We start from the raw sequence: 55,012 nt of genomic DNA, 5'->3' as shown, positions 1-55,012 counted from the left end.
CTCGATCCTCGCTCCGCTCGGCCTCGACGAACCGGGGCCGCCGTTGGTCGAGGCGCGAGCGCAGCGAGCGATCGAGACCCCGCCAGCCGGCTACGGAAACCGTCAGACCACGTAGATCTTGCGCAGGCGGTCGCGGATCTCCCAGACCGTACGCTCGCCGGCGCGCAGCCGGACCGCGATGCCGGGACCGAGCTCCAGCACGGCCCCGTCCTCGAACGTCACCGTGCCCGAGCCCGACAGCACCACGAAGATCTCGTCGGCCTCGGTGTCGCGCACCGTGCCCTCGGTGATCTCCCAGATCCCCACCTCGATCCCGCCGAGCTCGGCGAGCCCCGCCGAAGCGGTCGCCGGCGCACCGGCGACCACGTCGGACGGGTCGAGCTCGTCGGACTCGAGCGGGTGGCTGCGGACGTCGGGCGACAGCACACGCGGAACAGCAGACTCGGTGCTCATCGACTCACCCGCCCGTGAACGTGCGGGCCACGGCCGCGTTGTCGTCGCCGGATCGGCGCAGCACGAGCCACACCACCGTGAGCGCTACCAGCGTCAGCAGCAGCATCACGGTGGACAGCGCCGCGATCTCGGGCCGCAGCCCGGTCTTCAGGGAGCCCAGCACGTAGACCGGCCACGGCGTGTAGCCGGGGACCTGCACGAACGACGCCACGATCGTGTTGTCCATGCTCAGCGTGAAGGCGAGCAGCGCACCGGCGAAGATGCCGGGGCCGGCCTGCGGGAGGGTGATCTGGCGGAACCGGTTCCACGGCGTCGCGTACAGGTCGGCCGCGGCCTCCTCCACCTGGTCGTCCATCCCCTGCATCCGCGCCCGCACGATGAACGTGACGACCGCGATCGCGAGCGACGTGTGGACGATCACGAGGCGGACCATGCCGTTGTTCACCGGACCGATGCCGACGTCCGTGCCCAGGGTGACGAGCCACGGCAGGATCGAGATGCCGTCGATGATCTCCGGGGTGATCAGCGTCAGAGCGAGCAGCGCGGTCAGCAGGGCTGCCCAGCGCGCCTTCGCCCCCGCACGCGCCAGCGCCACACCGCCGATCGTGCCGAGGACCGTCGCCACCAGCGACGCCAGCACGCCTGCGACCAGCGAGGTGATCACCGCGTCGATCATCACCGGGTTGTCGACCGCGGACTGGTACGCGTCGAAGCCGAAGCCCTTCCACGCACCCAGCAGCCGTCCGGTGTTGAACGAGTAGCCGACGATCACGAGGATCGGCAGGAACAGGAACCCGAAGACCGCGATCCCGAACAGGTTCAGGCCCAGCTTCGCCGGGTCGTGCCGCCGGGGCCGCCGCGCGGGCGCAGGCGCCGTCGTCTCCGCCGTGGTGGTGCTCATCGTGCCCCCTCCAGGTCGAGGTGTCGCGCTCGTCGCAGCAGCGCCCGTACGGCCAGGAACACCAGGCCGACCACGACGACCGTCAGCAGCACGAACGCCATCAGGGTGAACGCCATCGCCGAGCCGAGCGCCCAGTCCTGCGCGGTGTTGAACTGGCGGGCGATCATCTGACCGACCATCGTGCCGCGCGAGCCGCCCAGCACCGACGCCGTCAGGTAGTCACCCATCAGCGGGATGAACACCAGCAGCGCACCGGCGGCGATGCCCGGCAGCGCCGACGGCAGCGTGACCGCGCCGAAGGTGCGCCAGCGTCCCGCGCCGAGGTCACGGCTCGCCTCGCGCTGGGCGGGGTCGAGCCGCTCGAAGACGACGTAGAGCGGCAGGATCATCAGCGGCAGGTAGTTGTAGACCACCCCGAGCTGGACGGCGGCGCTCGTGTAGAGGACGTCGAGCGGGCCGGACAGGATCCCGACCTTCTGCAGCCCGTGGGAGAGGAAGCCCTCGGGCGACAGGATGATCTGCCAGCCGAGCGTGCGGACCAGGAAGTTCGTCCAGAACGGCACGAGGACGAGGGCCAGCAGCAGCGGGCGCCACCGCGGGTCGACCTTGACGCCCATCCAGTAGGCGAACGGTACGCCGATCACCGCGCACAGCGTGGTGCCGATCGCGGCGATCCGCAGCGTGTCCCAGAAGGTCGACATGAAGACCGGGTCGGTGACCTCGCGGTAGCGGTCGAACGACGGTGCGTCCGTCGCGACCGAGGTGAACAGGTCCGGCTTGTAGCCGAACGAGTACCAGAACACGAGCGCCAGCGGCGTCAGGATGAAGAAGACCAGCCAGAACCACACCGGCAGCGACAGCCAGCCGGAGCCGCCGCCCGGTCGGCGGGACCGCCGGCGGGTGCGGGTGACGGGGGCCGAGGCGGGTGCGTCGGGGGTCTGCGTCGTGGCGCTCATCAGGCCGCCGCCTGCATGCGCTGGAGGATGTCGGTGAGACGGTCCTGGGCGTCGGTGAGCTCCGCGGCCGTGAGCCGCTCGGTCACCTCGGTCGGCGGGAAGATCATGTCGGTCAGCTCCAGCTCCCACTCCTCGGCCTTCGCCTCGAGCCCGGCGACGCCGGTCGGGTAGCCGTTCCAGTCCAGCTCCCGCATCGAGACCTTGGGGTCGAGCATGTAGTTGATGAACGCGTGCGCGCTGTCGATGTGCTGCGCACCGGTGGCGATCGCCCAGGTGTCGATCCACAGGTTCGCGGTCGGCGTCGGGTAGACCCAGCGCCAGCGGTCCGGGTCGTCGGACTCGAGGATGCCCCAGCGGGCGTCGCCGTTGTACGCCTGGATCAGCGCGAGCTCCGACTGCACGATGCTCTGCGTCGGGTTCGACGAGTAGGCACGGACCTCCGGCGCGAGCGTGCCGACGAGGAAGTCCTGCGCGGCGTCCAGGTCGGCCTCGTCCGTCGTGTTCGGGTCGATGCCGTTGGCCGCGAAGTAGATCGAGCAGACCTCCCACGGGTCGTCGAGCAGGGAGACCGAGCCGGCCGCCTGCCCGCTCGCGAGGTCGAGGAAGTCCTGCCACGAGGTGGGCCGGCTGTCGATCTTCTGGGTGTCGTAGGCGAAGCCGGTCGTGCCCCAGGCCTTCGGGACGGTGAACTCGTTGCCCGGATCCCAGGACGGGTCGACGATCTGCGGGTCGAGGTGCTTCATGTTCGGCAGCAGGTCGTGGTCGAGCGGGACCAGCAGGTCGTTCGCCGCCATCATCGGCACGAACTGCCCGGTCGGGACGATCACGTCGTAGCCGCTGGTGCCGCGGCTCGCCCCGAGCTTCGCGATCATCTCCTCGTTGGAGCCGAACGCGTCGACCTGGACCGTGACACCGGTGCGCCGGGAGAACCGGCGCAGGTTCTTCGGTGCCTCGTAGTCGCCCCACGAGTACACGTTCACCCGGCCCTCGAGGTCGCCGTCCGGGCTCGCGGTCGCGGCCAGCGACGTGTCGCGACCGCACCCGAGGACCGATGCGGCGCCGACGACGGCGAATCCGCCGAGCAGCGCGCGGCGGGTGATCCGGCCGGCCTCCTCCCGTGGTGCGAGAACCCGCACCGGGCGCCGGGCGGTCACGAGTCCTTCCTCGACGCCTCGCTCGCGTCGGCGGCGAACACGCGCACGGCGCTCGGCGACCACCGGGCCCACACCTTCGTCCCGGTCGCGAGCGCCTCGGCCTGGTCGACGGGGGTCCGCGCCAGGACCTCACGACCGTCGCCGGTGAGCAGGACGTGCTGCACGGCGTCGCCGAGGAACGAGGTGCCGGCCAGCGTGCCGGCGACGGCATTCTCGGCCTGGTCGCCCTCGGTCGGGGCGTCGTTGCCGACGGTCACGGACTCGGCCCGGACACCCACCCGTACGGAGGCGCCTGCCGCGTGACCGGCGAGCTCGTCGGCCTCGGGACGGAAGGTCGCCCAGTCCGTCGCGACCGCACCGTCGCGTACGGCGCCGTCGGCGAAGTTCTGCATCCCGACGAACGCGGCGACGAAGCCGCTGGCCGGACGCTCGTAGACCTCCTGCGGCGTGCCGACCTGCTCGACCTTGCCGCTGTTCATCACGACGATCCGGTCGCTCATCGACAGTGCCTCGGACTGGTCGTGCGTCACGAAGACGAAGGTGATGCCGACCTGCCGCTGGATCAGCTTCAGCTCGACCTGCATCTGCTCGCGCAGGTTGCGGTCCAGCGCCGAGAGCGGCTCGTCGAGCAGCAGCACGTCGGGGCGGTTCACGATGGCACGGGCGAGCGCCACACGCTGCTGCTGCCCGCCCGACAGCTTCTTCGGGCGACGCTGCGCGTACTCGCTCATCCGGACCAGCGCGAGGGCCTCGGAGACCCGCTCGGTGATCTCGGACTTCGACAGGCGCGGCTGGCCCTCGCGGCGCTGCCGCAGGCCGTACGCGACGTTCTCGGCGACCGTCATGTGCGCGAACAGCGCGTACGCCTGGAAGACGGTGTTGACGGTCCGCTTGTGCGGCGGGAGGCCGACGACCGAACGGCCGCGCAGGAGCACGTCGCCGCCGTCGGGGTCCTCGAAGCCGCCGATCATCCGCAGCAGCGTGGTCTTGCCGCAGCCCGACGGGCCGAGCAGCGACAGGAACTCGCCCTCGGCGATGTCGAGGTCGACACCGTCGACGGCGGCGAGGTCACCGAAGTGCTTGCGCACCCCGCGCAGCGACACGGTCGCCGCGCGGTCCTCGTTCTGGCTGGTCATATCGCCCTTTCAGTCCGGTGAGGGGGCCATCAGGTGAGCCGGAGCCCGTCGGTCGGAACCGCCGCCCTCAGGAATCGAAGCCCAGACCCACCGCGTCGAGCGCGCGGAGCCAGGCGTTTCGTCGTCCCCCGTGGTGATCCGCGCGGTCCAGGGACCAGCGGGTCGTGTGGATCCCGACCGAGGCCACCGGCTCGGGCGGGAACGGCAGCGGCTTCTTCCGCACCATCTCGACCTGGGTGCGCGGGGTCGACTCCCCGCTGAGCAGGTCGAGCATGACGTCGGCCGCGAAGTGCGTCGCGCCGACGCCGAGTCCGGTGAACCCTGCCGCGTGCGCGACCCGGCCCTGCTTGGCCAGGCCGTAGAACGCGCAGAACTGCGTCGAGGTGTCGATCGCACCGGCCCACCGGTGGGTGAACCGGACCCCCTCCAGCTGGGGGAAGGTGGTGAGGAAGTGCGAGGCGAGCCGGCGGTAGGTCTCCGGCCGGTCCTCGTAGGCGGAGCGGACCTGGCCGCCGTAGCGGTAGATCGCGTCGTAGCCGCCGAACAGCACCCGGTTGTCGGCGCTGAGCCGGTAGTAGTGGAACTGGTTGGCGCTGTCGCCGACGCCCTGACGGTTCCGCCAGCCGATCGCGTCCATCTGCGCGTCGGTCAGCGGCTCGGTCATGAGCGCGTAGTCGTAGACCGGGATCGTGTGCCAGCGGTAGCGCGCGAGCAGCGACGGGAACACGTTCGTCGCGAGCACCGCACGGTCGGCGCGTACGGCGCCCCGCGGCGTACGGACGGTGACCGGCCCGCGGCGACCGTCGGCCTCGAGCGCCTCGACGTGGCTGTGCTCGAAGATCTGCACCCCGAGACCGTCGGCGGCGCGTGCGAGCTCCTTGGCGAGCTTGGCCGGGTGCAGCATCGCGGTGCTGTCGCGGTGCCAGACGCCGGCGAGGTACGTGGGGCTGTCGACCTCGGCCCGGACCGCGTCCGCGTCGAGGAGGTCGGCGCCCGCCTCGGCCAGCCACTCCACCTGGTGCGGCTCGGTGGCGACGTCGAGGCTGCCGGTGCGCTCGAAGTCGCAGTCCAGCTTGAGCGACTCCACGGCCGCGGCGATCGCGTCGAGGTTCTCGTCGCCGAGCCGCGCGAGGGTGTCGTACTCCTCCGGCCAGCGCGTGCGGCCGTTCTCCTCGCCGTGGGTGAGGCTGGCGTCGCAGAACCCGCCGTTGCGGCCGCTCGCCGCCCAGCCGACCGTCTGGCCCTCGAGCAGCGTGACCCTCGCGCCGGGGTTGCGGAGCTTGGCCTTCACCGCGGTCCACAGGCCCGTGTAGCCGCCGCCGACGACCACCAGGTCGCAGGCGTGGTCACCGGTCAGGTGCGGGTACGCCGTGGTGTCGGCGACGTCCTCCAGCCAGAAGCACCCTGCCTCGGAGTCAGTCAGCGACGCGTCGACCACGGCGTCGGGCGGAGCCTGGCGTTCGAAGACGGTCGGTCGCCAGTCCCGCCCGGCGATCAGTGGTCTACGCACCGGCATGCGCGTCCCCGACGCTGTGCACGTGGGCGTCTCCGACGGTGAGTGCGGCGTCGAGTGCGGCGAGCCCCTCGCGGGCCTCGTCGACGGTGATGTTGAGGGCCGGGACGACGTGGATCCGGTTGAAGTTCGCGAACGGGAGCATGCCGCCCTTCTTGCAGGCGGCGATCACCTCGTTCATCGCCGGGCTCGACCCGCCGTACGGCGCCAGCGGCTCCTTCGTGGCGGCGTCCGCGACGAGGTCCAGCGCCCAGAACGCGCCGACGCCGCGGACCTCACCGACGCACGCGTGCCGCTCGGCCATCGCGCGCAGCTCGGGCCCGAAGACCTCCTCGCCGAGCATCGCCGCGTGCTCGACCATCTTCTCGTCCTTCATCGTCTCGATCGTCGCGACCGCCGCGGCGGCGGCGAGTGGGTGACCGGAGTACGTGAGCCCGCCGGGGTACGGACGGTCGTCGAACGTGGCCGCGATCCGCGGGGAGATGATCACGCCGCCCATCGGGACGTAGCCCGACGTCACGCCCTTGGCGAACGTGATCAGGTCCGGGACCGCGTCGTACAGGTCGAGCGCGAACCACGTGCCGGTCCGGCCGAAGCCCGCCATCACCTCGTCGGCGATCCACACGATCCCGTACCGGTCGCAGAGCGCGCGCACGCCCTCCAGGTAGCCCGGGGGCGGCGGCATGATGCCGGCCGTGCCCGGGATCGTCTCGAGGATGATCGCGGCGATCGTGTCCGGCCCTTCCAGCTGGATCGTGTGCTCGAGGTGCGCCAGCGCGCGCTCGCACTCCTCGGCCTCGGTCGTCGCGTGGAACTCCGAGCGGTAGAGGAACGGCCCGAAGAAGTGGACGACGCCGTCGGCGCCCACGTCGTTCGGCCAGCGACGCGGGTCGCCGGTGAGGTTGATCGCCGTCTGGGTGCCGCCGTGGTACGAGCGGTAGCGCGACAGCACCTTGCGCCGCCCGGTGTGCAGCCGCGCCATCCGCACCGCGTGCTCGACCGCGTCCGCACCGCCGTTGGTGAAGAAGACCCGGTCGAGGTCGCCGGGGGCGAGCTCGGCGATCAGGTGCGCGGCCTCCGAGCGCGCCGCGTTGGCGTGCTGCGGCGCGATCGTGCACAGCGTCGCGGCCTGGTCCTGGATCGCCTTGACCACACGCGGGTGCTGGTGCCCGATGTTGGTGAAGACCAGCTGCGAGGAGAAGTCGAGCAGCTTGGTGCCGTCGTTGTCCCACAGGTAGCTGCCCTCGGCGCGCTCGACCACCATCGGGGTCAGCGAGGCCTGCGCCGACCACGAGTGGAAGACGTGGGCGCGGTCCAGCTCGTACGTGCGGTCCTTCATGTCTCTCCTTGTGTGGTTCCGACAGGCTCAACCGTCGGCGGTTGAGCCTGTCGAGACCCTCGGCTGTTCTTGGGGCTCAGCTGTTCTTCGGGAAGGCGAGCTCGAGTCCGCCGACGGGCTTGACGGCGGGGTCGCCCCAGCGTGAGGTGATCACCTTGCCACGGGTGAAGAAGTGCACACCTTCGATTCCGTGGGCGTGGGAGTCGCCGAACAGGCTGTTCTTCCACCCACCGAAGGAGTAGTAGGCCATCGGCACCGGGATCGGCACGTTGATCCCGATCATCCCGACCTCGATGTCGTGCTCGAACTTCCGCGCCGCACCGCCGTTGGAGGTGAACAACGCGACCCCGTTGCCGTAGGGGTTGGCGTTGATCAGCTCGACCGCCTCGTCGTAGGTCTCGGTCCGCACGACCGACAGCACCGGGCCGAAGATCTCGTCGGTGTAGATCGAGGAGTCGACATCGACGTGGTCGAACAGGGTCGGGCCGAGCCAGAACCCCTCCGCACCCCCGTCGGGCTGCACATCGCGGCCGTCGACGACGACCTTCGCCCCCGCGGCCTCGCCGGCCTCGACGTAGGAGGCGACCTTGTCCCGGTGAGCCTTGGTGACCAGCGGCCCCATGTCCGAGCCGCGGGTGCCGTCACCGACGGCCAGGGTGCGGGTCCGGTCGGCGATCTTCGCGACCAGCTCGTCACCGATCCCCCCGACCGCGACCACCACACTGATCGCCATGCACCGTTCCCCGGCCGACCCGAACCCGGCAGAGACGGCCTGGTCGGCGGCGAGGTCGAGGTCGGCGTCGGGAAGGACGACCATGTGGTTCTTCGCCCCACCCAGCGCCTGGACCCGCTTGCCCGACTGGCTGGCCCGCTCGTAGACGTAGCGGGCGATCGGCGTCGACCCCACGAAGCTGACGGCCTTCACCTCCGGGGAGTCCAGGACCGCGTCCACGGCGACCTTGTCACCCTGCAGCACGTTGAACACACCATCGGGCAGACCGGCCTCCTTCCACAGCTCCGCGATCCAGACCGCAGCCGACGGGTCCTTCTCCGACGGCTTGAGGACGACGGTGTTGCCGGCGGCGATCGCGACCGGGAAGAACCACATCGGCACCATCGCCGGGAAGTTGAACGGGCTGATGATCCCGACCACACCGAGCGGCTGACGCTTGGAGTGCACATCCACCCCAGTCGACACGCCCTCGGAATAGGCACCCTTGACCAGGTGCGGCATCCCGCAGGCGAACTCCACCACCTCCAGCCCGCGGGTGACCTCACCCAGGGCGTCGTCGAGGACCTTGCCGTGCTCGGCGGTGATGATCGCCGCCAGCTCGGACTTGCGGGCATTCAACAGCTCACGGAACGCGAACACGATCTGGGTGCGCTTGGTCAACGACGTCTCGGCCCACCCACGAGCCGCAGCAGCCGCCGACGCGATCACCCGATCAGCATCCCCAGCATCGGCAAAAGCAACCCGGCCAGAAACAGCGCCGGTCGCAGGATTCGTCACGTCGCCGGTACGGCCCGAGGTGCCATCAAAACGAGCACCATCAACCCAGTGCGGAATCAAAGCGGTCATGACTACGAGGGTGGGGCCGATCACAGGTGTCCGGCAACGGACGATCTGTCACCCCGTAACGGCTCGTGCTGACGTTCCGTAGCGGCGACCGGCGCGGCCTGAAGGTCCGGCGCTCTGCGTTCCGTGCCGAAACGCACGGAACGGTGAAAACGTGCCACCTTCCCCGTTCCGGACCGGCTACGTTACGCACGGTTCTCACCGGAATGGGGTTCACACATGCGTCCGCACGCACGCCGCTCGTTCGTCGTTCCCGCCCTGGTTCTCGCCCTCGCCGGCGCGGGCCTCGCGGCCACACCCATCGCGTCGGCCGCGACACCGACGCCGCCACCCACCGTCGCGCAGGCGACGCTGATCGCGGCCGGCGAAGGCAATACGGTCGTCGTCGGCGCCGACGGTCGGCCGTACGGCACCGGCTCGAATCAGGACGGCCAGATCACCGGAACCGACAATCCCAAGACCACGCTGACGCTCATGACCGGTCTGCCGTCCGGCGTCCACGCCGCCGCGGTCAGCGCCGACGTCGTGCACTCGCTCGTCCTCGGCGACGACGGCATCCCGTACGCCACGGGGCTGAACGGCCACGGCCAGCTGACCGACGAGGACGAGGAGAACCCCGACCCCCAGCGCCGGACGCTGACCCCGATGGTCGGCCTCCCCTCCGGGGTCAGTGCCACCGCGGTCGAGGCCGGCAGCTACTACTCGCTGGTGCTCGGCGACGACGGCGTCGCCTACGGCGCGGGCTACGGCCTCAACGGGCAGATCACCGGGAACGAGCTCGGGACGCACACGCTCACCCCGATGGAGCTCCCGCCGGATGTCCGCGCGGTGGCGATCGCCGCGAGCGGGTACCTCCAGTCGCTCGTCCTCGGCGACGACGGCATCGCCTACGGCACGGGCTACAACGGCTACGGACAGCTCACCGGAACGGGCAACCGCCAGGCCCTCACGCCGCTGACCGGCCTGCCCGACGGCGTCGAGGCCATCGCCGTCGACGCGGGCCAGTTCCACTCGCTCGTGCTCGGCGACGACGGCGTCGCCTATGGCACCGGCGGCAACATCTGGGGAGAGCTGACCGGGGACGCGGCGAAGCTCACCACGCTCACCGAGCTGGACGGGCTGCCGTCCGGCGTCGACGCGGTCGCGATCAGCGCCGGGTACGGGACCTCGGTGGTCCTCGGCTCCGACGGCATCCCCTACGGCACGGGCTACAACCCCTACGGACAGCTCACCGGAACGGGCGACCGCCAGGCCCTCACCCCACTCGCCGGGGTCCCCTCGGCGACCGGCCCGATCGCCCAGATCTCAGCCGGACCGGCCACGACGCTGCTCCTGGGCCGCAACGGCGTCGTCTACGGCACCGGCAGCAATGACAAGGGCCAGCTCACCGGTGAGCCGACCCTGGAGCCGCAACGCAGCCTGAAGCCGCTGTCCGGCCAACCGATCGTGCGGACCGCCTCCGCGCGGATCACCGGGAGGCCGAAGGTCGGGCGGTTGCTCACGGCCCGTGGCGGCGTCTGGTCGCCCACAGGAGCGCGGGTCGGCTACCGGTGGTACCGCGACGGCAAGCCGATCGGCGGCGCAACCAAGCGGACGTACCGGCTGGTCAGGGCCGACTGGAAGAAGCGGATCAAGGTCCGCATCGCCGCCACCCTGCCAGGCTCGAGCGATGCGACCACCTCGGTCCCGACGGCGCGGGTCTCGATGGTCCTCAAGAACACCCGGCGACCGACCATCCGGGGCAAGAGGAAGGTCGGCAAGCGTCTCAAGGCGACCCCGGGCCGCTGGAACGCACCGACGGTCCGGGTCTCGTACCGCTGGTACCGCGGCAAGAAGCAGATCCGCGGCGCCAAAGGCAGCCACCGCGTCTACCGCGTCAGGAAGAAGGACGCCGGCAAGAAGATCCGCGTCCGCGTCACCGCCCACACCCCGTACACCACGATGGCCCACGCCTTCTCGAAGCGGGTCCGCATCCGAAAGGGCTGAGCCACCATGACCCGACCCGTTCGACACAGCCTCGTCGCGCCCGCGATCGCGCTCACCCTGGTCGGCGCCGGCGTCGGTGCGGCGCCCATCGCGTCCGCCGCGACACCGACGCCGCCACCCACCGTCGCACAGGCGACGCTGATCGCCGCCGGCAACACCCACACGGTCGTCGTCGGCGCCGACGGCCGGCCGTACGGCACCGGCTCGAACGGGACCGGTCAGATCACCGGAACCGACAACCCCAAGACCACGCTCACGCCGATGACCGGTCTGCCGTCCGGCGTCCACGCCGCCGCGGTCAGCGCCGAGTTCGAGCACTCGCTCGTCCTCGGCGACGACGGCATCCCGTACGCCACGGGACGCAACGGCCACGGCCAGCTCACCGACGAGGACGAGGAGAACCCCGACCCCCAGCGCACGACGCTGACTCCGATGGTCGGCCTCCCCTCCGGGGTCAGCGCCACCGCGGCCGCGGCGGGGGCCAACTACTCGCTGGTGCTCGGCGACGACGGCGTCGCCTACGGCACGGGCTACGGCTCCAACGGACAGATCACCGGGAACGCCATCAGGACGTACACGCTCACCCCGATGGAGCTTCCGCCGGATGTCCGCGCGGTCGCGATCGCCGCGAGCGTGGGTTCCCACTCGCTCGTCCTCGGCGACGACGGCATCGCCTACGGCACGGGCTACAACGGCTACGGACAGCTCACCGGCACCCAGACCACGAAGACCACGCTCACCCCGCTGACCGGCCTGCCCGACGGCGTCGAGGCCATCGCCATCGACGCGGGCCAGTTCCACTCGCTCGTGCTCGGCGACGACGGCGTCGCCTACGGCACCGGCGACAACCGCCACGGAGAACTGACCGGGGAGGAGACCGAGCTGGACACGCTCACCCCGCTGGCCGGGCTGCCGTCCGGCGTCGACGCGGTCGCGATCAGCGCCGGAAACTTCACCTCGGTGGTCCTCGGCTCCGACGGCATCGCCTACGGCACGGGGTCCAGCGACGACGGCCGGCTGACAGGAGACGGCAGCCGAGACACCCTCACCCCACTCGCCGGGGTCCCCTCGGTGACCGGTCCGATCGCCCAGATCTCGGCCGGGTCCAACACGACGCTGCTCCTGGGCCGCAACGGCGTCGTCTACGGCACCGGACGCAACGACAAGGGCCAGCTCACCGGTGAACCCACCCTGGAGCCGCAGCGCAGCCTGAAACCGCTGTCCGGCCAGCCGATCGTGCGGACCTCCTCCGCGCGGATCACCGGCACCCGCAAGGTCGGCCGGCTGCTCACGGCGCGCGGCGGCACGTGGCTCCCCAGCGGGGCGAAAGTCGACTACCGGTGGTACCGCGGCGGCAAGCCGATCACCAGCGCGACGCACCGGACGTACCGGCTGGTCCGCGCCGACTGGAAGAAGCGGATCAAGGTCCGCATCACCGCCACCCTGCCCGGCTCGAGCGATGCGACCACCTCAGCGCCGACGGCACGGGTCAGGCTCGTGCTCAAGAACACCAAGCGGCCCAAGATCCGCGGCAAGAAGAAGGTCGGCAAGCGCCTCAAGGCGACCAAGGGCCGCTGGAACGCCACCCCGACCCGCGTCGCGTACCGCTGGTACCGCGGGAAGAAGAAGATCCGCGGCGCCAAGGGTGGCAAGCGGGTCTACCGCGTGCGCAAGGCCGACGCCGGGAAGAAGCTCCGCGTCCGCGTCACCGCGAAAGCGCCGTACACGACCGCTGCTCGAGCGACCTCGAAGAAGGTGAAGATCCGGCGGCGCTGAGCCGCGTCACTCGAACCGGCTGACGTCGCCCGCGCCCACCCGTACGACCTCCGGCACGCCGTCGGACAGATCGACGACCGTGGTCGGCTCGGCCGGCGTCTCGCCGGAGTCGAGGACGGCGTCGACCTGCATCCCGAGCTCGTCGTTGACCACCCAACCCTCGGTCATGGGATGGTCGGCGCCGGGCAGCAGCAGCGTGCTGGAGACCAGCGGCTCGCCGAGCTCGTCGAGCAGGGCCGCGACGACCCGGTGCTGGGGGATCCGCACGCCGACGGTCTTCTTCTTCGGGTGCAGCATCCGGCGCGGGATCTCGCGCTCGGCCGGGAGGATGAACGTGTACGGCCCCGGAGTCGCGGACTTGACCAGCCGGAACACCGCGTTGTCCATGCTCACCAGCTGTCCGAGCTGCGCGAAGTCGCGACACACGAGCGTGAAGTGGTGCTTGTCGTCCAGCTGCCGGATCCGCCGGACCCGATCGAGCGCGTCGGCGTTGTCGAGCGTCCAGCCCAGCGCGTACCCGGAGTCGGTCGGGTACGCGATCAGCCCGCCGTCGCGCAGGATCCGGACGGCCTGGGCGATCCCGCGGGGCTGAGGGTCCTGGGGATGGAGGTCGATGTACCGCGCCATGGCGGAAGCGTACGGCTACCGGTACCGCGGCACGCGGAGCTCCGCCCGCTTCGGCCACGAGTTGAAGCGGCAGCCTCCGAGGCTGATCGACTGCTGCATCATGACCGCAGCCCTGCGGCCCTGGCGGCTGCACTGCTTGTGCCCCCAACCCAGCCAGTGGCCGACCTCGTGGTTGACGACCATGTGCCGGTAGCCGCGACGGGTCGTGTCCGCCGCCGCGTTCCAGGCCGGCGACGCGGTCCGCCACCGCAGTCGGTTGATGATCGCGTAGCGGCCGACGCGGCAGCTCCACTGGACGGAGCAGACGCTCGAGTAGCGCGGGAGGCGCGACGCCCGGGCCAGCACCACCGTCATCGATCCCCCGCTGGAGACGCGCTTGAACCGCACTCCGGCCGCACGCCACCCCCGGGGGTCGTTCAGGGTCTCGGCGACCTGGCGGCGGAACGTCCGCATCGCCTTCGTGAACGACCCGTCCCTCCGGACCGTGTAACGGACGGTCGCGCGGACGTCGCGCACGTGCTTGACGCGGCGCCCCACGGATCGCGTCACCCGCGGGACGTGTCCGGGATGGCGGACCGTGACCCGGACCGCGATCCGGTGCCCGACGTCGGCCGCTCGCAGCCGGTAGCGCGCCTTCGTCGCGCCGCGGATCGGTCGCCCGTCGCGCAGCCAGCGGGTGGCGTAGGTGTTGTCGCGCACCGAGTAGCGCCCGAGGGTCCGGCGGAGCGTCTGCCGGAAGCGGACCGTGCCGACGGTGCGGGGGCGCAGCACCACCGTGATCTCCTGCTGCGCCGCCACGGTGGCCTGACGGTCGGTCGCTGCAGGCCCGCGCATCGCAGCCGGGTTGGCGCCCGCGGCCGCCGCCGGCGCGGACGGCACCAGACTCAGCAGGAGGGTCGCGGCGAGCGCGCGGACGAGCATCACGTCACGCTAACCCGGTTCGGGCGAGCCGGCCCGATCGCCGGATCGCGGCCCGCGCGTCACGATGACGAAGTGTCGCCGCCGACCGGACATGCATGACGAACAGTCGCCTACGCTGGAAGGATGCCTCTCCCGACCCTGCGGGCGATCCTCGCCTCCGACTCCGTCCGCGCCGCCCAGCCGGAGACCCTGGCCGGCGGGCGTCGGATCGACCGCCAGGTCCGCTGGGTGCACGTGAGCGAAGTACGGGAGGTCGCGGGGCTTCTGTCGGGTGGTGAGCTGATCCTCTCGACGGGCCTGGCGATGCGCGGCCCCGGCGCGGACGCGGTCGCGTACCTCGACGACCTGATCTCGGCGGGTGCGTGCGGACTGTTCGTCGAGCTGGGCCCGGACTTCGCGCAGATCCCCGACGACGTGCTCGCGCGTGCACGCGACCGTGACTTCCCGCTCGTCGCGCTGCATCAGCGGGCGCGGTTCGTGGAGATCACCGAGCAGGTGCACCGCGCGATTGTCGCCGAGCAGTACGAGCTGCTCGACTTCGCCCGGCGGGTGCACGAGCGGTTCACGGCGTTGTCGCTCGAGGGCGCGGCCGCGCAGGACATCGTCGAGGCGGCCGGTGACCTGGCCGGTTCGTCCGTGGTGCTGGAGGACCTCTCGCGGCACGTCGTGGCCCACGTCGCGATCGGCCGGCCCGCGAGCGGGCTGCTCCAGGGCTGGGAGAAGCGGTCCCGGCTGGTGCCGGCCCTCGACCACACGGGGATCACCGGGCCCGAAGCCTGGATGACGACGCCCGTCGGGATCCAGCAGCGCTGGGGCCGACTCGTCGTGGTCAACCCGGCCTCGGACCAGGAACGGCTCGCGATGGTGCTCGAGCGTGCAGCCCAGGCGCTCGAGCTCGGCCGGATGGCCGAGAGCGACCGCGCGAGCCTCGCCGTGCAGGCACAAGGTGGCTTCCTCTCCGACCTCGCCGACGCCCGGGTCACCGACACCGCCGACGTCGACGCGCGAGCCCGTGCGCTCGGGCTCCCGCCCAGCCCGCCGTACGTCGCGACCGTCGTGCGCGCGGCTGCCGGCGAGGCGGGTGACCCGATGGCCGCGCACCGGCGGTCACGCCGGCTGGTCGAACGTGTCCAGGACGCCGCACGCGCCGTACGCCTGCCGGTGCTGGTCGGCCCGTTCGGCCCCGACGAGGTCGGGGTGCTCGCCGCGCTCGGCGTGAGCGGCGACGAGGGGCTGACCCGATTCGCCGAGACGCTGCACGCCCAGCACGCGCGGCAGCCCGAGCTCGACGAGGTGACCGTCGGCGCCGGCGCCGCGGTCGACTCGCTCATCGCTGCGGCCGGCGGGCTGCGGCACGCCCAGCACGTCGCGGAGGTCGCGACCGCGATGCCGTCCGGGCGACGGCGCCCGTTCTTCCGGGCGGCGGACGTACGGCTGCACGGCCTGATCGCGCTGCTGCACGACGACCCGCGGGTCCAGGCGTTCGCCGAGTCCGAGCTCGACCGGCTGCTCGTGCACGAGGCGACCCACGACGACGGGATGCTCGAGCTCCTGCGGCAGTACCTCGCGGTGAACGGCAGCAAGACCGAGCTCGCCCGCGTCAGTCACCGCAGCCGGCCCGCTCTCTACAAGAAGCTCGACCAGCTCGAGCGGATCCTCGGGGTCTGTCTCGACGACGCCGACACCCGCCTGTCGCTCGGGGTCGCACTGATGGCGCGCGACCAGCGCCGCCGCTGAGGGTCCGCGCCCCCGATTCGACGGGTTCTCCACCAGGTCGCGGTGCGAGAACGGTGGGAAACGCGTCAAATCGGGGGCGCCGGGCTCACACCTCGAACCACGTGCGGGCTGCGATGTCACCGGCGGAGCGGCCGACCTCGACAGCGAACGTGCCCGGCTCCACGACCCACGCGCCCGCGTCCACGTCGAAGTGCTCGAACGCGCGGCGCGCGAGCGGCACCGCGGCCACGACGTTCTCCCCCGGGTCCGCCTCCACCCACGCGTACCCCGCGAGCCACCGTGCCGGACGCTCGACCGCGCTCTTCGCCCGCGACAGGTAGACCTGCACGAGCTCACGACCCCGCCGCGACCCGGTGTTGCGCAGGACGACGTCGACGACCGCGTCGTCCGCCCCGCCCCGTACGTCCACGTCGTGGTGCTGCCAGGTCGTGTAGCCGAGCCCGTGCCCGAGCCAGTACGCGGGCTGGAGCCGGTCGCGCAGGTAGCGGCGGTGCCCGACGTGCAGCCCCTCGGCGTACGCGACCCGGCCGTCGACCGGCCGGACCGACGGAAGCGGGTCGGTGTCGTCGACCGGCCACGTGGTGGGGAGCCGCCCGCCCGGCTCGACCGCGCCGGTCAGCACGTCGCCGAGCGCGTGGCCGTACTCCTGACCCGGGAACCACGTGAGCAGCGTCGCCGGGACGTCGTTCCGCCACGGCATCGCGACCGGCGCGCCGGCGTTCACGACGACGACGGTGCGCGGGTTCGCGGCGAGCACCCGGCGTACGAGCTCGTCCTGGCGACCCGGCAGCGCGAGCGTGTCGCGGTCGAAGCCCTCGCTCTCGACCTCCTCGTTCGTGCCGACGACGACCACCGCGACGTCCGCGTCCGCAGCCACACGCTCCGCCTCGGTGATCGCGGCCTCGTCGCCCGCGTACGGCAGGTCGACGTTGAGCTGGAGCGAGACCAGGAGGTCCGTCCCCGGCACGTGGTCCTTGATCGTGCGGACGAGGTCGATCCGGACCTGCTCTCCGGCCTCGAGCTCGACCGGGACGCCGGCCTGCGGGGGCCGCATCAGACCCTCGACCGGATCGGCGCCCTCGGGGAGCTCGAGCAGGCGGTCCACGACGACGTCGCCGTCGAGCGCGATCCGGAACAGCCCGACGCCCGACGCGCCGACCTGGTACGTGCCGGCGACCGGCGCCGTCAGGACGGTGCTGACCTCGACGCCGGCGAGCGCGTCCGGCTCCACCCCGGGGGCGAACGCGTTGTTCCAGTTGAACGCCGCCCCCACCCGCTCGTCGGTCGCGAGCGTCTCGCCGTCACCGCCGACGAACCGGATCGCGACCCCCGGAACACCGCTCTCCGGCACGCTGAGCAGGGCCGGGTCCGCGATCCCGATCCGGTGGTGCGACCGCACCCCCTCGGCGTACGTCACGGCGGCGGCGCCGAACGTGTCCCGCAGCCCGTCGAGCGGCGACGCCTCGCGGTCGGTGAACACGAAGGCGCTGCCGCCGCCGAGCGTGCGTCCCGGATGGGCGTTCGGGCCGATCACCGCCAGCCGCGTCCCCGCGCCGCTCGCCAGCGGAAGCACGGGAGCGCCGTCGACGTCGGCGTTGCGGACCAGCACGAACCCCGCCGCCGCGACCCGCCGTACGAGCGCGTGCGTCTCGTCGGGCGTCCTCGGCGGCACCGGCTGCGGCTGCGTCCCCTCGAGCGCTCCGACCCGCGCCGCGAGCCGCAGGATCCGGCGGACGTGGTCGTCGATGCGCTCCTCGGGCACCCGCCCCTCTCGTACCGCGTCGACGAGCGTGTCCCCCCACGGACCGGTCGGCCCTGGCATCGCGAGGTCGAGCCCGCCGGTCGCCGCGGCCTCGGTGCTGCGTGCGGCGTACCAGTCGCTCATCGTCACACCGTCGAAGCCCCACTCGCCGTGGAGGACGTCGCGCAGCAGCGGCGACTCGGTCATGGTCGTGCCGTCGACCCGGTTGTAGGCGGCCATCACGGCCCAGACGCCGGCGTCGCGGACGATCGTCTCGAACGGCGCGAGGTACAGCTCGCGCAGCGTCCGCTCGTCGACGCGTACGTCCGCGGTGAGGCGGTCGGTCTCGAAGTCGTTCGCGACCAGGTGCTTGACCGTCGCGGCGACGCCGTCGTCCTGGAGCGCGCGGACGATCGCCGCCCCGACCCGGCCGCTCAGCAGCGGGTCCTCGCTGAAGCACTCGAAGTGCCGCCCCCCGTACGGCGACCGGTGCAGGTTCACCGTGGGGGCGAGGACCACGTCGACGCCCTTGCGGCGGGCCTCGGCCGCGAGCAGGTGGCCGACCTCGTCGAGCAGCGCGTCGTCCCAGGTCGCGGCCAGCGCGGTCGGCGAGGGCAGGTTCGCCGAAGGGTCGCGCTCGTCCCACAGCTCGCCGCGCACCCCGGCCGGGCCGTCCGACGTCACCATCCGGCGGAGTCCGGCTGCGGGCTCGTCGTGCAGCGCCCAGAAGTCGGCGCCCGTCATCAGGCGCACCTTCTGCTCCAGCGTGAGCCGGGCGAGGAGGGCCTCGAGCGTCGAGTCGGGTGCGTTTTCGGGCATTTCGGTCTCCTGAGTGGTCGTGCGACGCGGCGGCGTGCTGGGGCGGGTGGGGCGTACGGCTACTTGACGCCGCCGTCGGCGAGCCCGCCCCGCCAGAACCGCTGGAGCGAGAGGAACGCGATCACGAGCGGGACGACGGACAGCAGCGACCCGACGATCACGTAGAGCTGGAGCTGGGGCGTGTGGGTGACCTGGCTGTTCCAGGTGTGCAGGCCGAGGGTGAGCGGGTAGAGGTCGGTGCTCTGGAGCATGACCAGCGGGAGGAAGAAGTTGTTCCACACCGCGACGAACTGGAAGAGGAAGATCGTCACGAGCGCGGGCACCATCAGGCGGGTCGACACGGTGAAGAACGTGCGGAACTCCGACGCACCGTCGATCCGCGCCGCCTCCAGCAGCTCGTCGGGGACGCTGCTCGCCGCGTAGATCCGGGCGAGGTAGACGCCGAACGGCGAGACCAGGCTCGGCAGCAGCACCGCCCACATCGTGTCGGCCTGGCCGAATCCGCTGAACAGCAGGAACAGCGGCAGCGCGAGCGCGGTCGCCGGGACGAGGACGCCCGCGAGGATCACGTTGAAGACCGCCTCGCGGCCCGGGAAGACGAACTTCGCCAGCGCGTACCCGGCCATCGCCGCGAACAGCGTGCCCAGGGCTGCGCCGACCCCGGAGTAGATCACGCTGTTGAAGGCCCAGCGCAGGAAGATGTGGTCGTCGTAGGTGACCGTGCCCTGGATGTTCGCGAACAGCTCGAAGGGCTGCGCGAACCACAGCCCGTCACCGTCGGCCAGCGACGCGCGGTCGCGGCTGGACGCGACCAGCAGCCACCAGAGCGGGACCAGGAAGTACGAGGCGCAGACGACCATGAAGAGCGTGGCCGTGCCGACGCCCAGGGGCGCGGGGCGCTGCGAGCGGGCGGGCGCCTGCGGACGCCGGCGCGTGCGACCGCGCGTACGGGCGGGGCCGCTCGTCGGGGCGCTCACGAGAACGCTCGCTTCTGCGTGACCTTGAGGAACGTGAACGACAGCGTGCACGTGATCAGGGCGAGGACCACCGACATCGCGGCCGCGAGGTGGTAGTCGGGGATGTTCGAGGTGGCGTCGACCATGAGGTTCGGGGTGTAGTCGCTGCTGACCGCGCTCGAGATCGACCGGAACACCTTCGGCTCGTTGAAGAGCTGCAAGGTGCCGATGATCGAGAACACCCCGGTCAGGATGAGTGCGGGAGCGACCGCGGGGATCTTGATCGACCAGGCGATCCGGAACTGGCCGGCGCCGTCGATCGTCGCCGCCTCGATCGCGTCACGGGGGATCGACTGGAGCGCGGAGTAGATGATCAGCATGTTGTAGCCGGTGTAGACCCAGTTGACGACGTTGACCATCGCGAACACGACGAGGTCCGGGCCGAGCAGGTCGTAGCGGTCGGCGACCTGGGGGAACGGTGAGATCCCGGGCGAGTAGAGGAAGCCCCACATGATCGCCGCGATGACGCCCGGCACCGCGTACGGGGCGAAGAACGCCAGGCGGAAGAAGCTGCGTCCCTTGACCAGCGGCGAGTCGAGCAGCAGCGCGAACACCAGAGCCAGCCCGAGCTGGAGCGGGATCGAGAGGACGAAGAACACCGCGACGTTGCCGATGCTCCCCCAGAAGTCCGCGTCGGTCAGGACGCGCTGGTACTGGGTGAGCCCGCCGAAGACCTCGCGGGCCTTGCCGAAGGTCCCCTCACGCTCGACGGTGAAGAACGACTGCCAGACCGCGTAGGCGATCGGCACCACGTAGAACGCGGTGAACAGCACCGCGAACGGGGCGAGGAATCCCACGATCGCGCCCTTGTGCCTCACGGGCGGTCGCCGTCGGGGCGGCGGCGCGGCCGCGTCTGTACGCGGCGGCGCGGCGGTGGTCGCCATCACGGGCTCCTTCGTGGTCGGACCGCGCCCGCAGCGCGGTGGTCGGGGTGGTGCGGCCGGCCCGGGAGGAGGGCCGGCCGCACCGGCGGGTCGTACGAGGGCGACCCGCTACTCGGACACGTCGAGCGACTGCGCCTCCATCGTGTCGACGGTCTTGCTCTGCGCCTCCTCGAGGGCGTCCGCAAGGGTGGCCTGCCCGTTGACGGCCTGGCCGAGCCCGTTGCCGAGGTCGGAGTAGGTCTGGGTCATGGTCGGGCCCCACTGGAAGCTCGGGTCGACTCCCTTCGAGGCTTCCGCGAACACCTCCCAGACCTTCTGGTCTCCGTAGTACGGCAGGCCCTCGGTGAGCGCAGGCAGACTGGCCTGTCCCTCGGTCGTCGCCGGGTACTGGCCGCCGTTCTTGTTGTTGAGCGCCAGCGCCTCCGGTGCGCTGAACGCCCAGGTGGCGAACTTCGCGGCCTCGTACGGGTGCTCGGTGTTCTTGAAGACCACCGCGTTCGAGCCGCCCCAGTTGCCGGCGGCGTTGTCACCGGCCTCCCACTGCGGCATCGGCGCCACGGCCCACTTGCCGGCCGTCTTCGGTGCGCTGTTCTCGAGCAGCTTGGTGGTCCAGGCAGCGCCGATGATCGACCACTCCTTGCCGTTGTCCAGAGCGTTCCACTGCGGGTCGCCGAGTCCGGGCACGGTGTCGAGCAGACGCTCGTCGAGCAGCTTCTGCCAGTAGTCGGCGACCTGCTCGGTGGCGTCGTCGTTCAGGCTGACCGTCCACGTGCCGCCGTCCTCGGAGAACCACGTGGCGCCGTTCTGCCACGCGAGCGAGGTGAACCATGCAGGCTGGTCCGGCGGGAAGTCACCGATCGTCGCGCCCAGGGCCTTGATCTTCTTCGCGGCCTCGTAGTACTCGTCCCACGTCGTCGGGACGCCGATGTCGTTCTGCTCGAACAGGTCCTTGCGGTAGTAGAGCGCCATCGGCCCGACGTCCATCGGCACCCCGTACGCCGAGCCGTCCTCGCCGAAGCTGACCTGCGAGACCGTCCAGTCGACGAAGTCGCCCTCGGCCTCCTGCCACGGCTCGCAGCCGCCGATGTCGTACAGGCCGTCCTGGAGCCGGAAGCTCGCGAGGTTGTCGAACTCGACCATGCCGATGTCGCCCGTCGTGCCGGCCTTGATCTGGTTCGAGTACGCCTGGTAGGTGCCTTCGTTGCCGCCGACGACCTCCTTGTACTTCACCTGGATGTCGGGGTTGTTCTCGTTCCAGAGGTCGACCGTCTCCTGCATCCCGGGGACCCAGGAGGAGAACGTGAGGGTGACCTTCTCGCCGTCAGCAGCCGGCTCGCAGCTCGAGTCGGAGGAGGCGTCGGAGTCGTCGTCGCCCCCGCCGCACGCTGCGACGAGGAGGAGCGCCGCAGCCGCGAGCGCGGCGGACGCGGCGCGTCGCTTGAGTACCGCCATGGTGTGGTCCTTTCTCCCCGACGTTGGTGATGTGAACCTTGCCGCGAACCGCTGCGACCGAGTGCTCGATGTGACGCCGGACACACATGCGAACCGAACGCCATCGAACCATACTTACTGACCTGCAAGTAAGTAGTGAACGTCACGATCTGATAACGGCGCCGGGTGCGTTCTCGATCGGGCTCGTTCCTCGCCCGCCTCGAACACCGACCTTCCCGTCAATCGAGCGATGCCCGCTGGTCGAGGCGCGAGCGGAGCGAACGATGCCCGCTGGTCGAGGCGCGAGCGGAGCGAGCGATCGAGACCCCTCAGAGCACGTCGGCCGCGCGCGCAGCCAGACCCCACCGCGCCAGGAGCGCGTCGATCACCAGCGCGACCGCGGCGGGCATGTCCACGCGCTCCGGGTCGAGCAGCCACTGCACCTGCAGCCCGTCCATCACCGCGATGATCGAGGACGCGGCCGCGTCGAGCTCCTCCTCCGGGGGACGCCGGTCCGCCGGCACGGTGTCGGCGAGCGCATCCGCGATCATGCCCCGCAGATGGGTGAACCGGTCGCGGAACGAGTCCTGCGCCGGGTGCCCCTCCGTCACGGACTCCGCCGACAGCACGGCGTACGACTGCACCAGCCCGCCACGGGTCGTGTTCGTCTGCGCGGTCCGTACGAGGTGGTCGAGGAGCAGTGGACCGTGCGGCGGCTCGGCGTTCTCGAAGTCGGCGACGTCGGTCGCGTCGCGGTACTCGAGCACCTCCACGAGCAGCTGCTCCTTCGACCCGAAGTGGTGCAGGATGCCTTGGTGCGTGATGCCGACCCGCTCGGCGATCTCCCCGAGCGATGCCTTGTGGAAGCCACGGGTGCCGAAGACGTCGAGCGCCGCGACGAGGATCTCGGCACGCCGCTGGTCCGCCGGGACCCGCGCGGCCCGCGTGCGCTTGATGGGGGCGGCGTCGCTCGTCATGGACCTGACCCTACCCCCACTTACCGCCCGGTCAGTAGCGTTCCGCCCGACCCCGGAGGGGTGACAGAGCGTCACGCGGGACGGGGCAGGGGTGACAGACCGCCGGTTGGCCGCGTGGCGTCGGGCGTGCTGCAATCACTGCCATGAGCACGCCTGCGCCGTTCGATCCCGCCCGTATCCCCGCCGGTCAGTTCATCGGCGGTGCGTACGTCGACGGGCACGGCCCCGAGGACGTCGTCGTGTCCAGCCCCGCGACCGGCGACGTCGTGGCGACGTACGCGTCGGCCAACGACGACGACGTCGCCGCTGCGGTCGACGCAGCCGCCCGGGCGTACCCGGAGTGGTCCGCCGCGACGCCGGGCGAGCGCAGCGCCGCACTGTACGCGCTGGCGCGCCGCTTCGACGAGATCGCCGACGACCTCGCGGCCGCCGAGACGCTCCAGACCGGCAAGTCGATCCGGATGTCCACCGAGTTCGACGTCCCCGGCACGATCGACAACACCGACTTCTTCGCCGGCGCGGCCCGCAACCTCGAGGGCAAGGCGAGCGGCAACTACTCCGGCGGGCACGCCTCGTCGATCCGCCGCGAGCCCCTCGGCGTGATCGGCTCGATCGCCCCGTGGAACTACCCCCTCCAGATGGCAGCCTGGAAGATCCTCCCCGCGATCGCGGCCGGCAACACGATCGTGCTCAAGCCCGCCGAGATCACGCCGTTCACCTCCCTGATGTTCGCGCAGGCGGCGAAGGACGCCGGGCTGCCCGACGGCGTCGTGAACGTGATCAACGGCCCCGGCGCCACCACCGGTCAGCGTCTCGTCGCCGACCCGGGTGTCGCGATGACCTCCTTCACCGGCTCGACCGCGGTCGGCAAGCAGATCGCCGCGACCGCAGCCGCCACGGTCAAGCGCGTGCATCTCGAGCTCGGCGGCAAGGCCCCGTTCGTGGTCTTCGACGACGCCGACCTCGAGGCCGCGATCCGCGGAGCGGTCGCCGGTTCGATCATCAACGGCGGCCAGGACTGCACGGCGGCCACCCGGGCGTACGTGCACGAGAGCCGGTTCGAGGAGTTCACCGAGGGCGTCGCCGCGCTCATGCGCAAGGTCGTGATCGGCGACCCCACCGATCCCGCGACCGACCTCGGCGCGCTCAGCTCGGCCGCGCACCGCGACAAGGTCGCCGCGATGGTCGACCGTGCCCGGGCCGCCGGCGCGAACGTGCTCTGCGGCGGCCGCGCACCCGAGCGGAACGGCTTCTACTACGAGCCGACGCTGCTCACCGGGCTCGCCCAGGATGCCGAGGCGGTCCAGGACGAGATCTTCGGCCCGGTCCTCGTCGCTCTGCCGTTCTCCGACGACGACGAGGCGATCCGGCTCGCGAACGACACCCCGTACGGCCTGGCGGCGTCGGCGTGGACGCGCGACATCTACCGCGCCGAGCGTGCGAGCGCCGAGATCCAGGCCGGCTGCGTGTGGATCAACGACCACATCTCGATCATCTCGGAGATGCCGCACGGCGGGTACAAGGCGTCGGGCTACGGCAAGGACATGAGCACGTACTCGTTCGACGAGTACACGCAGGTCAAGCACGTGATGCGCGATCTGACGGGCGAGGCGCGACGCGACTGGCACTCCACGGTCTTCAGCGCCTGACCGCCCGAGCGGCTGGCGGATCCACGGTGCAAAAACCCACCTCGTGAGATCCCGCAGGGCGTAGGACAGGGTGAGGCGACGCCACGAAGGCGTCCAACCCCCGGGCCGGAGAACTCTCGTTCGAAGGACCCATCATGAAGACTCGTACCCTGCTCGCTGCCGGCACCGCCGGCGTCGGGTTGATCGCCGCGACGCTGGCCGCGGCTCCCACGGCGTCGGCCGCCGACGTCAACCGCCCCCCTGTCCAGGTCGTCTCGGGCGGCAACACGGGGCTGAACCTCGCCGTCGGTGTGACCCGGGACAAGGCCGGGCGTCTCTACGCTGCCAGCTACAGCAACAACGCGATCCGGATCTTCGGGCCGAACGCGAACGGCAACGCGACGCCGTTGAGGTCGATCCAAGGAGGTGCTACCCAGCTGTCGGCGCCCGCCGACGTCGCCGTCGACAACGCGGGCTACCTGTACGTCACCAACGAGGGGACCAACAAGATCACGGTCTACCCGCCGGGGGCGAACGGCAACGTCGCACCGGCGAAGCAGATCTCGGGCGCGAACACGAACATGAGCGCGCCGTACGGGATCGATGTCGACAGCAGCGGAACGGTGTACATCGCAAGCTTCGGCAACGACCGCCTCCTCGTGTTCGGCCCGGCGAAGAACGGCAACGCCACACCGACCCGCCAGATCACCGGCGGACAGACCGAGCTCAGCAGCCCGGCCGGCGTCGAGGTCTCTCCCAGCGGGCGGATCTACGTCACCAACTACTCGGCCAACACGGTGACCGCCTACCAGAAGACGGCCAACGGGAACGTTCCTCCGGTGCGACTCATCGGAGGCCTGCAGACGCAGCTCGCGACACCGTGGAGCATCGATACCGACTCGAGCGGGCGGCTCTACGTCGCGAACAACACGGCGGCGGCAGTGACGGTGTACGGCGCGGGCGCCAACGGCAACAAGGCACCGCTGACCAGGCTCATCGGTGGAGCCACGCAGCTCGCCAACCCGTACGGGGTGGTCGTTGACGCGAACCACCGACTGAGTGTCGGCAACGGTTCGGGCAACGCCCTGCTGACCTACAAGGCGCTCTACCCGAAGGTCACGAAGCCGGGGAAGGTCCGCAACCTCAAGGTCAAGGGCAAGCCGCGGGCCAAGCGGTGGATCGTCGACTGGAAGAAGCCGTCCAAGACGGGCAACGCCCCGATCAACCGCTACCAGGTGGTGGTCAAGAAGGGCAGCCTCACGGTGCACAAGGAGTTCCGCAAGCCGACGTACGCGGTGCTCACCCGTCCCGAGCTGAAGAAGGGCGGCAAGCTCCGGTACGGCAAGTACAAGGTGATCGTCCGCGCCCACAACAAGAAGGGCTGGGGACCCAACGCCGCGAAGACGTTCCGCGTCAAGCGCCGCTGATCCGACCCGCCCTGCAACGCCGTCCCCGTCGGGCATCTGCCCGGCGGGGACGGCTGCGCGTGCAACAACCCTCCGTGAGGCCCCGGATGGCGATAGGAAGGTGCCGCGCCTCCACCGCGGCGCCACGCCCACACCGGAGGAACACCATGCCCAGACGGACCACCACGACGACGCTGCTCGCAGCCACGATCAGCGGCGCGGGTCTGGTCGCCGCGACCCTCGCGACGGCACCGAGCGCAGCCGCTGCCGACGTCGATCCGGCACCGGTGCGGGTGGTGAGCGGCGGTTCCACCGGGCTGGGCATCCCGCACGGCGTGACCCACGACGGGTTCGGGCGGCTGTACGTCGCGAACCCCACCTCCGACTCGGTCACCGTCTACGGCGCGAGCGCGAGCGGCAACGCGGCGCCGATCCGTACGATCGCCGGCGGAGCGACCGGGCTCGACCAACCGACCGATGTCGCGGTGGACGATGCGGGGTACCTCTACGTGTCGGCCATGGGAGCCGGGAGCGTCCGGGTGTTCGCCCCCGGCGCGAACGGCAACGTCGCGCCGGTGAAGGTGCTCGCGGGCGCGAACACCGGGATCGACGAGCCCTACGGAGTGGATGTCGACGCCGGCGGCACGGTGTACGTCACCGACTTCGCCAGCAGCCGCGTTCTCGTGTTCGGCCCGGCCAAGTCGGGCAACGCGACGCCGAGCAGGACAGTGGCCGGGGCGCAGACCGAGCTCGACGGCCCGGTCGGCATCGACGTCGCGCAGGGCCGGATGTATGTCACCAACTACCTCACCGGCACGGTGACCGTGTACCCGGCGACAGCCGACGGCAACGTCGCGCCGGCGCGCCTGATCGGCGGCCTGCAGACCCAGCTCGCCTACCCGTTCGGTGTGCAGACTGACTCGTTCGGCCGGATCTACGTCGCGAACTTCAACCCGGGATCGGTCGTCGTCTTCGGGCCGGGAGCCGACGGCAACAAGGCCCCGCTCGCCCGAGTCACAGGACCGACGTCGCAGCTCACGAACCCGATCGGCATCACGGTCGACGCGACTCATACGCCGACGGTGACCTCCGGCAACACCGTGCTCTCGTACGCCCCGCTGTACCCGGTCCCGACGCCGGGCCCGCTGGTGACGAAGCCAGGCCAGGTCCGGTCGTTGACGGTCAAGGGCAAGCCGCGGGCAAAGCGCTGGATCGTGGACTGGCGCCGGCCCGGCTACATCGGCCAGGCCGCGATCAACCGCTACTCGGTCGTGGTCAAGACGCGCGGGAAGGTCGTCCACCGCGAGATCCGCAAGCCGTCCCGCGCGAAGCTGACCCGCAAGGAGCTCAAGCGCAAGGGCAAGCTCCGCTACGGCCGCTACACGGTCGTCGTCCGCGCCCACAACAAGAAGGGCTGGGGACCGGCGAAGACGAAGAAGTTCCGCGTCAAGCGCCGCTGAGGACGGTCGGGTCACGCCAGCGCCGCGAGAGCGGCGGTGATCAGCTCGGTGTCCGGCTCGGACATGGCGAGCGACGCCACACGTTCGCCGCTCCGGGCGTACGCCGCCGCGCGGTCGCCCGCGGGCGTGCTCACCACCGGCGCCGCCAGGGCGACGGCGAGGCGCTCGCACGCCGAGCGGTCGAGCGGGATCAGATCGCTGACGTCGAGATCCTCGAGCGTGAACACTGTCCCGTCCCGCTCCGCACGCTGGCTCCCCTGCGTCCGGATCGCGTCCACCAGCCCGTCCCGTACTGCGACCTGCGGGGCCCGGACGTCGAGCACGGCGGACATGGTCTCGACCGGCTCGTCCGGATCGGGAGCGGAGACCTCCTGCCCCACCACGCTCGCGCGGACGCCGTGCTCGGAACGCAGCCGGGCCTGCTTCGCGACCGCGAGGGCAACCATCGCGTACGTGAGCATCGGGTCGTTGCGTGCCCCCATCGGGGTCACGCGCAACCCCGGGCGACCGCGGAACGTCATCGCCCACCGACCGCGCGGCCACAGCTCCCCCACCACGGCCGCCCGCGCACCCGGAGGGACGACGTGGGCCAGATCGGCTGCGATCTCCACGACCGCCCCCGAGCCTGTACGAACCATGGCCGAGGTCGGATCGCTCTCCAGCACCAGGGCCCCCGCCTCGCGGGCGAGCGCAGCCAGCCGAGTCTCCATGCCTCCATCGTGCCGTGGCTGCGAGACTAGGCCCATGGTGATCACGCGCGACGACGTCGACCGGGTCGAGACAGCGAGCGGTCCGCCGGCCGAGCGTGCGGAGGAGCTCGTCGGCTACGCGACGTCGGCCGAGCACGAGCTCGACGGCGTCACCGCGCGCTCGATCCTGGTCACGGCGGCGGAGCTGCTGGGGTTCGCGGGGGCGTACGACCGGCAGAGCGAGGTCCTGCTCCTGGCCGACGAGTCGGCCGGCCCGTCCGCGATCGCGACCGACGCCGTACGGATCGCGTCGCTGCTGACGCGAGGCCTGGACGCCACCGAGGTCGCGGACCGGCTGCGACGGACCGGGAAGCCGAACCCGTACACGTGCCACTACGTCGCGGAGTCCTACATCGAGTCCGGTGACCTGGCTAAGGCCGAGCGGTGGCTCAACATCGGACTGCGGGTCCAGGAGCACCTCGATCCCGAGATGACGGACACGTTTGCCTGGGACCTGCTGCTGGTCACGCGGCTCGAGGTCCGCCGCGCGCTCGGACGCCCCGCTGACCAGTACGACGAAGAGGCGCAGCTGGCCGAGCCGGTCACCGAGGACGACTGACGTGGAGCTGCGTGAGGCGATCCGCCGTCGCCGGATGGTCCGCGCGTACGAGGACCATCCGGTGCCGCAGGACGTGGTCGACCGGATCCTCGACCACGCGACCCGCGCTCCGAACGCCGGCTTCACCCAAGGATGGGCGTTCCTCGTGCTCGACGAGCCCGTGACCGTCGAGCGGTTCTGGGAGGTCACGACCCCTCCGTCGCGTGCCGCAACCCCGTCGGCCTGGCTCCGCGGGATGCGGACCGCGCCCGTCGTGATCGTGCCGATGTCGAGCAAGGACGCCTACCTGGACCGCTACGCGGAGCCGGACAAGGGGTGGACCGACCGCGACGAGGACCGGTGGGCGGTGCCCTACTGGCACGTCGACGCCGGGATGGCGTCGCTGCTCGCGCTCCTGACTGCTGTCGACGAAGGGCTCGGCGCCTGCTTCTTCGGGATCCCGCCGACGCGTACGGCGAGGTTCCGCGAGGCGTTCGGAGTGCCGGACGCGTTCGCTCCCGTCGGCGCGATCACGGTCGGGTTCCCCGATGCGGCGAACGACCGTGCGACCGGCTCACGAGACCGCGGCCGTCGCCCGGTGCGCGAGGTCGTCCACCGCGGGCAGTGGTGACCGGACACGGACCGGGATTGGAATGTGAGGTAATTCACGACTACCCTTCGGGCCATGCTGATCGCCGAGGATGTCGCGCTCCTCGCACTCGACCGTGACTCGGGTCGCGTGGTCGCCGACGAGGTCGAGGTCCGCCATGCCCTCGCCGGCGCACTGCTCCTCGACCTCGCCCGCGCCGGCGTCGTCCGGCTCGAGGGCACCTCGGTCATCGCCGCCGGGGACGTCAGCCCGATCCACCCGCTGCACCGCTTCGCGTGGTGCCTGATCGCCGCCGAGGTCCCGCTCGAGGTCCGCGACGCCATCCGCCACATGGCACCGACCCTCACGGAGACCGTGCTCGGGTCGCTGGCCGAGCGCGGCGTCGTCCGGCGGGCGGACCGGCGCCGCGTCTTCCGGTCGTCGGTGTGCTGGCACGTCGACGATCCTGCGGGTCTCGATGCGCTGCGCGCCGAGACCGGGCGCCCGGTGGCCGCGGAGGCCCGTACGGCGGCGTCCGGCTGCGACCTGCAGACCGCCGCCGTCCTGACCGCGCTCGCCGGGTCGGGCCTGCTCGGACTGGTCGCACCGCCACCGACCCCGGCGACCGCCGAGACCTACGACCGTGCGGCCGCGGCGATCGCCGTGGGCGCCGGCGACCTGCTCCCCCTGTGCCGCGCGATCCATGCAGGCCTCGGACGTTCCCTGCACCCGGCCGAGATCGGCTCCGCGACCTCAAGCAGCGCCGCCGCGTCAGCCTGACGGCCCCACCCGTACGGGCCCTCAGCGCGGCGCCGACTCGCCCGCGTCCTGCGGGTAGGCACGCGGGCAGGCGACGTCACAGCCGGGCTGGAGCTCGACCGGCACCTCGTGCGGGCGCGACGGGGTCCGTACGAGCGACGCGGCCGTGAGCGCCGCGACGACGAAGAGCCCGGCGCAGATCACCATCGCGTGGTCGAACCCGTCGCTGAACACGGCCGGCTCCGCGAGCGCGTCGCCGGTGATCCCCACCAGCGGTGGCAGCGCGGCGACGGCGAGCATCTGCGCCGTGCGCGCGATCGCGTTGTTGATCCCCGAGGCGGTTCCCGCGAGATGGTCGGGCGCCGCCGCGAGCACCGCCGTGGTCAGCGGCGCCACCATGATCGTCAGCCCGACCCCGAGCACCACCACACCCGGGAGGACGTCGAGCAGGTAGGACGCGTCGGGCCCGATCCGCAGCATCAGCAGCAGACCGACCGCGGCGACCAGCGGGCCGAGGGTCATCGGGATGCGCGGTCCGATCCTGGTGCCGACCGCGCCGGCGTACGACGAGAACGCGAGCATGAGCAGCGTGATCGGCAGCGTCGCCGCCCCTGCGGCGAGCGGCGTGTAGCCGGAGACCACCTGGAGCTGGACGACGAGCAGGAAGAACACGCCGCCGATCGCCGCGTAAGCGCTGACCGTCACGATGTTCGCGCTCGTGAACACACGGTCCCGGAACAGGCCGAGCGGAACCAAGGGGTGCGGGCTTCGGCGCTCCAGGAGGACGAAGGCCACGAGGACCGCGACGCCGAGACCGGACAGCCAGCCGATCACGTCGATCAGTCCGTACGTGAGCAGCGCGAGCCCCGTGGCCGCGAGGACCACGCCGGTGATGTCGAACCCGCGCGCCGCCTTCTCGTCGCGACTCTCCGGCACGTGCCTCAGAGTCACCCAGACGACGACCGCAGCCAGCGGCAGATTGATCAGGAACACGGCACGCCAGGTCACCGCTTCCACGAGCCAGCCCCCGACCAGCGGACCGATCGCGGTCGCGACGCCGCTGAGGCCGGACCACGCGCCGATGGCCGCCCCACGGTCGTCGCGCCGCAACGATGCCGAGATCAGGGCCAGGCTGCCCGGGGTGAGCAGGGCGCCTCCGACGCCCTGCAGCACGCGTGCGACGACGAGCGTCTCCACCGTCGGAGCGATCCCGCAGAGCAGTGACGCGACCGCGAACCAGGTCACCCCGAGCACGAAGATCCGCCGGCGCCCGAACCGGTCGCCGAGTGCTCCGCCGAGCAGGATCAGGGACGCGAGAGCGAGCGTGTAGCCGTTGACGACCCATTGGAGCGCGGCGACGTCGGCGTCGAGGTCGTCCCCGATCGTGGGGAGCGCGACGTTGACCACCGTCGCGTCGAGCATCGCGATGCTGGACCCGAGCACGGTCGCCAGCAGCAGCCAGCGGCCGGCCGGGCTGCGCAGCGCGACCGTTGCCTCCACGGGTTCACGGTACGTCCGACGCGCGTTTCGCGGGTCCGACACAATCGGAGCATGACGGTACGCACTCCCGACCCGAACCCCGGCTGGCTGTCGGACCACGACCTCGACGAGACCCGCAAGCGGGTCCCGATGCTGTACGTCGAGGCCGTCCCGGTCCGGATGGATCCCGACGGCCTGGTGACCGAGATCGGACTCCTGCTCCGTGGCTCCACCGAGACCGGAGCGATCACCCGGTCACTGGTGTCCGGCCGGGTGATGCACGGCGAACGCGTCCGCGACGCGCTCATGCGCCACCTCGAGAAGGACCTCGGGCCGACTGCGTTCCCGGTCCTGCCGGTCAGCACGGTGCCGTTCGCCGTCACCGAGTACTTCCCCTGGCCGGGCGTGTCGCAGTTCTCCGACGTACGCCAGCACGCGGTCGCACTGGCGTACGTCGTGCCGGTCTCCGGCGAGTGCGAGCCGCGCCAGGACGCGCTGGAGCTGTCGTGGCTCAGCCCGGAGGAGGCTGCGAGCGACGCGGTCGCGGGCGAGATGGAGGGCGGCCGCGGCGCGCTGCTGCGTCAGGCCCTCGGCCACCTCGGTCTGCTCACCGGCTGACTCCGCTCCGGCTCCAGACGCCGTCCCCGCACGCTCGTGCGCCTGACGGTCTCCGTAGCCGGCTGGGCATCTCCGCACTCGGCGACGACGGTTTCCGTCGCCCGGTGCAGGAGTTCCCAGTTGGCTACGGAGTCTGCCCCGCGCCCGCCCGGAGTGCGACGCGGGGCGGATCGGAGTCTGCCCCGCGCCGGCGCGGCGGGAGCCGGGCGAGCCGGCACCGACGCGGCCGGCGTCAGTGGACCGCCTTCAGGCCCACGACACCGCCGACGATCAGGACGAGGAACAGCACGCGCAGCGCGCTCACCGCTTCCTCGCCGGTCGCCATCGCCCACACGACGGTGAGCGAGGCGCCGATCCCGACCCAGACGGCGTACGCGGTGCCGGTCGGCAGCGAGCGCATCGCGTACGCCAGGCCGACCATGCTCGCGGCGAGGGCGACGCCGAAGACGACGCTCGGGGCGAGCCGGGTGAAGCCCTCGGACTTGCCGAGCGCGGTGGCCCAGACGGCCTCGAGGACGCCGGAGACGACCAGAACGATCCATGCCATGACGATGACTCCTTGGTGAGCGGTTGGCTGTGCGGTGTGCACTGCGCCGTCTTCGCCTCACCGGGTACGTCGCGCTCGTCCGGAGGCGGGGCCTCGATCGCTCGCTGCGCTCGCGCCTCGACCATCCGGTGGTGTGGGACTGTGCTTGCGCCCCGACCGTCGAATGGGCCCTGCCTCTGGCCAGGATAGCCAAGGGTGCACGCGGACCCAAGCACGCGTACGCTGACCATATTACGAGATCGGAGTCTCACGATATGGACGAAGCGCCGCGCCCGTGGGTGATCCTCGCCGTGGCGACCGGTTCGCAGGCCGCCGGCGCCTGCTTCGGGCACGGCATCGCGTTCCTCATCCCGGCGATGCACGAGTCGGGTACGAGCCTGGCCCAGGCCGGGACGATCGCGGCGATGCCGTTGATCGGCACGATGCTCACCCTGGTCGCGTGGGGCGCAGCCGCCGACGCGTTCGGCGAACGGATCGTGCTGGTGATCGGCACCGCCGGCACCGCGCTCACCGCCGCGCTCGCCGCCCTGGAGGCCGACGACACCATCGCCCTCGGGACGCTCCTGCTCGTCGGCGGCGCGTTCGCAGCCAGCACGTCGGCCGCGTCGGGACGGATGGTCGCCGGATGGTTCCCGCCGCGGCGCCGGGGCCTCGCGATGGGCGTCCGCCAGATGGCGCAGCCCCTCGGCGTCGGACTCGGCGCCGCGACGATGGCTCCGCTGTCGCTCGCTCTCGGCGTCGGCGCGGCCCTCTGGGTGCCGGCGGGTGTCGCCACCCTCGCTGCCCTCGGCTGCGCCGCCCTCCTCGCCGACCCGCCTCGCCCGCCTCGCGCCGAGGCCAGCAGGGCCGGAGCGCTCACCCACCCGTACGGCGGTGGCTATCTCGTGCGGATCCACCTCGCGTCGATGCTGCTGGTGATTCCGCAGTTCACGGTCTGGACGTTCGCGCTGGTCTGGCTCGTCGGCGACCTGGGTTGGGCGGCCGGTGTCGCGGGCGCGTTCGTCGCCGGGATGCAGCTGCTCGGCGCACTCGGCCGGATCGGCGCCGGTCAGGTCTCCGACCTGGCCGGGAGCCGGCTGCGCCCGATGCGCTGGATCGCGCTGCTCGCCTCGGCGACCATGCTCGGGCTCGCCGTGACCGACCGGCTCGGTTGGGACGTCGCCGCCGTCGTCCTGCTCGTCGCCGCCACGGTCGTCACCGTCGCCGACAACGGTCTCGCCTACACGGCGATCGCCGAGCACGCGGGACCCTACTGGTCGGGCCGTGCGCTGGGCGCGCAGAACACCGGCCAGTACCTCGCGGCCTCGGCGGTGCCGCCCGTGCTCGGCGCCCTGGTCGCGACCGCCGGGTTCGCGGCGACCTTCGCGGTGGTCGCCGCGTTCCCGCTGATCGCCGCGCCGCTGACGCCGGTCGAGGGCGAGGCCGCATTCGCCGAGCCTGCGGACGCGGCGCGCCCGCCTTCCTGAAGTTACCCACGAGTAGTATCTTGGGGTCACCTTACCCCCGGGCCCGGCGCGGCAGGGGCTAAGGTGCGCTGAAACCTACACTCTGCTTGCAGGAGCCGAAACGATGCAGGTCCTCGCGATCGTCGTGTCCCTCGGGCTGACCGTCGTCACCATCCCGATCCTGGTGAAGGCCGTCCTCGACATGACCTCCGTCATGCGCAAGGGTGCCCCGGCACCGGGCCGTACGGGCAACCCGTCCGGGCGCACCTGGACGATGCTCAAGGAGACCGTCGGCCACACGCGGATGCTCCAGTGGACCTGGATCGGCATCATGCACTGGTTCGTCTTCGCGGCCTTCCTGTTCCTGTCGACGGCGGTCGCGGGCGCGTACTTCCAGCTCTTCGATCCCGAGTGGGTCTGGCCTGTCTTCGGCCACTGGTACCCGTACGAGTGGTTCGCCGAGTTCATCGGCCTGCTCAGCACGATCGGGATCGTCGCGCTGATCGTCTACCGCCAGGTCAAGCACCCCCGTCGCCTCCAGCGGGGCAGCCGGTTCTTCGGGTCGAGCTTCTGGCAGGCGTACTTCGTGGAGATCCTCGCGCTGCTCGAGGGCGCGGCGATCCTGTTCATCCGGGCCGCGGAGTACAGGCTCGGCGGCGAGTACGCCACCCGCGCGCACTTCCCGATCAGCTCGTGGATGACGCCGATGTACCCGTCGTCGCACGAGTCGCTCGAGAACATCATCTACTTCATCGCGATGTTCAAGATCGCGCTCGCCATGGTCTGGCTCCTGGTGATCGCCCGCAACATCACGATGGGCATCGCCTGGCACCGGTTCACCGCCTGGTTCAACATCTGGTTCAAGCGCGAGGACGACGGCGGCACCGCGCTCGGCGGCGCGAAGCCGCTGATGATCGACGGCGCACCGCTCGACCTCGAGACGCTCGAGGACATGGACGAGGAGGCGTTCGGCAAGCTCGGTGTCGGCAAGGTCGAGGACTTCTCCTGGAAGGGCATCCTCGACTTCACCACCTGCACCGAGTGCGGTCGCTGCCAGAGCCAGTGCCCCGCCTGGAACACCGACAAGCCGCTCTCGCCGAAGCTCCTGATGATGGGGCTGCGCGACCACGCGTACGAGAAGATCCCGATGCTCGACGTCGCCGAGGACGCCCGGACCGAGCAGCAGACCGCCGAGCTCGAGCGCCCGCTGATCGGCGACGCCGACATGTACGGCGTGATCGACCCGGACGTGCTGTGGTCCTGCACGAACTGCGGCGCCTGCGTCCAGCAGTGCCCCGTCGACATCGAGCACGTCGACCACATCGTCGACATGCGGCGCTACCAGGTCCTGGTCGAGTCGAACTTCCCCACCGAGCTCAACAACATCTTCAAGGGGCTCGAGCGCAAGGGGAACCCGTGGAACATGTCCCCGAAGAACCGGATGGACTGGGCCAAGGACCTCGACTTCGAGGTCAAGCAGGTCGGCGTCGACGTCGAGGACCTGTCCGAGGTCGACTGGCTGTTCTGGGTCGGGTGCGCCGGCGCGTACGAGGACCGCGCGAAGAAGACGACGCAGGCCGTCGCCGAGCTGCTCGACACCGCCGGCGTGACCTTCGCCGTGCTGGGCGACGGTGAGACCTGCACGGGCGACTCGGCCCGCCGCGCCGGAAACGAGATCCTGTTCGCCCAGCTCGCGATGCAGAACGCCGAGGTGTTCAAGGAGACGAACGTCAAGAAGGTCGTCTCCACCTGTGCGCACTGCTTCAACACGCTCAAGAACGAGTACGCCGAGTACGGCGTCGAGCTCGAGGTCGTGCACCACACCCAGCTGCTCAACCGGCTCGTCCGCGAGGGCAGGCTGACCCCGGTCGCACCGGCCGCAGGCTCGGTCGCGGGCAAGAAGATCACGTACCACGACCCGTGCTTCCTCGGCCGCCACAACCAGGTGTACGAGGCGCCGCGCGAGCTGCTCAACGTGATCCCGAACGCCGAGTTCGCGGAGATGCCGCGCAACTCCGAGCGGTCGTTCTGCTGTGGTGCCGGCGGCGCCCGGATGTGGATGGAGGAGACCCTCGGCGAGCGGATCAACCTGAACCGCACGCAGGAGGCGATCGACACCGGCGCGGACCAGATCGCGGTCGGCTGCCCGTTCTGCCGCGTCATGCTGTCCGACGGCCTGACCGCGAAGCAGGCCGACGGCGAGGCGCGCGAGGACGTCGAGGTGCTCGACGTGGCGCAGCTGCTGCTCGCCGGCGTGAAGCGTGCGGGCGACACCGATCCGGCCACGCAGCCCGGTGAGGCGGAGGCCGCGACGGAGGCGACGATGGCCGGCACGGCGACCGCGGTGATGGACCGGCCGGAGCACGCGCCGCTCGACTCCCCGTCGCCCGCGACGCCGGAGGAGAACGAGGCGATCGCCGAGGAGTCCAACGTCCACGTCGACGACGAGGGCAAGGGTCACCCGCACCCCTGACACACGCACCGACCCCGATTCGTCGAGTTCCGGTCGGATCCGGAGGCGCGGTTCGCGCCGCAAGTCGACGAATCCGGGTCGGTACGGGCGGGGTCAGGCGTCGCGTCGGCGGACTGCCAGCGCGGCCAGGCCGAGCAGGACCGCGACCTCCGCGGCGAACACCCCGAAGCTCGGCCACGCCTCCCACAGGTTCGGGTTGAACGGGACCGGCGACGCGATCACCGCGCCGGCGTTGCCCGGCATGGCTCGCTCCAGGAACAGCCCGAGGTCGCCCGGGACCAGCATCACCATGTTGCCGACCACGAACACGACCGCGATCACGATCGTGATCGCGCCGGCCGTGTGCCGCAGCAGGAAGCCCACGGCGAGGGCGAGCAGCCCGAGCCCCGCGAGGTACAGGCCCGAGCCGTACATCGCACGCAGGACATCGCCCTCCAGGGCCAGCCCGACACCTTCGCGGTCGAGGAAGTAGTTCCCGCCGAGGTAGCCGGCCAGCGCCGTCAGCGTCCCCGCCACGAACAGCACCGCACTCACCAGCAGCGCCTTCGCCCACAGCACGTGGCCACGCTTCGGCACGGCTGCGAACGTCGTGCGGATCATCCCGGTCGCGTACTCGCTCGTCACCGCGAGCACGCCGAGCACCACCGCCGTGACCTGGGCGATCATCATGCCCCAGGTGATGAAGGAGCCCGGTGACTCGTCGGCCTCGTCCGAGGCGAGCCAGTCCGCGTTGCCCCAGCACATCAGGATCGTCAGACCAGCCCCGAGCACGACCAGGCTCACGAGCGTCCACCAGGTCGACCGGACACTGAGCAGCTTGATCCGCTCGGCGCGCAGCACGTCGCGGAACGTCGCGCGGTACGCCGGGGTGCTCACCTGCGTACGCTCCCGTGTCGTCGCGGTGCTCATGCCGCCACCTCCTGCTTCGCCTCGTACTCGACGCTCGACGCGGTCAGCGCCATGAACGCCTCCTCCAGCGACGATCGGACCAGGGTGAGCTCGTGGATGCGGTGACCGGCGGAGTGGAGCAGGTCCCCCACGCCGCTCGGGTCCAGGTTCTGCACCCGCAGCTCCCCGTCGACGCGGGCGACGTCGGCGCCGGTGAGCTCCAGCACCGCGGCGGCCTCGGCCAGGTCCGGGGTGCGCAGCCGGACGTACGACGCGGAGTGCTGCGCGATGAAGGCGTCCGTCGAGCAGTCCGCCAGGATCCGACCGCGTCCGATCACCAGAAGGTGGTCCGCGGTGAGAGCCATCTCCGACATCAGGTGGCTCGACACGAAGACCGTGCGGCCCTCGTCCGCGAGGCGGCGTGCGAGCGCGCGGACCCAGCGGATGCCTTCGGGGTCGAGCCCGTTGACCGGCTCGTCGAGCACCACGACCGGAGGGTCGCCGATCAGGGCGGCCGCGATCCCGAGGCGCTGGCCCATCCCGAGGGAGTAGCGCCCTGCGCGCTCGTCGGCGACCGAGGAGATCCCGACGAGGTCGAGCACCTCGGTCACGCGCCGGGCTCCGATGCCGTTGCTGGCCGCCAGCCACCGCAGGTGGTCCCGCGCGGAGCGACCCGGGTGGAGCGCGCCGGCCTCGAGCAGCGCTCCGATCTCGCGCAGCGGTGCCGGCGACTCGGCGTAGCGGTGCCCGTTGACGCTCACGGTGCCTGCGCTCGGTGCGTCGAGTCCCAGGATCATGCGCATCGTCGTCGACTTCCCGGCCCCGTTCGGGCCCAGGAACCCGGTGACACGGCCCGGCTCGACGGTGAAGTCCACCTGGTCGACCGCGACCTTGTCGCCGTACGTCTTCGTCAGTCCTCGGGCGCGGATCATGATGTCGCCGCCCCCGGCCTCGTGCTCAGCGTTGTCTCATCCATGTCTCCAGCGTCCGCTCGGGGAGCGCCGGATCCCATCGGGGAGGATCCCCCAGCAACCCTGAGCCGCCCCTGGGACACCCGCAGGCGACCCTGAGCCGAGCCCGCTCGCGCACGACTGCGCGGCCGTCAGCGCTCCGGGTACGGGGGGCGCGCCCCGGTCCGCGTGACCGCGACCGCGGCCGTCTCCGCACCGCGGCGCATCGCGGCCTGCGGGTCGAGCGCGTCCACGACTCCCGAGAGGTAGCCGGCCGCGAACGCGTCGCCGGCACCGGTCAGGTCCCGCACCTCGGCCTGCTCGGCCCGCTGGCGGACGTGGAACCCGTCGGGGGACATCTGCAGCGAGCCGGTGGCGCCGAGGGTCGCTACGACCGCCGGGTAGAACCGCGCGAGCTCGGCGACCGCGCGGTCGGGATCCTGCTCCGAGGCCATGAACCGCAGCTCGTCGAGATTCGGCAGCACCACGTCCGCACCGCGGGTCCACTCGAGGAAGCGGTCCACGCCGCAGTCGCGCAGGAACGCCAACGACGCCGGGTCCACCGACACCCCGGCCCCCCGGTCGTGGGCGCGCTCGACGAGCTCCTGCACCACCGGCCGGGTCGTGGGGTCGAAGAAGGAGTAGCCCGTCAGGTGGAGCCAGCGCACGTCGCGCCACGCCGACAGCGGGACGTCCTTGGTCGACAGGCGTGCGTTGGCCCCGCGGTCGACGTACATCGTGCGCTCGCCCTGCGTGTCCAGCGTGATCACGATCGTCGCCGTCGGCGCGGCGGCGTCGGCCGCGATCCGCGCCTCGACACCGAACCGCCCGAGCGACTCGGTGTGCCGCGCCGCGCCGTCGGCGCCGGCACGGCCGACGAACATGACGTCCACGCCGAGCCACCCCAGCCAGGCCGCGACGTTCGCCGCGGACCCGCCCTCGCGCCGGCGGATCCGGGCGGGGGTGTCGCTGGCGGGAGTCACGGCTGCGAGCGGACGCACGATGACATCGTCGACGACGTCGCCGACCACGAGGATGCGTGCCATGGCGCGAAGGCTACCGACTGAATAATCGGATGCGCTGGCCCCACGCGCCCCCTAGGCTCCTTCTCAGCCGTTCACACACGACGAGAAGGGGGGGCCGACCATGGACTGCATCGCAGCCACGACGCCGATGCGCCGGGACATCACCGGAGGCGTACGCACGCTCGGCCGCGCCCCGCTCGTCGCCGCGGGTTCCTCGCCGCGACTTCTGTGGTGCGCTCGCGCCACCGCGGGACGTCGTACGGCCGACTTCGTCGCCGCGTCCTGACGCCGCGGCCCTCGGGGCCGCCACGACCGCCGGGCTGTCCGCCCGGCGCTCCCTCCACTCACCGACCTGCCGGTGCGTCGCCTGGCGCGCCGGATCGTTCCGGACCACGAGGACACGCCATGAACGAGCACACCCATCTCCTGCTGTACGACTACCGCACCCGCGAGGTCGAGCGTCGGCTCGAGCGGCGCCGGCTGGGCCGGCACGGCCGGCCGCGTCGCCGCCTCCGCCAGCGCACCGCGGCACGGCTGCGTGCCCTGGCCGACCGGCTCGAGCCACGCGGCACGTCCGGTCTCGCCGGTGCCTCGCGCCGATGAGACGCGCGCGCGGCTTCACGACTCCCCGCTCGGGACGGCTCCGACCGCCGTCCCGGCGGGGAGTCTCTGTGCGTCCGGGCCCTACCGTCGGCGCACCACCAGCACGACCGTGTCCACCCGTGGGCGCGGGGTGAAGGCACGCCGCGGCAGCGTCCGACCGAGCTCGAAGCGCCACCGACCGGCTCGCCGGACGGCGACCCCGCGCTCCACGATCGTCCTCGCGGCCTGCCTCTGCAGCACCAGGTGCGCACCGACCAGCGCCGACCCGGGAGCGAGCAGCAGGCGCAGCGACGCCGACGTCAGCGAGAACGGCGGGTTCGCGACGACGCGGAAGGGGCGACGCGGCAGGCGCAGGTCGCGCAGATCCGCCGGGACGACCGTGACCCCGCTCCCGTCGAACCGCTCCCGCAGGGCCGCCGCCCGACGAGGGTGCTTCTCGACCGCGAGCACCCGCGCACCGGCGTCGACCAGGTGCCGGGTGATCGCTCCGTCGCCGGCCCCGAGGTCCACGACGAGCTGACCGGGCCGTACGTCCGCGTCCGCGACCAGCGCGGCCGCGAACGGATCAGCGAGGGCGTGCCACCCCCAGCTCCGCCGGCTGCCGGCGGGCACGGCGCACCGCCATGATCGTGCTCATGCCCCGACCGTACGGGCCGGCGCCGCTGCGGTCACCTGGTTATTCGCCCCGGGGTCACCTGCGCGCCGACCAGGCGGTGGCGATCTGCGCGCCGACCCGGATGTTGTTCGCGGCGATCTCGAGGTTGACCTCGAGGCTGCTCCCCTGGGTCAGCTCGACGATCCGGGCGAGGAGGTACGGGCTGACGTCCTTGCCCGAGATCCCGTCGCGCTCGACCTCGCCCAGCGCCTGCGCGAGCGCGCTGTCGTGGACCTGCGGGTCGAGCTGATCGGCGAGCGGGAGCGGGTTCGCGACCAGGACGGCGCCGTCCCGGCCGAGCTCGTCGTTGGCCGCCATCACGCCGGCGACCGTCGCGGCGTCGGGCACCGACCAGTCGAGCTGCTCGCCGGAGCTCGTCAGCCAGAAGCTCGGGAACTCGTCGGTGCGGTATCCGAGCACCGTGATGCTCAACGTCTCCAGCCGCTCGAGCGTCGCCGGGATGTCGAGGATCGACTTCACTCCGGCGGAGACCACCGTGATCGGCGTCCGCGCCAGCACGGGAAGGTCGGCCGACTCGTCGAACGTCCGCTCGGCGCCACGGTGGACGCCGCCGAGCCCGCCGGTGGAGAAGACCCGGATCCCGGCCTTCGCCGCGAGGTACGCGGTCGATGCGACCGTGGTCGCGCCCGACCGGCCCGTCGCCATCGCGACCGGGAGGTCCCGCACGCTGACCTTCGCGACCGACTCGTCCAACGCGATCCGTTCGAGCGCCGACGCGTCGAGCCCGATGTGCGGCTCACCGTCGACCACGGCGATCGTCGCCGGGACCACGTCGCGCTCGCGCAGGATCGCCTCGAAGTCGCGCGCGGCATCGAGGTTGCGTGGGCGGGGCAGTCCGTGCGAGATGATCGTCGACTCGAGCGCGACGACGGGACGGTGCTGGGAGAGGGCCTCGGCGACCTCGGACGCGATCTTCATGGGGCCCATTCTGACGGGCGTGCCCACACCGTCGCCGGGCCGAGGGTCAGGCAGGCCCGGCGATGTTCACCATCCACGCCACGCCGAACTTGTCCGTGAGCATGCCGAACTCGTCACCCCACGGCGCCACCGCGAGCGGCATCGTCGCGGCTCCGCCGTCGACGAGGCCGTCCCAGTAGCGGTGCAGCATCTCGCTGTCGCCGGCGTCCCCGCTGAGCGACACCGAGAAGTTGTTGCCCACCTCGTACGGCATGGAGCTGGGGGTGTCGGCGGCCATGAGGGTGAAGCCGGCCTCGGTCTCGAGCTGGGAGTGCATGATCTTGTCGGCCTCGGCCGGATCGTCCGACGCCTGGAACTCCGCGAACGTACTGCTCGTCAGCTCGCCTCCGAGCACGGACTGGTAGAACTCCATCGCTTCGCGTGCCTGGTCGCGAAACGAGAGGTACGGGTTGAGTCGCGCGGTCATCGGGCACCCCCACCGACGCCGTCGCAGCGCCCGGGTCCGTCCCGGGACTCAGCGTCTACGCGTCAGCGTAGGACGGCGCACCGACAACGACGTCGGGGTTGCGGGTCAGATCCGCGTGCGGTGGAAGTTCGCGTACGAGCGGGACGGCGTCGGGCCCCGCTGGCCCTGGTACCGCGAGCCGTACCGCTCCGACCCGTACGGGTGCTCCGCGGGTGAGGAGAGCCGGAAGAAGCACAGCTGCCCGATCTTCATGCCGGGGTAGAGCTTGATCGGCAGGGTCGCGACGTTCGCCAGCTCGAGGGTGACGTGCCCGTTGAACCCGGGATCGACGAAGCCCGCCGTGGCGTGCGTGAGCAGACCGAGACGCCCGAGGGACGACTTGCCCTCGACCCGAGCGGCCACGTCGACCGGCAGACCCACGCGCTCGTACGTCGACCCGAGCACGAACTCGCCGGGGTGCAGGATGAAGACCCCGTCCTCGGCGAGCACCTCCTTGGTCAGCTCGGCCTGGTCCTCGGCCGGGTCGATGTGAGGGTAGCGGTGGTTCTCGAAGACCCGGAAGTACTTGTCGAGCCGTACGTCGATGCTCGACGGCTGCATCATCGACTCGTCGTACGGGTCGACCTCGATCCGGCCGCCGTCGATCTCGGCACGGATGTCGCGGTCGGAGAGCAGCACGGCACGAACCTAGCAGCCTCCGCGCACGGCACCGGAGCAGCGCGTCCGCCGCAGCGTCCTCAGTCCACCAGCACCGCGTACAGGATCGGCGCGACGACGAACGCCGCGACGCCGGTGGCGATGTTGACGGCGTCGAGAACCGGGTCGAGGCGCGCGAGTCTCCGCCCGGCCCGCCCGAGCCGACCGAGGGCGATCTGCCGTACGTGGTGGGTCCAGCGCAGCTCGCGGAACGCCCGGACCAGGTGGAGCCGGTCGAAGAAGATGCCGATGCTGCGGCCCGGGTTGGTGCGCGGGGCGAGGTTCTGCTCGTGCGCGAGCGCCAGCGGGACGGCGAGCAGGAGCGCGGCCCACCCGGCCGCCACCCTCAGGACGACCCCCAGGACCAGGCCCGCCCATGTGGAGGTGAGCGCATCCCCGACCGAGCTCGGCGAGGCCCAGTCGACCGCGACGTCCACGTCTCCGTGCGCCAGCCCTGCGGCGACGACGCCCAGGAAGACCCCGGTGAAGAAGACCCAGTAGCTGGACTTGCGCACGAACCAGAGGATCAGCAGGCGGGACGGGTCGGCCGTCCCCGGGAGCAGGGCTGCCGCGGGCTGGACCCGGGGGTCGACGCCGCCGGGGCCGACGAGCTCGGAGCTGCTCGCTCGCTGCACGTCGCGGGGGTTCAATGGGCGCACCCTCTCCTGCTCGGCGATGGTGTGGTGAGCATAGGGCGAGGCGGTCCCGGGTCGCTCGCGTCACGGGTTCCCCGGGCACGCGAGGGGCCGCCAGGGCGGGACGGTCCTAACCTGGGACGATGACGCGCGACCCGAACGTTCCCGACGCGTTCGACGTCTACACCGTCGTCGTCCTCCGACGGCCGCAGGACGCCCCCGCGCTGTCCGACGCCGAGCTCGACGAGCTCCAGACCCGGCACCTGGCCTACCGGGCCGGGCTCGCACGCGACGGCGTCGTCGTGGCCAACGGGCCCTTCGACGCGCAGAGCGACCCGGCGCTGCGCGGCCTGTCGATCTTCGCCTGCGGCCCGGCGGAAGCGGCCCGGCTGTCCGACGCGGACCCCTCCGTCCTCGCCGGCCGGCTCGTGTACGACGTGATGGAGTGGTGGGTCGGCGCCGGCTCGCTGGCGTTCCCGCGCACCGGCCGGGCGGTCGGCGAACGGCGCACGATGCCGGAGGACTGATCCGCCGGATGCACGACGAAGGGCCCGCCCTCACGAGGAGGACGGGCCCTTCGGCCGTGGAGCGGGTGACGGGAATCGAACCCGCGCTGTCAGCTTGGGAAGCTGATGTTCTGCCATTGAACTACACCCGCGAGGTGCACGGCTCGCGCCGCTCCGCACACTATACAGACGCCGCCCGGCATGTCGGAGGCCAGCCTGGGCGCGAGCGAGGACCTGTCACCGTGTCGGCTCCGCGAGACCCTCGATGGCGATCAGGGCCGTGAATCTGGTGAAGTGTCGCGGGTTGTCAGTCACGATCACATCGGCGTGGTGCGCGAGCGCGACCGCGACGACGTTCGCATCGTGCACCTGCTTGCCCGCGGTCGGGTGGCCGGCGAGCAGCTCCATGAGGAGCCGCGTCGAGGTGACGCCCTCACTCAGCAGCTCCATGTCGTCCAGGATCTGCTCCACGTTGCCCACCGCATCGGAGGGCTCCAGGCCGAAGCCGTTCGCATCGAGCGGCCTGGTCGCGACGGCGAGGTACTCACGCACGATCTGCGGTGTGAGCGCCAGTCGCCGGCGATCGGTGTCGAGCAGGTCGGTGGCAGCCCTGTGAGCATCCCGGCTGCGATCCGTCGCCGCGAGCAGCACGTTCGTGTCCACCACGACGAGCGCGGCCGGGTCACCGCTCGTCATCGTCGTACAGATCGGCCCGCTCGAACGGACCGGTGGCACCCGTGTCCACGGTGCGAAGCCTCAAACGTCGCGGGCGTGCGCCTGTCACCGGCTCGGCTGCGGCCCGCTCGAGCACGTCGCGGAGCTCCTGCTGGACCGAGTGGCCGTGGCGGGCGGCCCGACGCTTGATCGCCGCGACCGTCTCGTCCGGAACGTCGCGGATGTGGAGAGCGGGCACACAGCGATGCTAGCACTTTCGCTAGCACGGCAGGCCGGCGCGCGTACCGGCGACGTCGGATGATCGAACCGACGGAGTGGCATGGCGGAAATGTTCTTTCCTCCAGCCGAGTGGTGGCGTGCGAGGGACGCGGTTGACGTCGATGGCGCGCCCATCGTCAATGGTTCAGCAGAGACTGTATTGTTCAGTGCATGCTGACCATCGGTACCCGTTTGGACGTGATGAATCGGTTGGGCCGGGCGATGGCGGACCCGACCCGTTCCCGGCTTCTTATGGCTCTGCTGGAGCGGCCCGCCTATCCCGCTGAGTTGGCCCGCGAGCTTGGGTTGACCCGGTCGAACGTGTCGAATCATCTGGCGTGCCTGCGGGACTGCGGCATCGTGGTGGCTGAACCCGAGGGTCGGCAGACGCGGTATGTCATTGCCGATCCGCATCTGGCGCGGGCCCTCACTGCGTTGGTCGAGGTCACTCTCGCGGTCGATGAGAACGCACCTTGTATCGACCCGACATGCTCCGTACCCGAGTGCGGGAACGGAGGGGCAGGGGCGTGATCCTGTCCTCCGCACTGCAGGCGATGGGCCTGTTCATCGCTACCAACATCGACGACATCATCGTCCTCTCACTGTTCTTCGCCCGGGGAGCCGGACGTAGCGGGACCACGGCCCGGATCCTCGTGGGCCAGTACCTGGGGTTCGCTGGCATTTTGGCCGCAGCAGTGCTCGTGTCGTTGGGCGCAGGAGCCTTCTTGCCCGAGGAAGCGATCCCCTACTTCGGACTGATCCCCCTGCTGCTGGGCCTGTGGGCAGCGTGGCAAGTCTGGCGATCCGGCGACGATGATGATGACGACGCGAAGATCGCCGGCAAGCCGGTGGCTGCCTGGACGGTGGCTGCAGTCACGTTCGCCAACGGTGGGGACAACATCGGGGTCTACGTGCCGGTGTTCCTCAACGTGGGTGTCGCTGCCACTGTTGCGTTCTGCGTCGTCTTCCTCGTCCTCGTGGCAGCTTTGGTCATGCTGGCCAAGTTCGTTGCGACTCGTCCCGGGATCGACGAGGTCCTCGAACGCTGGGAGCATGTTCTGTTCCCCATCGTCCTGGTCGGACTCGGCATCGTCATCCTCTACACCGGCGGAGCCTTCGGCCTCTGATCGAACGACAACACATCGTGTCGCTCGCGCGGGCTCTGCTCGTTGGGGCCTGGGCAGATCCATTTCGGTGTGGAGGCGAAGTCACATCCGGAATGCCCGCAGCGTTGCGCTGTGGCCTGCTGGACATCGGCTACTGGTTCTGAGGTGGGTTGGCGGTCGCGTTCGTGCGGATGGCGGCGTAGGTGGTCCAGTTGCTGCCGGCGTACCCGGCCCACTTCGTGGCGGCGCCGGTGCTGATGCCGATGAGGCTGGCGAACACCGCGGGCGGGACGCTCGCCGCGAGGTGGAGCATGGCGGAGTTGCGGCTGGCTCGGGTGGTGATGCCCAGCTTGTTGAGCCGGCCCATCAGGGAGGTCGGGTTCTGGTGGTGGCCGGCCCACTTGCCGGGGAACAGCCAGCGCTGGTCGGCCAGGGTGCTGGCCGCGCCGAACGGTTTCGCGGTCGGCAGCGACGTCACGAGCGCGTCCAAGGGGGGCGGCAGTAGGAGTGGCTCCGGACCGAGCCGGAGGTAGGTGGCGTCATCGTCGACCGTGAGGTCGTCGGTGGTGAGGGAGACGATCTTGCTAAGGGGTTGGGCGTAGAGCAGCACGAGGCAGGCAGCTGCGCGGTCCTCGATGCTCGCGGAGTTCTCGTCGTGGAGCATGCGGCGCACGAGTGCCCAGTGTTCGTCCTGGTCGAGCTGAGTGCGGGGTCCTGCCGCTGGGACGGCATCGGGCAGCGCGAGTCCGGGCAGGTGGCCGTGGTCGAGGAGCCAGCGTGGGAATCGGATCCGGGTCGCGCGTCGTGTCGAGAGCCAGGTATCGAGGTCGGCTTGGGTGCAGTCGTCGACGGTCCGGCCACGCCTGGTGAGGTGGTCGAGGAAACGTTGGGCGGTTCGGATCTCTTGCCGGCAGCGGTCGCTGATCGTCGCGTTGAGTCGACCGTGGCGATCCGGTTTGGCGCGGGCGATGACGTGCCAGCGGGCGTAGCGTCCCAGCGTCTGCTGGTGTCGAGGGTCGGCGACTTCATCGATGACGGCGGCCGCGAAGCGTCGAAGACGGGTGGCGTGCTCGTCGCGGTCGGGCAAGACACCGGTGGCGACGAGGAGGGCGCGTAGGTAGCCGACGGAGAACCGGTCGCCTTCGGCGTCGAGGAGCTCGTGGCTGAGTTCGTCGTGCTGACGAGCGAGGCGGGCGAGCAGGGTGAGGCTCTCGATGCGGTCCCAGTTGTTCAGGATGGATCGGGGGCGATGGGTCGCGACGAGGACGTCGCGGACCTCCTGGACTCCGATGGGGATGGTGCCGTCGGGTCCGGCGAGGAGACGGTCGATCCGGTCGGTGGCCTGGCAGGCGAAGCACCAAGGTCGGCCGTTCCTGGTGGTCCGTCGGCCGAGAGCGTGCTGCCCGCACACGGAGCAGTCGACGATGGGTGCCTGGTAACAGGTCGGACAGATGTCCGGGCTTACGGTGGTGGCCCTGAGCGCGACGCGGCGGGTCCGGCCACAGATGCCGCACTCGCGTTCGGGGTGGCGGTAGCAGCGGGCGCAGAGGTTCTTGCCGGTGCCGGTGCCGATGCGCCCGTCCGCGCGAGCAGTGAGTGGGACTACCTGGCCGCACTCATCGCACGCAACGGTGCCGGTCCGGGTCTTGTCGTAGCAGCCGGTGCAGACCGCCCCGCCGGTCGCCGTGCGGGCGTTGACCCGGCGATCTCGGCCGCAGATCGAGCATGGTTCGGTCGGCGCCCGCCGAGCGATGCAGGAGCGGCAGTAACCCAGTCCGTCGCGGGTGGAGCGCTTCAGACCCCGCAACTCCTGACACCCGGCGCACACTTCGAGCGGCCGGGCCCGGTCGTGGCAGCGCGGGCAGACGGGCTGGCCATCAACGGTGCGCGATCGGATGCGGTGCCCGTCCCGTCCGCAACTCGAGCAGGTCGCTGTGAGGAGCCGGCTGTAGCAGGTCGTGCAGATCCGTTCGCCGTCGCCGTGGGTGTGGAACAGCGTTCGCGGACGTCCGCAGAGCGCGCAACCGGGCGAGGTCAACCCGGTGATGCCGGCAGCGATGGCGGCGTAGATGAACTCGGCGACCACCTTGGGCATCCGCGACCCACCGGCGGTCAACGCTTCGGGATGTGCGACGAGGTGGCGGGCGAGTGCAGCGCGGGCACCGGGCGCGGGAGCGACCTGAGCCATCAGGTCCCCGACAGACTCCGGGGTCACCGTCGGGTCGCGTGCGAGGAGCAGCCCGGTCACGATGGCGAGCTGGTCGGCTCGTTTGGTGGCGAGTTGCTCGGCGGCTCGGCGCCGCTCGTGGCAACTGCAGATCAGCACCCCGGGCGCACGGCCGTTGCGTGCCCGACCGCAGTTCGCGCAGGGCCGCGCGCGGGAAGGTGGCGACACTGGCGCCGGCTCAGGCGTCACTGGCGCCGGTGATAGTGGCCCGCCGTGGCCGGTTCTTGCTCACCGGACCGGTGCCCGTGGCCGGCGCCGCGCCGGCAGCCTTCCGTCCGCGCTTGGAAGTGGCGATGACGTAGGGCTCGATGAGGTCGTTGGGGGTGCAACCGAAGATGTCGCACAGGGCGGCGAGGAGTCGCATGTTGAGGCGTTCGGGTTCGCCGGTGACGATCCGGTAGACCTGCGTGGAGGTCATCACCACGCCGCGGTCGGCGAGCAGAGGCACGAGTTCGGTGGTGTTGTGCAGGCCGGCCTCGCTCATCACCTTCCGCAGGTGCCACCGGTAGGCGACGCTCTTCGTGATCGGCGTGGTCATGGCTGCTCGCTTCCGTCGTCGGGCGGGGAGGTGAAGGCGTTGTCGAGGGCGTTGCGAAGCACGCGGTTGCGGTAGTCCCCGGAGACGCCGGTGTAGAGCGCGGTGGTCGAGCCCCAGCGGTGGCCGACCTGCTGCTGGACGAACAGCGGGTCGAAGCCGTCCTCGATCAGGTGGGTCACGTAAGCGTGCCGCAGACAGTGCGGGTGCAGCACCCGGTCGAGGGCGAGCTGGTCGCGCCAGTCGGCGAACCGGTCGTCGATGTGGGCCAGCCGGATGCGGCCCTGACGTTCGGTGGGCCACAACACCGCCGGGTCGGCCAGCCCGAAGCGCGGGAGGACTTCCTCGACGTACTCCTCCACGACCGGCCGGGTCCAGTCGAACACCGTCAGCACCGCCCGTCGGCGGGGCTGGGATCCGCGGCTGGCCTTGCCCCATCGGACGTTGCACACGCCGTAGCGACCGAACTCGAGCGCCTTGGGGTTGCGAGTGAAGTCATGGAGGTCGAGCATCGCCGCTTCACGACGGCGCAGGCCGTAGCCGTAGATGACCTTGAACAGAGTCGCGTCCCGGAACAGCGTCAGCCAGCCCTTCCGCTTCGAGGTGCGGGCGAAGTCGACGTGGTCGTCGGCGTGGTCGAACAACGCCTGGACCTCGCCCCGGGTTAGTGGGCGAACCACTGGCCGTGCCTCGTGGTCGGCCACGTGGACCGCGGTGTTCCACTCGTGACAGACCTGGATCGGATGAGTGCCGAACAGCTCCATGCACTGATCGGCCCAGCCATAGCGGCCATCGATCAGGTAGGCGCAGAACAGCGCCACCGAGTTCTGGTACGCCCTGATCGTCGACGGCGTCAGCGGCCGAGTCCCGGACAGCAGTTCACTGGTCCACTCCTCGACGTCGGCGGCGCCCCACTCCCACGGCGACGAGCCGCAGAAGTCCGCGAACCGACGGACCTGCGACTCCCGCGTCTGGATCGTCCGCGACGCCAACAGGCGCGAGGACTGCTGGCCCGCCCACCCCGCAAGCATCTCGTCGAACAACCGCTCGGCCGGACGAAGGGCAGAGACGTTGCCCGGCCGCAGCACGACGACCGAGCCATGCCCACCATCGCCCCGAGATCCCATGCCGGCGACCTTACATCAGATGTAAGTATCGTGCATCCGATGTAATCCCATGCGTTAAACTGCAGGTCAGGACGCCACTGGCCGGTCGGTAGTGAACCGTCGGACTGCCGCTCACGTCACCCGTTCACGCTTACATCTACCGTAAGAATCTTCCGTTAGATGTAATTTCCGAGGTAATCAGTAGACCGTCACGTGCACGTGGTCGTAGTGGTTGGCCGTCGTGGACCCGCGGTCCGACATCGCACGCCATCCCTCGGACGCCCGCTCGACGGTCCAGATCTGCTGGGACCAGATCACCTCGCTGACACCGAGGCTGGAGGCGTTCGCCCGGACGTAGTCGGCGATCGCGTCGCCCGTCGAGCCGGTCACCATGATGTCCAGTGCCTGACCGGTGCCGTGAGCGCCGCCGTCACCGGAGCGGACCCCGCCGTACGAGGTGACGCTGGGGAACTCCGCACACACCGCACGGTGCACCGCGACGGCGTTGGCGACGAGCCCCGATTCGACCGACGACCCGCTCGGGCACGCGTCGCCCGAGAAGTCCGAGGTCGGCTCGTCGGCCTCTTCGGGTGCCTCCTCCAGGGGCTCGGCCGTGGCCTTCGCGGCGCCGGCGACGATCTCGGCGTCCGGCTCCTTCAACGACTCGCGCTTGGCCGACCGCGAGGTCTGCTCGTCTCGGCGAGCCTCGATCAGCTGCTCGTAGGTCGGACCGGGCTGCTCGACCTCGTGCGGCTCGGCGGTCTCCGCCGCGGCCACCGTCGTCGACGTCGCCTGCTCCCCGGCCATCACGGTCTGCGGACCGGACGCGCCGAGCGTCGCCGTGGCCACCAGCCCCGCAGCCACCACCGCCGCGGGGCGTGCCCAGCGCGCCGGGACCGACCGCGAGGAACGGCCGGCTACCGACCGACGCCGGGCGACTGCGGCACCCACGGTTCCAGGGGGTGCGCGACGACAAGGCGCCGGCCGAGGTCGTGCGCGAGGAGCCGCACCCGATCGGGCCGTGAGTGCGCGCTCGCGGGCTCACCCGTGCCGGGGCGCGGATCCGGAGCGGTGCCCGGGTCCCGGCGCGCTCAGCGGGCGGCGGACGCGATCGTGGTGATCCCGAACGCCGTGATGACCCCCGCCGTACCGCGGTCGATCGCCTTGCTGACGCGCGGCCGACGGAGCCACTCCAGCGCCCGCCCGGCCAGCACCGCGACCAGCGAGAAGTAGACGAACCCGACCAGGGCGAAGATCGAGCCGAGCAGCATGGTGGCGCCGATCGACGCGTGATGCCCGGGGAGGAACTGCGGCACCACGGCGACGAAGAACAGGCCGACCTTCGGGTTCAGCACGTTCGAGAAGAATCCTGCTCGCGCGGCCGCCCACGACGGGCCCGCACCGGCGGCGTCGATGTCGGGCAGGCCGCCGCCGCGGCGGAGCAGGGTGCGGATCCCGAGCCAGAGGAGGTACAGCCCACCGGCGATCCTCACCACCTGGTAGGCCTCCGCCGAACGCTCGAGCAGCGTCGCGAGCCCGGCGGCCACGGCCAGCGCCCAGCAGAGCGACCCGACCGTCGACCCGAGCGCGGCGGCGATCCCGCTGCGCGTCCCGGCGGTCGAGAAGCGCAGCACGAGGAACGTGTCGGGTCCCGGCGTCAGCGCGAGCAGCGCGCAGAGGCCGGCGAAGGCGAAGAGCAGCGAGAGATCCATTTCTTCCTGACGAACAACAAATACGAAGTGCTGACCAATTTCCGATCTAGATTAGCAAGATGCATACTCATCCGAAGAATCGCCATGCAGTGATGAACACCACACGCGGACCGGCGCGACGGCCTGCCCACCGTGCCCTGCCGAGACGGATGCGACACCGCCCGGCCCGGGCCCCTACGCTCGTCGGGTGACCTCCCTCGCCGACCTGCAGGTCCGATCGCTCGGGCAGCCCCGCCACGAGTCCCCGCTGTCCTCCTACGTCGCCGGCCGCAAGACGAACGAGTACTACGTCTCCGAGGACGACCGGGTGCTCTACGACGACACGCTGTCGCTGATCGAGCGGCGCGGCGAGCCCGTCGAGCGGTGGCCGTCGTTCGAGACCGGCGGCCCGCGGGAGCACATCTTCTTCGACCCGACGACGATGCACGTCGGCGTCGTCACCTGCGGCGGACTGTGTCCCGGCCTGAACGACGTGATCCGCGCGGTCACGCTCGAGCTCTACACCCACTACGGCGTCGAGCGCGTGACCGGCTTCCGCAACGGGTACGCCGGGCTCAACCCCGACCACGGGCTGGCGCCCGTCGCGCTCACGCCGGACAGCGTCGCCGGGATCAACGAGCGCGGCGGAACGATCCTCGGCACGTCACGCGGTGCGCAGGACCCGGCCGTCGTGGTCGACCGGCTGGTGGAGCTCGGGATCGACGCGCTGATCGTGATCGGCGGCGACGGCTCGATGCACGGCGCTCACGTGATCGTCAACGAGGTCGACCGCCGCGGGCTCTCGATCGGCGTCATCGGCATCCCCAAGACGATCGACAACGACATCCCGCACATCGGCCAGAGCTTCGGCTTCCAGACCGCATTCGCGGAGGCCGCGAAGAGCATCACCGCGGCGCACGTCGAGGCGCAGTCCGCGCACAACGGCGTCGGGCTGGTCAAGGTGATGGGCCGGCATGCCGGCTTCATCGCCTGCTACAGCGCGCTGGCCAACCACGACGCCGACTTCGTGCTGATCCCCGAGGTGCCCTTCCGGCTCGACGGAGAGAACGGCCTGCTCGAGGCGCTGCGACGGCGCGTCGCCGACGACGGCAGCGCCGTGATCGTGCTCGCCGAGGGCGCGGGTCAGGACCTGCTCCCCGAGACCGGCCGAACCGACGCCTCGGGCAACCAGCGACTCGGCGACATCGCCTCCTACATCCGCAGTGCGGTCGAGTCCGACTTCGCCGCCCGCGGCGAAGAGCTGACGCTGAAGTTCTTCGAGCCCGGCTACGGGATCCGCGCGGTCCCGGCCGACGCGTCGGACTCCGTCTACTGCGCCCGGCTCGCGCAGACCGCGGTGCACGCCGCGATGGCCGGCCGCACGGACATGGTCGTCGGCCGTCGGCGCCACCGGTTCGTGCACGTGCCGATCCCGCTCGTGATCGAGCGGCGGCACTCCGTCGCCCCGGACGGGGATCTGTGGCTCTCCGTCCTCGAGTCGACCGCGCAGCCGATCGACATGGCGTAGGGCGTCTCGATCCTCGCTCCGCTCGGCCTCGACGAACGGGACGGCACGGCCCCGAACGACCGATGCTCGAGGCGCGAGCGAAGCGAGTGATCGAGAGCCGACCAACCCGCGGGCACGGCGCAACAGAACCGTTGCGCTGCGCGTACGCGTCCGCAACCGGCGGCGCGTACGAAGGAGCATGGACTCCTGCATCGTCTGCCACCGCCGCGCCGAATCAGCTCCCGACCGGGCCACCTGGGCGTACGAACGGGTCGGGCCGCTCACCCGGATGACCTGCGCGCACTGCGTCCGCGACCAGCTCGACGCGATCGAGCGGCGTCTCGACGGCGAGCGCACCCTCAGCGGCTGAGACCGCGCGCCACCTCGAGCACGAGGTCGTTCGCCTCGTCCTCGCCGATCGTGACCCGGATCCCGTCCCCGGGGAACGGCCGCACCGACACACCCCGCTGCTCGAACGCAGCGGCCACGTCCATGGTCTCCGCCCCGGTCGGCAGCCACACGAAGTTCGCCTGCGAGTCCGGCACGAACCACCCCGCCGCCCGCAGCCCGGCCAGCACACGGGTGCGCTCGGAGACGAGGTGCTCGACGCGTTCGCGCATCACGTCCTCGTCGTCGAGCGACGCCACCGCAGCCACCTGCGCGAGGTCGCTGACGCCGAACGGCAGCGCGACCTTGCGGACCGCGCTCGCGATCCTCTCGGGCGCCACCGCGTACCCGACGCGCAGGCCCGCCAGCCCGTACGCCTTGGAGAACGTCCGCAGCACGACCACGTTGTCGTGGTCCGCGACGATCGGCAGCGCGCCCCCGCGCGCGGTGTCGACCGCGGGCCGGACGAACTCCACGTACGCCTCGTCGACGACCACCAGCACGTCCGCGGGCACACGCCGGACGAACGCCAGCACGTCGGCACCACTGATCGCCGGGCCGGTCGGGTTGTTGGGGGTGCAGAGGACGACCACGCGGGTGCGGGGGCTGATCGCGTCCGCCATCGCCTCCAGGTCGTGCTCCGCCGTCGGCGTCACGGGCACCTCGACCGGCGTCGCGCCGACGAGACGCACCGCGATCGGGTAGGCCTCGAACGACCGCCATGCGTACACGACCTCGTCGCCGGGCTCGCAGACCGCCTGCAACAGGTGGTAGAGCACCGCCACGGAGCCGGTCGCCGCAGCCAGCCGCTCCGGCGCGACGCCGTGCCGCTGCGCGAGCGCCTCGTACAGCAGGCGCGCCCCCATGTCGGGGTAGCGGTGGACCCGCGTCGCGGCCTCCCGCACGGCCTCCTCGGCACGCGGGAGCATGCCGTACGGGTTCTCGTTGCTCGACAGCTTGTACGAGGGGCCCGAGCCGGGTGCGGGGGGTTTCCCCGCACGGTACTCGGGAACCTGATCGAGCGCGTCACGGATCCGAGGCTCACCCATGGCCGCACCCTAACCCCGTGAGAGCATCGCCAGCGTGGCTCGCACGCACTCCTCGCCGGGGATCGGCTACGCCCTGGTCGTCGCCGGGGCGCTGTTCTTCATCGTCAACGCCGGCGTCTCGCGGGTCGCGCTGCGTGCGGGTGTCGATCCGGCCCTGCTCACGACCCTCCGTACGACCGGGTCGGCCGCCGTCCTCGCGCTCGTGGTGCTGTTCTTCGACCGTCGGGCCTTCCGGATCCCCCGCGGCCGGGAGCTCCTCATGCTGGTGGTGCTCGGGGTGGTCGGAGTCGCCGGCGTGCAGTGGACGTACAACATCGCCATCGACCGGATCCCCGTCGGGATGGCGCTCCTCCTCGAGTACCTGGCTCCCGTGCTCGTGGTGCTCTGGGCGAAGTTCGTGCAGAAGCAGGACGTGAAGCGCACGATGTGGCTCGCGGTCGCGTTCTCCCTCACGGGGCTCGCGCTGGTCGCGCA

54 protein-coding genes, 1 tRNA gene and 1 riboswitch (1 of these 56 running past the window's edge) are annotated in these 55,012 nt (G+C 71.1%); of the genes, 20 read left to right on the top strand and 35 right to left on the bottom strand.

Translation table 11 applies throughout. From position 1 onward, the window contains the following. Nucleotides 1-102: 102 nt before the first annotated feature. The 8 genes from CLV56_RS10990 to CLV56_RS10955 all read right to left on the bottom strand — a co-directional run bounded on the left by CLV56_RS10990 (nt 103) and on the right by CLV56_RS10955 (nt 9,031). The gene (locus CLV56_RS10990) at nt 103-453 is read right to left on the bottom strand and encodes a cupin domain-containing protein (protein WP_039341169.1); all 351 of its coding nucleotides are present in this window, start codon (nt 451-453) and stop codon (nt 103-105) included. Between the two features lie 4 nt (nt 454-457). Continuing rightward, the gene (locus CLV56_RS10985) at nt 458-1,354 is read right to left on the bottom strand and encodes an ABC transporter permease (protein WP_100414814.1); all 897 of its coding nucleotides are present in this window, start codon (nt 1,352-1,354) and stop codon (nt 458-460) included. Further along, nucleotides 1,351-2,310 (bottom strand): ABC transporter permease, encoded by a 960-nt coding sequence (locus CLV56_RS10980; protein WP_039341172.1) that lies wholly within the window; start codon nt 2,308-2,310, stop codon nt 1,351-1,353. Before CLV56_RS10980 ends, CLV56_RS10985 begins: the two co-directional genes overlap by 4 nt. Then, nucleotides 2,310-3,464 (bottom strand): polyamine ABC transporter substrate-binding protein, encoded by a 1,155-nt coding sequence (locus tag CLV56_RS10975; protein ID WP_039341239.1) that lies wholly within the window; start codon nt 3,462-3,464, stop codon nt 2,310-2,312. Before CLV56_RS10975 ends, CLV56_RS10980 begins: the two co-directional genes overlap by 1 nt. Next, nucleotides 3,461-4,600: an ABC transporter ATP-binding protein gene (locus CLV56_RS10970; protein WP_039341176.1), complete on the bottom strand. Its 1,140-nt coding sequence runs from the start codon at nt 4,598-4,600 to the stop codon at nt 3,461-3,463. The genes CLV56_RS10975 and CLV56_RS10970 overlap by 4 nt, the downstream gene beginning before the upstream one ends. Nucleotides 4,601-4,667: 67 nt before the next feature. After that, complete coding sequence (locus CLV56_RS10965) at nt 4,668-6,116, bottom strand: NAD(P)/FAD-dependent oxidoreductase (protein WP_100414813.1); 1,449 nt, start codon at nt 6,114-6,116, stop codon at nt 4,668-4,670. Beyond that, nucleotides 6,103-7,452, bottom strand: a complete 1,350-nt coding sequence (locus CLV56_RS10960; RefSeq protein ID WP_100414812.1) for an aspartate aminotransferase family protein — start codon at nt 7,450-7,452, stop codon at nt 6,103-6,105. Before CLV56_RS10960 ends, CLV56_RS10965 begins: the two co-directional genes overlap by 14 nt. Before the next feature lie 76 nt (nt 7,453-7,528). Further along, nucleotides 7,529-9,031, bottom strand: coding sequence for a CoA-acylating methylmalonate-semialdehyde dehydrogenase (locus CLV56_RS10955; RefSeq protein WP_039341179.1), 1,503 nt, complete (start codon nt 9,029-9,031; stop codon nt 7,529-7,531). A gap of 216 nt (nt 9,032-9,247) precedes the next feature. Here CLV56_RS10955 and CLV56_RS10950 point away from each other — a divergent pair, with 216 nt between their 5' ends. Then, nucleotides 9,248-11,014, top strand: coding sequence for an RCC1 domain-containing protein (locus CLV56_RS10950; protein ID WP_039341182.1), 1,767 nt, complete (start codon nt 9,248-9,250; stop codon nt 11,012-11,014). Between the two features lie 6 nt (nt 11,015-11,020). Next, on the top strand, nt 11,021-12,790 hold the full coding sequence (locus tag CLV56_RS10945) for an RCC1 domain-containing protein (protein WP_039341185.1): 1,770 nt from the start codon (nt 11,021-11,023) through the stop codon (nt 12,788-12,790). A 6-nt stretch (nt 12,791-12,796) separates the two neighbouring features. Here the strand turns inward: CLV56_RS10945 and CLV56_RS10940 are convergent, their stop codons facing one another. Both CLV56_RS10940 and CLV56_RS10935 read right to left on the bottom strand, forming a co-directional pair. Continuing rightward, nucleotides 12,797-13,417 carry an L-threonylcarbamoyladenylate synthase gene (locus CLV56_RS10940; protein WP_039341188.1) on the bottom strand — a complete coding sequence of 207 codons (621 nt, stop codon included), beginning with the start codon at nt 13,415-13,417 and terminating at the stop codon, nt 12,797-12,799. A 15-nt stretch (nt 13,418-13,432) separates the two neighbouring features. Beyond that, the gene (locus CLV56_RS10935) at nt 13,433-14,338 is read right to left on the bottom strand and encodes a DUF3152 domain-containing protein (RefSeq protein WP_100414811.1); all 906 of its coding nucleotides are present in this window, start codon (nt 14,336-14,338) and stop codon (nt 13,433-13,435) included. Nucleotides 14,339-14,461: 123 nt separating this feature from the next. On the opposite strand from CLV56_RS10935, the gene CLV56_RS10930 reads away from it, so the two are divergent. Continuing rightward, the gene (locus CLV56_RS10930) at nt 14,462-16,075 is read left to right on the top strand and encodes a PucR family transcriptional regulator (protein ID WP_039341191.1); all 1,614 of its coding nucleotides are present in this window, start codon (nt 14,462-14,464) and stop codon (nt 16,073-16,075) included. A gap of 85 nt (nt 16,076-16,160) precedes the next feature. Here CLV56_RS10930 and CLV56_RS10925 read toward each other — a convergent pair whose 3' ends face one another. From CLV56_RS10925 to CLV56_RS10905, 5 genes are all read right to left on the bottom strand, one after another. Beyond that, entirely contained in the window at nt 16,161-18,635 is a 2,475-nt protein-coding gene (locus tag CLV56_RS10925; protein WP_039341194.1) for a beta-glucosidase family protein, read from the bottom strand. A 59-nt stretch (nt 18,636-18,694) separates the two neighbouring features. Next, entirely contained in the window at nt 18,695-19,612 is a 918-nt protein-coding gene (locus CLV56_RS10920) for a carbohydrate ABC transporter permease (RefSeq protein ID WP_245857761.1), read from the bottom strand. After that, a complete protein-coding gene (locus CLV56_RS10915; RefSeq protein WP_039341196.1) occupies nt 19,609-20,535 on the bottom strand; it encodes a carbohydrate ABC transporter permease in 927 nt (308 codons plus the stop codon). Before CLV56_RS10915 ends, CLV56_RS10920 begins: the two co-directional genes overlap by 4 nt. A 108-nt stretch (nt 20,536-20,643) precedes the next feature. After that, complete coding sequence (locus tag CLV56_RS10910) at nt 20,644-21,987, bottom strand: ABC transporter substrate-binding protein (protein ID WP_039341199.1); 1,344 nt, start codon at nt 21,985-21,987, stop codon at nt 20,644-20,646. Nucleotides 21,988-22,295: 308 nt separating this feature from the next. After that, on the bottom strand, nt 22,296-22,943 hold the full coding sequence (locus CLV56_RS10905; protein WP_039341201.1) for a TetR/AcrR family transcriptional regulator: 648 nt from the start codon (nt 22,941-22,943) through the stop codon (nt 22,296-22,298). Nucleotides 22,944-23,086: 143 nt separating this feature from the next. On the opposite strand from CLV56_RS10905, the gene CLV56_RS10900 reads away from it, so the two are divergent. The 3 genes from CLV56_RS10900 (at nt 23,087) to CLV56_RS10890 (ending at nt 27,437) form a co-directional block, all read left to right on the top strand. After that, complete coding sequence (locus tag CLV56_RS10900; protein WP_039341205.1) at nt 23,087-24,592, top strand: gamma-aminobutyraldehyde dehydrogenase; 1,506 nt, start codon at nt 23,087-23,089, stop codon at nt 24,590-24,592. Between the two features lie 134 nt (nt 24,593-24,726). After that, the gene (locus tag CLV56_RS10895; RefSeq protein WP_100414810.1) at nt 24,727-25,998 is read left to right on the top strand and encodes a beta-propeller fold lactonase family protein; all 1,272 of its coding nucleotides are present in this window, start codon (nt 24,727-24,729) and stop codon (nt 25,996-25,998) included. Between the two features lie 146 nt (nt 25,999-26,144). Then, nucleotides 26,145-27,437, top strand: a complete 1,293-nt coding sequence (locus CLV56_RS10890; protein ID WP_039346876.1) for an NHL repeat-containing protein — start codon at nt 26,145-26,147, stop codon at nt 27,435-27,437. Between the two features lie 11 nt (nt 27,438-27,448). Here CLV56_RS10890 and CLV56_RS10885 read toward each other — a convergent pair whose 3' ends face one another. Further along, the gene (locus tag CLV56_RS10885) at nt 27,449-28,147 is read right to left on the bottom strand and encodes a hypothetical protein (protein WP_100414809.1); all 699 of its coding nucleotides are present in this window, start codon (nt 28,145-28,147) and stop codon (nt 27,449-27,451) included. Between the two features lie 34 nt (nt 28,148-28,181). On the opposite strand from CLV56_RS10885, the gene CLV56_RS10880 reads away from it, so the two are divergent. Genes CLV56_RS10880 through CLV56_RS10870 form a run of 3 tightly spaced genes read left to right on the top strand, consistent with a single transcriptional unit; the run spans nt 28,182 to nt 30,093 of the window. After that, nucleotides 28,182-28,745 carry a hypothetical protein gene (locus CLV56_RS10880; protein WP_039346877.1) on the top strand — a complete coding sequence of 188 codons (564 nt, stop codon included), beginning with the start codon at nt 28,182-28,184 and terminating at the stop codon, nt 28,743-28,745. Nucleotide 28,746: 1 nt separating this feature from the next. Then, on the top strand, nt 28,747-29,355 hold the full coding sequence (locus tag CLV56_RS10875; RefSeq protein ID WP_039346879.1) for a nitroreductase family protein: 609 nt from the start codon (nt 28,747-28,749) through the stop codon (nt 29,353-29,355). Nucleotides 29,356-29,409: 54 nt separating this feature from the next. Then, nucleotides 29,410-30,093, top strand: a complete 684-nt coding sequence (locus CLV56_RS10870) for a GPP34 family phosphoprotein (RefSeq protein WP_039346882.1) — start codon at nt 29,410-29,412, stop codon at nt 30,091-30,093. Nucleotides 30,094-30,114: 21 nt separating this feature from the next. Here CLV56_RS10870 and CLV56_RS10865 read toward each other — a convergent pair whose 3' ends face one another. Beyond that, nucleotides 30,115-31,572 (bottom strand): MFS transporter, encoded by a 1,458-nt coding sequence (locus CLV56_RS10865; RefSeq protein ID WP_157805139.1) that lies wholly within the window; start codon nt 31,570-31,572, stop codon nt 30,115-30,117. A 51-nt stretch (nt 31,573-31,623) separates the two neighbouring features. On the opposite strand from CLV56_RS10865, the gene CLV56_RS10860 reads away from it, so the two are divergent. Continuing rightward, nucleotides 31,624-32,169 carry an NUDIX hydrolase family protein gene (locus CLV56_RS10860; protein ID WP_039346887.1) on the top strand — a complete coding sequence of 182 codons (546 nt, stop codon included), beginning with the start codon at nt 31,624-31,626 and terminating at the stop codon, nt 32,167-32,169. A gap of 232 nt (nt 32,170-32,401) precedes the next feature. On the opposite strand, the gene CLV56_RS10855 is transcribed toward CLV56_RS10860, so the two are convergent. Beyond that, nucleotides 32,402-32,716, bottom strand: a complete 315-nt coding sequence (locus CLV56_RS10855) for a DMT family transporter (protein WP_039346891.1) — start codon at nt 32,714-32,716, stop codon at nt 32,402-32,404. Nucleotides 32,717-32,756: 40 nt separating this feature from the next. Beyond that, nucleotides 32,757-32,826: riboswitch (guanidine-III (ykkC-III) riboswitch) on the bottom strand. A gap of 144 nt (nt 32,827-32,970) precedes the next feature. On the opposite strand from CLV56_RS10855, the gene CLV56_RS10850 reads away from it, so the two are divergent. After that, nucleotides 32,971-34,182 carry an MFS transporter gene (locus CLV56_RS10850; protein ID WP_039346893.1) on the top strand — a complete coding sequence of 404 codons (1,212 nt, stop codon included), beginning with the start codon at nt 32,971-32,973 and terminating at the stop codon, nt 34,180-34,182. Nucleotides 34,183-34,285: 103 nt separating this feature from the next. Beyond that, nucleotides 34,286-36,634, top strand: coding sequence for a (Fe-S)-binding protein (locus CLV56_RS10845; RefSeq protein WP_100414808.1), 2,349 nt, complete (start codon nt 34,286-34,288; stop codon nt 36,632-36,634). Nucleotides 36,635-36,727: 93 nt separating this feature from the next. Here CLV56_RS10845 and CLV56_RS10840 read toward each other — a convergent pair whose 3' ends face one another. From CLV56_RS10840 to CLV56_RS10830, 3 genes are all read right to left on the bottom strand, one after another. Further along, nucleotides 36,728-37,543: an ABC transporter permease subunit gene (locus tag CLV56_RS10840; protein WP_039346896.1), complete on the bottom strand. Its 816-nt coding sequence runs from the start codon at nt 37,541-37,543 to the stop codon at nt 36,728-36,730. Then, nucleotides 37,540-38,454: an ABC transporter ATP-binding protein gene (locus tag CLV56_RS10835; protein WP_039346898.1), complete on the bottom strand. Its 915-nt coding sequence runs from the start codon at nt 38,452-38,454 to the stop codon at nt 37,540-37,542. Before CLV56_RS10835 ends, CLV56_RS10840 begins: the two co-directional genes overlap by 4 nt. A gap of 170 nt (nt 38,455-38,624) precedes the next feature. Next, entirely contained in the window at nt 38,625-39,518 is an 894-nt protein-coding gene (locus CLV56_RS10830; protein WP_039346899.1) for a carbohydrate kinase family protein, read from the bottom strand. 100 nt (nt 39,519-39,618) lie between these two features. Between CLV56_RS10830 and CLV56_RS20605 the strand changes: the two genes are divergently transcribed. Further along, nucleotides 39,619-39,783 (top strand): hypothetical protein, encoded by a 165-nt coding sequence (locus CLV56_RS20605; RefSeq protein WP_157805138.1) that lies wholly within the window; start codon nt 39,619-39,621, stop codon nt 39,781-39,783. A 119-nt stretch (nt 39,784-39,902) separates the two neighbouring features. Next, on the top strand, nt 39,903-40,100 hold the full coding sequence (locus CLV56_RS10825; protein ID WP_039346901.1) for a hypothetical protein: 198 nt from the start codon (nt 39,903-39,905) through the stop codon (nt 40,098-40,100). An 81-nt stretch (nt 40,101-40,181) separates the two neighbouring features. Here CLV56_RS10825 and CLV56_RS10820 read toward each other — a convergent pair whose 3' ends face one another. The 5 genes from CLV56_RS10820 to CLV56_RS10800 form a co-directional block, all read right to left on the bottom strand. Then, a complete protein-coding gene (locus tag CLV56_RS10820) occupies nt 40,182-40,712 on the bottom strand; it encodes an rRNA adenine N-6-methyltransferase family protein (RefSeq protein WP_100414807.1) in 531 nt (176 codons plus the stop codon). Between the two features lie 79 nt (nt 40,713-40,791). Next, nucleotides 40,792-41,694 (bottom strand): pseudouridine-5'-phosphate glycosidase, encoded by a 903-nt coding sequence (locus tag CLV56_RS10815; protein ID WP_245857758.1) that lies wholly within the window; start codon nt 41,692-41,694, stop codon nt 40,792-40,794. 46 nt (nt 41,695-41,740) lie between these two features. Continuing rightward, nucleotides 41,741-42,160 (bottom strand): VOC family protein, encoded by a 420-nt coding sequence (locus CLV56_RS10810; RefSeq protein ID WP_039346905.1) that lies wholly within the window; start codon nt 42,158-42,160, stop codon nt 41,741-41,743. A 105-nt stretch (nt 42,161-42,265) separates the two neighbouring features. After that, complete coding sequence (gene dcd / locus CLV56_RS10805; protein WP_039346907.1) at nt 42,266-42,838, bottom strand: dCTP deaminase; 573 nt, start codon at nt 42,836-42,838, stop codon at nt 42,266-42,268. A 59-nt stretch (nt 42,839-42,897) separates the two neighbouring features. Beyond that, on the bottom strand, nt 42,898-43,506 hold the full coding sequence (locus CLV56_RS10800; RefSeq protein ID WP_157805137.1) for a hypothetical protein: 609 nt from the start codon (nt 43,504-43,506) through the stop codon (nt 42,898-42,900). Between the two features lie 128 nt (nt 43,507-43,634). Here CLV56_RS10800 and CLV56_RS10795 point away from each other — a divergent pair, with 128 nt between their 5' ends. Next, nucleotides 43,635-44,018, top strand: a complete 384-nt coding sequence (locus tag CLV56_RS10795) for a YciI family protein (protein WP_039346910.1) — start codon at nt 43,635-43,637, stop codon at nt 44,016-44,018. Between the two features lie 57 nt (nt 44,019-44,075). Here the strand turns inward: CLV56_RS10795 and CLV56_RS10790 are convergent. The 3 genes from CLV56_RS10790 to CLV56_RS10780 all read right to left on the bottom strand — a co-directional run bounded on the left by CLV56_RS10790 (nt 44,076) and on the right by CLV56_RS10780 (nt 44,910). Beyond that, a tRNA-Gly gene (locus CLV56_RS10790) sits at nt 44,076-44,149 on the bottom strand. Nucleotides 44,150-44,234: 85 nt separating this feature from the next. Beyond that, nucleotides 44,235-44,693 (bottom strand): type II toxin-antitoxin system VapC family toxin, encoded by a 459-nt coding sequence (locus CLV56_RS10785; protein ID WP_039346912.1) that lies wholly within the window; start codon nt 44,691-44,693, stop codon nt 44,235-44,237. Further along, entirely contained in the window at nt 44,680-44,910 is a 231-nt protein-coding gene (locus CLV56_RS10780) for a FitA-like ribbon-helix-helix domain-containing protein (protein ID WP_039346913.1), read from the bottom strand. Before CLV56_RS10780 ends, CLV56_RS10785 begins: the two co-directional genes overlap by 14 nt. A 191-nt stretch (nt 44,911-45,101) precedes the next feature. On the opposite strand from CLV56_RS10780, the gene cmtR reads away from it, so the two are divergent. Both cmtR and CLV56_RS10770 read left to right on the top strand, forming a co-directional pair. Next, complete coding sequence (gene cmtR, locus CLV56_RS10775; protein ID WP_039346914.1) at nt 45,102-45,461, top strand: Cd(II)/Pb(II)-sensing metalloregulatory transcriptional regulator CmtR; 360 nt, start codon at nt 45,102-45,104, stop codon at nt 45,459-45,461. Then, complete coding sequence (locus CLV56_RS10770; protein WP_211288043.1) at nt 45,458-46,057, top strand: cadmium resistance transporter; 600 nt, start codon at nt 45,458-45,460, stop codon at nt 46,055-46,057. Before cmtR ends, CLV56_RS10770 begins: the two co-directional genes overlap by 4 nt. Nucleotides 46,058-46,187: 130 nt before the next feature. Here the strand turns inward: CLV56_RS10770 and CLV56_RS21000 are convergent, their stop codons facing one another. From CLV56_RS21000 to CLV56_RS10745, 5 genes are all read right to left on the bottom strand, one after another. After that, the gene (locus tag CLV56_RS21000) at nt 46,188-48,362 is read right to left on the bottom strand and encodes a hypothetical protein (protein ID WP_211288042.1); all 2,175 of its coding nucleotides are present in this window, start codon (nt 48,360-48,362) and stop codon (nt 46,188-46,190) included. A gap of 79 nt (nt 48,363-48,441) precedes the next feature. Next, entirely contained in the window at nt 48,442-48,801 is a 360-nt protein-coding gene (locus CLV56_RS10760) for a helix-turn-helix domain-containing protein (protein ID WP_039346915.1), read from the bottom strand. Next, nucleotides 48,798-49,925, bottom strand: coding sequence for a tyrosine-type recombinase/integrase (locus tag CLV56_RS10755; protein WP_039346916.1), 1,128 nt, complete (start codon nt 49,923-49,925; stop codon nt 48,798-48,800). The genes CLV56_RS10760 and CLV56_RS10755 overlap by 4 nt, the downstream gene beginning before the upstream one ends. A gap of 177 nt (nt 49,926-50,102) precedes the next feature. Beyond that, nucleotides 50,103-50,753, bottom strand: a complete 651-nt coding sequence (locus CLV56_RS10750) for a VldE C-terminal domain-containing protein (RefSeq protein WP_100414805.1) — start codon at nt 50,751-50,753, stop codon at nt 50,103-50,105. Between the two features lie 242 nt (nt 50,754-50,995). Further along, a complete protein-coding gene (locus tag CLV56_RS10745) occupies nt 50,996-51,616 on the bottom strand; it encodes a LysE family translocator (protein WP_039346918.1) in 621 nt (206 codons plus the stop codon). A 187-nt stretch (nt 51,617-51,803) separates the two neighbouring features. Between CLV56_RS10745 and CLV56_RS10740 the strand changes: the two genes are divergently transcribed. Both CLV56_RS10740 and CLV56_RS20600 read left to right on the top strand, forming a co-directional pair. Beyond that, complete coding sequence (locus tag CLV56_RS10740; protein ID WP_039346920.1) at nt 51,804-53,123, top strand: ATP-dependent 6-phosphofructokinase; 1,320 nt, start codon at nt 51,804-51,806, stop codon at nt 53,121-53,123. A gap of 178 nt (nt 53,124-53,301) precedes the next feature. Beyond that, the gene (locus CLV56_RS20600) at nt 53,302-53,472 is read left to right on the top strand and encodes a hypothetical protein (protein WP_157805136.1); all 171 of its coding nucleotides are present in this window, start codon (nt 53,302-53,304) and stop codon (nt 53,470-53,472) included. Here the strand turns inward: CLV56_RS20600 and hisC are convergent. Beyond that, entirely contained in the window at nt 53,462-54,538 is a 1,077-nt protein-coding gene (gene hisC / locus CLV56_RS10735; RefSeq protein WP_039346922.1) for a histidinol-phosphate transaminase, read from the bottom strand. The two genes, CLV56_RS20600 and hisC, sit on opposite strands and share 11 nt — an antisense overlap. Nucleotides 54,539-54,572: 34 nt before the next feature. Between hisC and CLV56_RS10730 the strand changes: the two genes are divergently transcribed. Next, nucleotides 54,573-55,012, top strand: partial view of an EamA family transporter gene (locus CLV56_RS10730; protein WP_039346923.1) — the 5' end (the start) only. It continues 520 nt past the right edge of the window; 440 of the gene's 960 nt are visible here — the first part of the coding sequence; it begins with the start codon at nt 54,573-54,575; its stop codon lies beyond the right edge, outside the window.

The sequence above is a fragment of the Mumia flava genome (assembly GCF_002797495.1).
GTDB classification, from domain to species: domain Bacteria; phylum Actinomycetota; class Actinomycetes; order Propionibacteriales; family Nocardioidaceae; genus Mumia; species Mumia flava.
Note: the sequence above shows the minus strand (reverse complement) of the source record. Positions and strands in the feature narration are given on the sequence as shown.

Excerpts from the sequence above, each read along its gene's own strand:
- CLV56_RS10755 (WP_039346916.1), bottom strand. The coding sequence starts at position 49,925 with ATGGGATCTCGGGGCGATGGTGGGCATGGCTCGGTCGTCGTGCTGCGG.
- CLV56_RS10825 (WP_039346901.1), top strand. The coding sequence starts at position 39,903 with ATGAACGAGCACACCCATCTCCTGCTGTACGACTACCGCACCCGCGAG.
- CLV56_RS10745 (WP_039346918.1), bottom strand. The coding sequence starts at position 51,616 with ATGGATCTCTCGCTGCTCTTCGCCTTCGCCGGCCTCTGCGCGCTGCTC.
- CLV56_RS10850 (WP_039346893.1), top strand. The coding sequence starts at position 32,971 with ATGGACGAAGCGCCGCGCCCGTGGGTGATCCTCGCCGTGGCGACCGGT.
- CLV56_RS10930 (WP_039341191.1), top strand. The coding sequence starts at position 14,462 with ATGCCTCTCCCGACCCTGCGGGCGATCCTCGCCTCCGACTCCGTCCGC.
- CLV56_RS10900 (WP_039341205.1), top strand. The coding sequence starts at position 23,087 with ATGAGCACGCCTGCGCCGTTCGATCCCGCCCGTATCCCCGCCGGTCAG.
- CLV56_RS10870 (WP_039346882.1), top strand. The coding sequence starts at position 29,410 with ATGCTGATCGCCGAGGATGTCGCGCTCCTCGCACTCGACCGTGACTCG.
- CLV56_RS10935 (WP_100414811.1), bottom strand. The coding sequence starts at position 14,338 with ATGCTCGTCCGCGCGCTCGCCGCGACCCTCCTGCTGAGTCTGGTGCCG.
- CLV56_RS10955 (WP_039341179.1), bottom strand. The coding sequence starts at position 9,031 with ATGACCGCTTTGATTCCGCACTGGGTTGATGGTGCTCGTTTTGATGGC.
- CLV56_RS10810 (WP_039346905.1), bottom strand. The coding sequence starts at position 42,160 with ATGACCGCGCGACTCAACCCGTACCTCTCGTTTCGCGACCAGGCACGC.
- CLV56_RS10950 (WP_039341182.1), top strand. The coding sequence starts at position 9,248 with ATGCGTCCGCACGCACGCCGCTCGTTCGTCGTTCCCGCCCTGGTTCTC.
- CLV56_RS10910 (WP_039341199.1), bottom strand. The coding sequence starts at position 21,987 with ATGGCGGTACTCAAGCGACGCGCCGCGTCCGCCGCGCTCGCGGCTGCG.
- CLV56_RS10795 (WP_039346910.1), top strand. The coding sequence starts at position 43,635 with ATGACGCGCGACCCGAACGTTCCCGACGCGTTCGACGTCTACACCGTC.
- CLV56_RS10880 (WP_039346877.1), top strand. The coding sequence starts at position 28,182 with ATGGTGATCACGCGCGACGACGTCGACCGGGTCGAGACAGCGAGCGGT.
- CLV56_RS10890 (WP_039346876.1), top strand. The coding sequence starts at position 26,145 with ATGCCCAGACGGACCACCACGACGACGCTGCTCGCAGCCACGATCAGC.
- CLV56_RS20600 (WP_157805136.1), top strand. The coding sequence starts at position 53,302 with ATGGACTCCTGCATCGTCTGCCACCGCCGCGCCGAATCAGCTCCCGAC.
- CLV56_RS10815 (WP_245857758.1), bottom strand. The coding sequence starts at position 41,694 with ATGAAGATCGCGTCCGAGGTCGCCGAGGCCCTCTCCCAGCACCGTCCC.
- CLV56_RS10830 (WP_039346899.1), bottom strand. The coding sequence starts at position 39,518 with ATGGCACGCATCCTCGTGGTCGGCGACGTCGTCGACGATGTCATCGTG.
- CLV56_RS10845 (WP_100414808.1), top strand. The coding sequence starts at position 34,286 with ATGCAGGTCCTCGCGATCGTCGTGTCCCTCGGGCTGACCGTCGTCACC.
- CLV56_RS10895 (WP_100414810.1), top strand. The coding sequence starts at position 24,727 with ATGAAGACTCGTACCCTGCTCGCTGCCGGCACCGCCGGCGTCGGGTTG.
- CLV56_RS10990 (WP_039341169.1), bottom strand. The coding sequence starts at position 453 with ATGAGCACCGAGTCTGCTGTTCCGCGTGTGCTGTCGCCCGACGTCCGC.
- CLV56_RS10760 (WP_039346915.1), bottom strand. The coding sequence starts at position 48,801 with ATGACCACGCCGATCACGAAGAGCGTCGCCTACCGGTGGCACCTGCGG.
- CLV56_RS10925 (WP_039341194.1), bottom strand. The coding sequence starts at position 18,635 with ATGCCCGAAAACGCACCCGACTCGACGCTCGAGGCCCTCCTCGCCCGG.
- CLV56_RS10855 (WP_039346891.1), bottom strand. The coding sequence starts at position 32,716 with ATGGCATGGATCGTTCTGGTCGTCTCCGGCGTCCTCGAGGCCGTCTGG.
- CLV56_RS10915 (WP_039341196.1), bottom strand. The coding sequence starts at position 20,535 with ATGGCGACCACCGCCGCGCCGCCGCGTACAGACGCGGCCGCGCCGCCG.
- CLV56_RS10905 (WP_039341201.1), bottom strand. The coding sequence starts at position 22,943 with ATGACGAGCGACGCCGCCCCCATCAAGCGCACGCGGGCCGCGCGGGTC.
- CLV56_RS10785 (WP_039346912.1), bottom strand. The coding sequence starts at position 44,693 with ATGACGAGCGGTGACCCGGCCGCGCTCGTCGTGGTGGACACGAACGTG.
- CLV56_RS10985 (WP_100414814.1), bottom strand. The coding sequence starts at position 1,354 with ATGAGCACCACCACGGCGGAGACGACGGCGCCTGCGCCCGCGCGGCGG.
- CLV56_RS10835 (WP_039346898.1), bottom strand. The coding sequence starts at position 38,454 with ATGATCCGCGCCCGAGGACTGACGAAGACGTACGGCGACAAGGTCGCG.
- CLV56_RS10885 (WP_100414809.1), bottom strand. The coding sequence starts at position 28,147 with ATGGAGACTCGGCTGGCTGCGCTCGCCCGCGAGGCGGGGGCCCTGGTG.
- hisC (WP_039346922.1), bottom strand. The coding sequence starts at position 54,538 with ATGGGTGAGCCTCGGATCCGTGACGCGCTCGATCAGGTTCCCGAGTAC.
- CLV56_RS10980 (WP_039341172.1), bottom strand. The coding sequence starts at position 2,310 with ATGAGCGCCACGACGCAGACCCCCGACGCACCCGCCTCGGCCCCCGTC.
- CLV56_RS10970 (WP_039341176.1), bottom strand. The coding sequence starts at position 4,600 with ATGACCAGCCAGAACGAGGACCGCGCGGCGACCGTGTCGCTGCGCGGG.
- cmtR (WP_039346914.1), top strand. The coding sequence starts at position 45,102 with ATGCTGACCATCGGTACCCGTTTGGACGTGATGAATCGGTTGGGCCGG.
- CLV56_RS10945 (WP_039341185.1), top strand. The coding sequence starts at position 11,021 with ATGACCCGACCCGTTCGACACAGCCTCGTCGCGCCCGCGATCGCGCTC.
- CLV56_RS10860 (WP_039346887.1), top strand. The coding sequence starts at position 31,624 with ATGACGGTACGCACTCCCGACCCGAACCCCGGCTGGCTGTCGGACCAC.
- CLV56_RS10965 (WP_100414813.1), bottom strand. The coding sequence starts at position 6,116 with ATGCCGGTGCGTAGACCACTGATCGCCGGGCGGGACTGGCGACCGACC.
- CLV56_RS10940 (WP_039341188.1), bottom strand. The coding sequence starts at position 13,417 with ATGGCGCGGTACATCGACCTCCATCCCCAGGACCCTCAGCCCCGCGGG.
- CLV56_RS10840 (WP_039346896.1), bottom strand. The coding sequence starts at position 37,543 with ATGAGCACCGCGACGACACGGGAGCGTACGCAGGTGAGCACCCCGGCG.
- CLV56_RS20605 (WP_157805138.1), top strand. The coding sequence starts at position 39,619 with ATGGACTGCATCGCAGCCACGACGCCGATGCGCCGGGACATCACCGGA.
- CLV56_RS10960 (WP_100414812.1), bottom strand. The coding sequence starts at position 7,452 with ATGAAGGACCGCACGTACGAGCTGGACCGCGCCCACGTCTTCCACTCG.